Raw genomic sequence first — 57,671 nt, forward strand, 5'->3', positions numbered from 1 at the left:
AACGGCTTAGCTCCTTTAATGTAACATCGGAGAAAAGGACATATGGCGGCACATTTTTATCGTCGGCGATTTGTTTTCGTAATGCACGTAATCTTGCAAATAGATCTTCATGGTAATCCGCATTCTCGTTCGTTGGAATTGGTGCAGTGAACATTTCAACAGGACGTTTTCCTTTTAAAACATCCACTGAATTTTGGTTCAACCGTAATGTTGGGTATTGCCCCTCCTCGGTTGCCAGTAGCTGTTCTGCAATCATGAAGTGTATCCGTTCCGTTAATTCCTTCTCTGTATACGCAGAAAGTATCCCATAGGTTGTAATTTGATCAAGGCGAAATTCGCGCAGCTTTTTATCTTTGGATCCCTTTAGAACCTTTGCTGTCATTCCGACACCAAAGCGCTCACCCATTCGCTTCACACAGGAAAGAATCATTTGTGCTTCTTCGGTAATGTCCATTTTTTCCTGGCGTTCGACACAGTTACTACAACGATTGCAGGATCCTTTTATTACCTTTTTATCAAAATAATCGAGTATAAATGACGTCAGACAGCCATGGGTATGACAGTAGTTAATCATTGCTTGCAATTTCCGGTATTCGTTCTGTTTCGATGCTTCATCCATTTGGGACTGCTCAATTAAAAACTTCTGCAGCTGCACATCCTGTGGAGAGAAGAGGAGAATACAATCACTTGGTTCTCCATCACGGCCTGCACGACCTGCTTCCTGATAATACGATTCAATGTTCATTGGCATTGCATAGTGAATGACGTAGCGAACATTCGATTTGTCGATCCCCATACCAAAAGCATTCGTGGCAATCATAATCGATTTCTCATCATGGATAAATGCAGCTTGTGCTTCCTTTCTTTCTTGTTCCGTTAAACCTGCGTGATATTTAGAAACAGAAATCCCGCGCTTCGTCAGTTGATCATATAATGCATCTGCTTGCTTTCGTGTGGCAGTATAAATAATACCGGATTCCTCCCGGTGCTCTTCTAAAAACGACCGAATGTAAGATTGCTTGTCCTTTCCTTTTACGAGATGAAAGGAGAGGTTTTCTCTTTCAAATCCGGTATTCACTACATGATCATCCGCTATATACAGCAATTCTTGAATGTCATGAATGACCTCTTCTGTAGCTGTTGCAGTTAATGCAACGAATACAGGAATGTTTGATAGCTTTTTCAAATTAGGAACGATTGAACGGTAGCTTGGTCTAAAGTCATGTCCCCATTGTGATATACAGTGGGCTTCATCAAATGCTACAAGTGCTAATGGGATACGTTTAATCACATTCACAAATGTCATAGATTCAAAGCGTTCTGGTGCCACATAAACAAACTTATAACGACGGTTTGCAACATCACGTAATCGGGCTTGTTGTTCTCCGGTAGAAAGGGAGCTGTTAATGTAGGTGGCAGGGATACCTAAAGCTTGTAGAGCATCCACTTGGTCTTTCATAAGAGAGATTAATGGGGAAATGATAATAGCGGTCCCGTCCATCGACATACCAGGGATTTGGTAGCACAGTGATTTACCACCACCGGTTGGCATCACAGCAAGGGTATTATGTAGTTGTAAAATATGATTTATTGTTTGTCCTTGCCCTGGACGAAATGTTTCGTAGCCAAAATAAGTTTGTAGAATTTTCTCTTCTTTTACTAGCGTCATTAGGGAGCCTCCTTTTCATAAAATGTAAGTGCTGCAAAGGTATGGCCTAAAGGCCGTTGAACAGAATCAAAAATTTACGGGCTGTCTTTACAACAAGGGGATGACACAAGGTCCTCCCTCGCGTTTCTATCTTTTTCACTCTTACAGCCCGTTAATCTGTGACAGATTTATTCTTATCCTAACATATTTTCGATTGGACTGTCAGTAGTAGAGCTGGAGATTACATGCCTTATCAAAGTCACTCGTACCCGTATCCATAGTCATCCCATCGCCCCTTAAAAAAGCTGAGCTTAACAGATCAACTCCTCCATTTGTCAACGAATAGTCCAATCAGGCCTCCGACAATTGCTGGAACAACCCACCCTAATCCTAAGGAGAAGAAAGGGAGAACCTCCATATATTTAGTCATCGCTTGCAGCTTGAATCCAAATGCGGTTAGTCCATCATATAGACTAAAGACAGCTGTTAGGAGAACTGCGCCGCGATAAACGGCTTTTGCGCCACCGAATAACCTATCTAAAAATGTAAGAAGAATGAGGACAATCGTTATTGGATAAATAAATACGAGCACTGGAACAGAGTAGTTAATAATTGTATTCAGTCCTTGGTTTGCAATTAGAAAGCTCAAAATTGTGACAGTTAAAATAACCCATTTATATGGGATCTTTGTCGTTTTTGAGAAAAATTCTCCGGAAGCTACGACAAGCCCAATGGATGTGGTGAAGCATGCTAATATAACGATACATCCAAGTAATAATGTTCCGAAATTACCAAAAATAATGCTCGCTGCACGGGATAAAATTTCTCCGCCATTTGTAAATTCCCCATTAATAGCCATCTTACTTCCGATCCAGCCAAGTGAGCTATAAACAACGATTAAGCTGATACCTGCAATTGCGCCAGCTTTCAAAGTAGATTTTACTAAGGCGTTTCGAGTTGTTATGCCTCTCTCTTTAAACGCATTTACAACGAGTATGCCAAATGCAAGAGCTGCAATCGCGTCCATCGTCAAATACCCTTCCATAAAACCTGTAAAAAAGGGTCCGTTTTGATATTTTTCAGTCGGAGTAGTTAAGGCAGTGTCTAAGGTGAGAAAACTGCCAATACTTAATCCAATAATAGCAATTAATAGAATTGGAGTAAGATACTGACCGATTTGATCCACCATTTTCGATGGATTGATGCTAAATAAAAAAACAAGTACAAAGAAAATAACTGTAAAAATAAATAATGGAATTGGTGAGCTCTCATTTGTAAATGGTTCAATACTCATTTCGTATGCAACTGTAGCTGCCCGGGGTATTCCAAAAAACGGGGCAATTGCCAGATAGATAATAGAAGTAAAGATCAAACCGAACAATGGGTGAACATGATCCGATAATTCCCTTGCATCATTTTTAACAAAAGAAATAGCAGTTACTGCAAGAATGGGTAGTCCAACTCCAGTAATAATAAAGCCAATTATTGCAGTCCAGTAAGCAGTTCCTGCGTCAATCCCTAATGTTGGTGGGTATATTAAATTGCCCGCTCCAAAGAATAAGGCAAAGAGCATAAAACCAATCGTGAATGTATCTTTATTCATAACATAAAGCCTCCGAGATATATGAGTAAATTAATTAATCTTCCTGATTTTGTCGTTGTATTTTGAAAATTCGTCTCATTATCAGATGATTTAAATAAATGTTTTTGCAAATTTTGCAACGAGAATCATCGTAACAAGACTGTTAGTACTTGTCAATGTTCGATGTCAATTGTTGTAGAGGACCAGTTTAGAAATGATTTTGTAAAACGTTTTATACATCTAACATATAACTTGCATTGACGATGCAACATTTTATAACCAGCATATATTTCCCATTATTTACTAAAAACGCTCAAATCATTTACATTTCATGGATACATCTATAAAATAACGTTTATAAAATTTGCTTAGGGGGGTTGAGATGGTTCCTTCATTGTTATTTGAAATCATGATCATTGGTTTACTTGGAATTGGATCACAATGGGTAGCGTGGCGTTATCGATTACCTGCGATTGTTGTAATGGCCATTACGGGATTATTAGTTGGTCCAATTTTTGGATTTATAAACCCTGAGGAAAGTTTTGGTCCGATGTACAGTCCGATTATTTCGGCGGCGGTTGCAATTATTCTCTTTGAAGGGAGCTTGAACCTAAGCTTTAGCGAGCTGCGTGGTGTAGGAAAATCGATTTTCCGAATATCAACAGTCGGCGCATTTATTGCCTGGATCCTTGGGTCTTTAACTGCTCACTATGTTGCAGGTCTTTCTTGGGCGGTAGCTTTTGTTATTGGTGGATTGTTTATTGTAACTGGTCCAACTGTCATTATGCCGTTGCTCAGACAGTCAAAATTAAAAGCAAGACCTGCTAAAGTTCTGAAATGGGAAGGAATTATCGTTGATCCAATTGGTGCATTACTTGCAGTCTTTGCTTTTGAAATCATCACATTTATTACGGCAATTGACCCTGATGGTACACAGCTTCTTATGTTTTTCGCAGCTTCCTTATTTGCGATTATTCTTGGTTGGGCGCTGGGACGTGGTCTTGGATGGATGTTTGAAACAGGACATATTCCTGAATTCCTAAAATCACCGGCAGTGGTTGTCGTTGTTATCTTTTGTTTTACAGCTGCAGATGAAGTCATGCATGAAACAGGGCTTTTATCTGTGACAGCAATGGGAATAACACTAGCTAATATGGGGATTAGTTCAATCTCTGATATGCGCCATTTTAAAGAAAATATCTCTGTGCTGCTCATATCAACGATTTTTATTATGCTTACAGCTTCCTTGGAAATGGACACGATTCTGCATATATTCAGTCCAAATATTATTGGGTATGTTCTATTAATGATGTTTGCTGTTCGTCCATTGTCCATTTTTATAGCTACAATTGGTACAGGACTATCTTTTAATGAACGGGCACTTGTTGGTTGGATTGCTCCGCGTGGGATTGTTGCATTGACGGTATCAGGCTATTTTGCAACTGTTCTAGCTGACGCGGGATATGAGGATGCTTCCATTTTAACAACATTGACGTTTGCACTTGTTATCTTTACAGTTTTGGCCCATGGATTTTCCATTGGCTGGCTGGCGAAGAAATTAGATTTATCGATGACAGGCAATCCTGGTGTGCTGCTTGTTGGCAGTAATCCATTTACAATTGAATTATCCAAATCCTTAGCGAAGGTAAATGTACCAGCAATGATTATTGATTCATCCTGGGAACATTTAAGTATAGCAAGAAAGTCGGGCGTACCCTTTTATTATGGAAATATGCTCTCTGAACAAACGGAACATCATTTAGACACGATTCCGTATGAATACCTGCTTGCCGCGACTGATGACCGAGCATTTAACTCTTTAATCTGCACGACATTCCTGCCAGAATATGGCAGGACAAATGTGTTTAAGGCGAGTCCTTACAACCAGCTTGACAATGGCTATGCAAAAGGAGTCGTTTCCAAGGTAGGTGGAAGAATCTTATTCGATAAGAAATTTCCGCTCGAAATCTTGATTGGAAAAATTGAGAGTGGTTATGTATTCCGTCAAACAACATTGACAGAGCAATTCAACTTTGAAGCGTACAAAGCAGAAAAGGATCCTTCAACTATTTTCTTATATTTAATCAAGCCTTCAGGACAATTGAAGTTTTTCTCTGAGGAAATGCGTACTGTTCCTGCAATAGGTGACAAAATCGTTAGCTTAACTCCACCAACAAAGGAGCAAGCAAAAATTCAAGCAAAATTGGAAAGTAATCGAACGTTAAACGAGTAAAAAGGGAGGGAGGAGAGCGTAATGTGCTCTCCTCCCTATTACGTTCGCCTCTTGCTTACTCATCTATTTCGTCTAGCTGGCGGTTCACCTCAGCGATTTCACCCTCCAGCCGGATTAACTGTTCTTCAGCAGAGGATACTCTGCCTTTGACATATTCCAACTTGTCCATGTCACTCTGAATCCGAACATAATCGGATTTTAATTCATCCAGTTTTGCTAGCAGCTGTAGCTTTGTCATGAATCATCCCCCCTTTGATCTGATGTGTTTATTATAGCAAAAACAGCGACTGTATTTTTTATTTCGTTAATAAAAATGAATAGATTATAATCCCTTTGCGTAGAATGGTATAGCGTATTGAAAAAGATTTCCTCTGCTAATCATTGGGAAGTATGTGCAAAAGCTATTAATCTAATGATTTTTGGGAGAATTTCCTGTACAAGCTTTCTTCAAAAAATGACTTCCAGATATTATGATAAAGAGTTATAGTATAAAGCAGAAAAGTATGCTAAAATTTTGACATATATATAATGGTATGGGGGTAATGATGTGAGTAATTGGGAAGCAATCTTTCAAAAATGGGACTCATTTGAAGGTCTCGATAAGGATTTAAAAACAGAATTACATACAATTAAAGATAATAAGCATGCACTAGAAGACGCATTTTATAAAGAATTAACATTTGGTACCGGTGGTATGCGAGGTGTCCTTGGTGCCGGTGTTAATCGAATGAACATCTACACGGTTAGAAAAGCTGTTAATGGGCTTGCGAACTATTTATTAGCAAACCAAGTTAATGTCCGTGATAGAGGTGTTGTTATTGCCTATGATTCCAGAAATATGTCAAAAGAATTTGCAGTCGAATCGGCGAAGGTACTTGGTTCCTATGGAATTAAAACACATATTTTTGAATCGTTACGCCCAACACCACTTCTTTCTTTTGCTGTTCGCTATTTGCGAACTGTTGCAGGAATCATGATTACTGCAAGTCATAATCCTCCTGAGTATAACGGATTTAAAGTATACAATGAAACTGGTGCTCAAATTGTTCCAGAAGAGGCAAATCTAATCATTGAGTCAATTCAAAAGACGAAAGATGAGCTGACAGTGCCATTTTTAGAAAAGGAAGAACTAGAAGAAAAAGGTCTTCTAAATTGGCTGGGTTATGAAATTGATAATGCCTATTTGGAACGTTTGTATCATATGACGAAAATGAGCGAGGATGTCCATCAAAAAGAAAAAAACTTGCAGATTGTCTTCACCCCATTGCATGGAACGGCTTATAACCTTGTAACGAAAGGGCTTGAGCAACTTAATTTTCCGAAAGTAGCAATTGTGAAAGAGCAGGCAGAGCCAGATGCAATGTTCTCTACTGTTGCATCACCGAACCCGGAAGAGCATCAGGCATTTTCGCTGGCAATTGAACTTGGTAAAGAGACGGATGCAGATATTCTACTCGGTACGGACCCTGATGCAGATCGTTTAGGGGTAGCAGTTAAAAATAGTGCTGGTGAATACCAAGTATTAACAGGAAATCAGCTTGGGGCATTGTTGCTTGATTACATTTTATCCCATACAAATCCACAGGTCTACCAAAACCCACGTATGATTAAGACAGTTGTTTCAACAGAGCTTGGAAGAGCGATCGCAGAATCATATGATGTAAAAACGCTTGATACGTTGACAGGATTTAAATTTATTGGTGAGAAAATTAATCAATTTGACGCAACTGGTGAGACATTTATATTTGGATTTGAGGAAAGCTACGGTTACTTGATTAGCAGCTTTGCACGAGATAAAGACGCAGTTCAAGCTGCAATGATGGCAACTGAAATGGCTTATTATTGGAAGGAACAAGGAAAAACATTATTTGAGGCATTGGATGTTTTATTTGAGAGGCACGGTTATTTCTTGGAAGGAATGTCTTCCTTAACCTTAAAAGGGAAGGAAGGGTCGGAACAAATCGCTAACATTATGGATGCAATCCGCTCCAACCCACTAAAAGAGATTGCCGGAATAAAAGTTGAACAAGTAGAAAACTATTTAACGAGCGAACGTATGCTAATGGCAGAAGCAAGAAAAGAAACAATTGATTTGCCCCAGGAAAATATGATGAAATTTATTTTGGAGCAAAATGCATGGGTTTGCTTACGTCCATCTGGTACAGAGCCGAAAATCAAATGCTATTACGGTGTATGTGGTAAGGATAAAGAAGATAGTGAAGCAAAGCTAACTTCATTAAAAGAAACAATGGATCAGATTATTTCCGATATATTGGAAGGTAACGAATAATAAAGCTAGATTGGATAAGCTTTCTAAAAGTGAGATTGTTTATAAACAGATTAATATGGCATGTGACCTCTGTTCAAGGATAATACTGATTAACTTTCACTTTACTGGGAATTATAATTTTAGTGATATTCATAACATTGGTCAATGCTGTAAAGGTCAAAAGTCGTTGGTATAAAGCTGAGAAGCGCTTACGACTGCTAGTTGAACAATCTCCAGAGCGAAATTTGACATTTTGCGATAATTAGGGTTTAATATTAGTAACTTAATATTTCCTAAAGGGGAGTAGCTGTACAATTTAAGTCGTCATTACGAGATAATATCTCCGGCTTAATTGGCAATGAACGTTGTTAGCGAGACCTTTACCCATCGACAGGTAAAGGTCTCTTTTTGTGTGCTTTTCCTGTTGATGAGACTACATTTTAAGGAGAGAACACATGGGAACAGAATTGATTTTGGAATATTTATGGGTTTTAGTTGTTTTGATTGGTTTGGAGGGGCTTTTAGCTGCCGATAATGCATTAGTATTGGCTATTATGGTAAAGCATCTTCCGGAAAAACAACGCAAGCGAGCTTTGTTTTACGGATTGGCCGGGGCATTTGTTTTACGTTTTGGATCATTGTTTGTTATCTCGTTTCTTGTGGAGTTTTGGCAAGTTCAAGCATTAGGTGCTGCTTACCTGTTGATTATCGCCTTTCGGAATCTATATGGTAAATTTAGATCGAAATCCGAAGATGATAGTGAAAAAGGGAAAAAGGTTATTGAGCTTAATGAAAAAGGAGAGGCTTCTCCAAAGGAATTTTGGCTTACTGTTCTTAAAGTAGAGTTTGCTGACTTAGCATTCGCAGTCGATTCGATTCTTGCAGCAGTTGCACTAGCGGTAGCACTTCCAGCAACTGGACTAGGTACAATTGGGAGTCTTGATGCCGGACAATTCGCTGTCATATTCGCTGGTGGTGTGATTGGTCTAATCATCATGCGCTTTGCGGCTAACATTTTTGTTGGCTTACTCCATAAACGACCAGCTCTGGAAACGGCAGCATTTGTAATTGTAGGTTGGGTTGGTGTGAAGCTAGCGGTCTTGGTAATGGCACATCCTGATATTGCATGGATTCCATACGAATTCCCGCATTCCACAATATGGAAAACATCTTTCTATATTATACTTGTTTTAATTGCGGTTGTTGGTTGGTTTGCTTCTAGTCCGAAAAAAGAAAAAGAACAAGAAGCTTAAGAACAAAAGCGCAAGCGCCCGGTTAGCGACGTACGGACTGCGCCCCGAACTCTGGGGTGGTTCGATGAGTCGAACATTCCTACGGAGGAGATTCACTCCAAAGTATAAGATGAACTATGACTTTCGCCGTTATGGGCGAAAAGTCAAGTTCATCTAAAAGGAAACATGCCCCTTTAGGGGTATGCCGATGTTAGGCGTAGCCTGATTTTAGTCGGCCATCCTTTTACCTAGAGTCGATGTTAACTTTCACCACAAGGGTATAAGTGCGACTAGGCCTCATGTCTTAGCCAGTCGGCAAGTCTTCTTTATCGTACGGAGGTGAGGGGAGTCTCGCTAGTCACTGGGAGCTGGATGTGGCTGTTTCGGTAACTAATTTATCCATAACATTCAAATTTTGTAATTTCCTAGATAATGAACAAACACTCCACTTCTTTTTTGGGAAGTGGAGTGTTTTTCTCTCGAATTAATTAATTCGTGCTATTATTCGCTGCATTGGTGGCTGCAGTAGTTGAAGCGATTGTAGCGATCATAACTGCCTGTTGTGCCTGCAGGATGGATTCTAATGTCGTTTGAAGAGTTGTTGCTGCCAGGCTCTTATTGTCAATTTTTTCATTTACGTAGAAGGAAACTGCTGTAATCAGATTCATATCCTTTTGCCATCGAAAGCTTTTTTCATTATTTAATTGATCAAACATCTGTGAAATCCCATGCATCTGAAATTGTTCTTCTGGCAGTAAACTTAGCATGCCAATAATAGGATAATACATTGGTTTTGGTCTGATACCAGTATCTCTAAAGCTATCCATTATTGTCGTAGTCCGGCTAACTAAACGACCAGCAGACGTGTTTGTATCCAATGAAAGAATATGACTTAGAAACTGCAGGTCATTCCCTTTTCGAAAACCGTTTTTACTTAATGATTCATAGTATCTTTCCATTTGTTCAATAATGTCATTGTGGTTTTCATATGCGAGCAATACAGCAAGTGGGTAATCACTTGCACTTGTGAGGAAAGGATGCTCTTGTTTCATGCCATCATAGATTTCCTTTGCTCGGGCAATCATTTGCTCCTCGTTATTTCTGTAATCGATATGAGTCAGCAATGTGGATGCAGCCAAATACGTGTAGACACCACTACTGAATTTAGCTTTTCTTAATTTATCATATAAAATGAAAAGGTTATTAATTTGATTTTCAGGACGATCAAATTTTATATCGAGTGTTGCTGCAGTAGTAAATCGTGAAGTAGACTTCATTGGTGAGAAAAAGCCAGCTCTCGCTTTTATACGATCAGCAAGCTGCAGAAATGCATCAAAGCGGAATTCTTTCTTGCTCATCACATAGATAGAAGCAATCGCCATTAAAGTCCGGCTATCGGATACCTTCCATTTCATTGCAGCGTATAGTTCGTTATAAACCGTTTTGTATTGGTTAATTTTTTCTGAATCCATCGATCATCCCGCCTTTCTTTTAAGGGGTATAGTAGTAATACGATTTACAACTGTAAAAGTTTCAGTAAATTTATGTGAATCCTAGTCCTAGTAAGAAAGATTCATGATGAGGGGTTGACGAAGCGAAAGTTGCATTTGTTTTTGTTTCACTAAGAGCTTAGGTTAAAATGGAAATAAAGAGGTGATTGGAATGGCGGAGCATCATTTTCATTTAAATGCAAGCTGGCCTGGTGGACGAAATAGCCATGGATATATCGAAGCAGGAAATTTACAAACGAAGATTTCGATTCCGAAAGAGATGGATGGACCTGATATTGGGACCAATCCAGATGAAATGCTGCTAGGTGCTGCAGCAACATGCTATATCATTACATTAGCAGCAATGATAGAGCGTGCAGACTTACCACTTGACCATATGTCGCTGGAATCAGAAGGGGTTGTTGATGTAACGAAGGGTGTATTCACCTATAAAAAAATAATCCATCGACCAACCGTTTCTTTACAAGCTAGCGCTACTGATGAACAACGTAGAAAACTAAGTAAGCTTGTGGAGAAAGCAGAAAAAAGCTGTATGATTTCTCGGGCAATAAAAGGTAATGTTGAGATTGAATTAGAGGAAAACTTAATGTGATTTCTGAATGAAACAATCGCACCAATCTAAGATGGTGCGTTCTTTTATGTTTAAATGCCAAGTTGAGATCATAATAGGAATACTGTTGCTTGCTAGATGAAAGACTGATATAAATAGTGATCTTCACAAATAGAAAACTGATATATAAGTTAAAATGGCTGCTGTTTGTCATAGGCAAATTTTTCATTGGTATTCTTTCCATCATTCGCCAAGCTGATTACAAAGCTGCATCAATTTTTCACGATGCTTACAAACTATTAACAAATTGATGAAATCACTTCATTTTTTATGATTTTTTCATAAAAAAAGGGTAAAGTGTTTACTACAATGTAAACCGACATAATTAAGAGGGATGAGAAATGATGAAACGAAATTCGTTTTTTGACAATGCAAAGGTATTATTGATTTTTCTAGTTGTTTTTGGACATATTATACAGCCATTTATTAGTGATTCAAAAGGAATGAACACACTGTATATGTGGATTTACACGTTTCATATGCCGGCATTTATTTTATTGTCTGGATTCTTTGCGAAGGGTTCTGGAAACAAAGATTATATTTTAAAACTAGCAAAACGGTTATTAGTTCCATACTTAATCTTTCAAATCCTATACACCATTTATTACTTCTTTATTGGAAAAGAAGGCTGGCAAGCAGGGATTTTCTATCCGCATTGGTCACTGTGGTTCTTGTTTAGTTTGTTCTGTTGGCATATTCTGCTCTCCTGGTATAAAAAATTACCGGCTCTACTAAGTATTTCTCTAGCAGTGCTTGTTGGAATTATTGTGGGATATTTTGGTGAAATTGGGCATACCTTTAGTCTTTCTCGTACATTTGCTTTCTTTCCTTTCTTCCTCATCGGTTTCTGGCTAACGGAAAAGCAAGTAATGTGGGTGAAACATAGGCTGGTGAAAATTTCATCGGTTATCGTTATGACATTATTAGCGGTAGCAATTTACTACTTGCCTGACATTAATACAGGATGGTTGCTCGCGTCCAGTTCTTATGGAGATTTAGGAATGGAACAGTATGGAGGAATTGCAAGGTTCCTATTTTATATTGTTGCTGCAGTGATGACAATTAGTATACTTGCTTGGATACCGCATATAAATCTAGGATGGGTTACGAAGCTTGGAACACGTACATTATATGTATATCTCCTTCATGGGTTTATTGTTCAATTTTTCCGCCAAAATAATTACTTTGAGGTAAATGGGGTTATTGATGTTCTCGGGCTTGCAGCTATTTCAGCCTTAATTGTCATTGTGCTCTCCAGTAAGCCGGTTCTGCGCTTGTGGCAGCCGTTCATTGAAGGGAAAGTTACTTTATTGAAACAGACAATAAAAGGTGAAAGAAATAGAAGCACGACACAAACAGAAAGTTAAATGAAAATAATTGAAACTAAAACGACCATGGATCGTATGAGTAACTACCCCCCTTTTTAATAACATAAAAAGAAGCAGGCAATCGAGAATGATTGTCTGCTTCTTTTGTTTGTATCTTGTTTTCTAAAAGATAAAATGTGCAATCAGCGTTATAACTGGGAGTGTAATAATCGTACGCAGTAAGAAAATAATAATAAGGTCTATAAAGGTTACAGGAATCTTTGTTCCAAGTATTAATCCACCGACCTCAGACATGTAAATCAATTGCGTTACTGATAATGCAGCAATGATGAAGCGAGTAATTTCGGCTTCAATTGACGAACCAATAATTGCTGGCAGGAACATGTCGGCAAACCCAATCAGGATGGTTTGTGATGCTTCCTGTGCATGTGGAATTTGCATGAGTTCTAGCAATGGAATAAATGGTGCACCAATCCATTGGAAGAATGGTGTATATTCAGCGATTATAAGAGCAACCAGGCCAAATGCCATTACAACTGGGGCAACACCCATCCACATATCAAAAATGTTCTGTACGCCTTCTTTAATAAAGTTTGTGAAGCTCGTTTCTTTTTTCGCGCGATTTAATGCATTTTTATAGCTATATGTCAAAATGCTTTCGCCGGCAGGGATTGCTTCTTCTATTGGCTCAGCTGATTCATTCATATACGTATCCGGCTTTCTTGATAACGGAGGGATTCGCGGCATAATTAAAGCGGCTACTCCACCAGCTATAACAATTGTAATATAAAATGGAATAAACATATGTTCAAGGTTTACTTCTGTTAAAACGACTAAGGAAAACGTGATGGATACGATGGAGAATGTTGTACCAACTACTGCTGCCTCGCGTTTTGTATAAAGTCCAGCTTCATATTGTTTACTAGTAAGCAAAACACCGATTGTCCCATCGCCAACCCAGGAAGCAAGTGCATCCACAGAAGAACGGCCAGGAAGCTTAAACAACGGGCGCATTATTTTGGTCATTAACGTTCCAAAAAGTTCCAATAAACCGAAGTTCGTTAATAAAGGCAGGAACAACCCAGCAAATAGAAAAACAGCAAATAATACATGGAGTAAGCTGCCTAATAGAGTTTGCCCCGTAGTTTCCCCGTGAATTGCTTCAGGACCGAGCTGAAAAAAGACCATAATCGCAAAAACTGCTGCAAGTACTCTTGTTATTGTCCAAAAGATACTTGTATAAAATAATTGCTGAAAAAAAGGTGTTTTTCCAAATGCTTCTTTCCCAGCTATTTTCGCGATCAACGTCATCACAGCTGTTATGACAATAATAACCATCATGATGGCAGAAAGCTGATTTTCAAGCAATGTTTGTACCCAATTTGCTAAAATTGCTATTGGTATTGTAACTCCATCCGCTGTTTTAATTGGAATGATAAAGATAAATACTCCAATCAGCGAAGGGATAATAAATTTAAAATGATCGATCAATCGATAATTTCTCATAATAACCTCCAAAAAACTCATACCCTAATTTAATATGGCTAAATCCAACTGTATGATTATACAACTTAACGGAAAAATATTCAATCCCAGTTTTAAGGTGATCGAAAGATACGCTTTATTTCCCCCATTATACCTTCATTGTAACAATCTGCGCACAATCATACCATTATGGATTATAAACCATTTAAATGGGCTCATCGCTCAGTTTCTCAGCCTTTGACCTCAACGGCAGTCCTCACCCAAAGAACTCAATTTCGCACGATTCACTAACTAATATATCTAATCACCCCCTTCAAAATGGATTGCCTATCAACAATGTCTGTTCCTAATATTCCCACATATAACAAAAATCTTAACCTACCTGCTCATTCTGTACAAACGAATCATAATTCGATATCGTTAAAAGTAATAAGATGATGTTGTTCGGGGTAAAAGAATGATGAGGTGTTATATGTGGCTAAGACATTCAAATACAATTCGATTTATCGGTGTACTGTAATCGTATGGATGGCAGTAAAATTTATAATTAAGATATATTTCTTTTATTTTCGAAATAAAATATGGGATAAGAAGACTGTAGCACGATGGGATATAATGCTATCCGATATGGCAAGGGAGTACCGTGTCAAGGCTGAAAAGCTAGGTGGTATTCTGATCAAGCTCGGTCAATTTCTTAGTACGAGAACCGACTTTATGCCAGATATCTTTATCAAAGAATTGGATGATTTAGTGGATCGTGTACCACCAATGCCATATGAAGATGCAATAGCTACCATAGAGGAGGAATGGGGAACAGAAATGGCAACGCATCTGATGGCGTTTGAAAAAAAAGCAGTTGCATCTGCATCGATTGGTGACGTGTATCGTGCCATGCTAAAAGACGGATCAGCGGTGGCAATTAAGATACGGCGTAAACGCATTGAGGAAATTTTCCACAAGGATTTTGTAGCCCTGCGAATGGTCTTTTGGATCTTAAAGGTGTTTACGACATTTGGTAAAAAGGCAGATTTAAATGCATTATACAAAGAACTTGTACTTGTTATGAATCGTGAGCTTGATTATGAGCAAGAACTGGAATTTGGGGAATACTTTTATAAACGGTATAAAGATGATGGCAGCATACGAATTCCCAAATACGAAAATGAGCTGTGTACTGAAAAAGTACTCGTAATGGAATGGATAGAGGGGGCAAAAATAACAGATGTCGAATTTATGAGAAGACATCGCATTGATCGAGAGAGAACAACGAAAACGTTATTCGATCATTATATTGACCAGTTTCTTAATCCTGGGAAATTTCATGCTGACCCACATGCGGGAAACATCCGCATTCAGAAGGACGGTACAATCGCGATTCTTGACTTTGGGATGGTTGGTGAAATCAAAGTAGAGGATACGAAGCAATTTAAGCTGCTTGTACAAGGATTTATCATCGATAATTATGACATCGTTCTTTCATCTTTAGACAAAATGAACTTTATTTTGCCTAATGCGGACAAAAGAAAGCTGAAACGGGTCATTAAAGAAACTGTTGATATGTACTCAGACGGATCGATGAAAAATATTGATTCAAAGGTAATGAGCCAGCTGAGCGAAGACATTAGTGTCATCATGCAAGACCAACCAATCCAATTGCCGGCAAATTATGCTTATTTGTTAAGAGCTGTTTCGATTGTCATTGGAATATTATTTGCTATCTATCCTGAAATGGATATAAAAAAATGGGCTGTGCCTAAGATTAAAACATGGTTCGGTAGAAAAAGTTTATTAGAATCTGTTTCCAAGCAATATGCAAAAAATCTGACCGAACCAATTTTATCGTATCCTCGTGCATTGCTTAGTTTTTTAGAAAGTGGGGAAAAGGATAGGAAATGGGATAAAGTAAAACATCATGTTCAATTAAAGCATCAATTTTATTTACTATTAGAGGTTCTTTCCTTTATGATGGTAGTAATAGCGATTGGCATATCCATTTGGGGATTTGTTGGAAGCATGAAACCGATGGCTGTCATTGGTCTTATCGTGTTAGGTATCTTTATCATTTTCTTGAACATAATTTTCGTAAGCCATTTGAGGATGATTAGAAGGGCAAAGGCTCAAGTAATTGATTCGTAAAGGATTGGCTTAAAACGCAAGATAAATCAGTATATAATATCTTGCTAGACTGGGCTAGCCCCCGGATTAATTTATCCACACAAAAAGCTAAAAAGTAAGGGAGTTGTTGAAAATGAGTGATTACTTAAAAAAAGGGTTTTTATTAGGTCTTGGTGCTGCTATTAGCGGTAAAGAGAAATTAGATCAAAAATTAAAAGAGCTTGTAGACAAAAATGAGCTAACTCAGGAACAAGCCAAAACTGTGATGAAAAATTTCATCGAAAAAGGTGAAATGAAAAAAGATGAATGGAATACTAAACAGTTTGAGAAAACGAAAAACATGGCTGACGAGTATGGGATTGCAACAAAAGAAGATATTAACGAATTGAGAGCACGCATCACGGAGTTAGAAGATAAATTGGATCAATTGAATTAATGCATACGGTGAACCGGCTGTTAGCCGGTTCACTTTCAATTTAACGGCGAGAACGCTTGAGTTTAGCTAAAACCTACAAAGTATCTACGGATTGCCTAATGGCAAGAAGTAGTAGATGGTCAGTTTCGACCCAGCTTATCCTGGGATAAGCTGTTGCCTGCTGTAGTTGATGAAAACGACTCTTACGATGTGTCGTAAAAAAGAGAGTGTCACCCATTTTCTTTGCGTTTCCATTTATTTAGTAGGAAACCTTCACTTCAAAAACGGACGTTTTAAGTGGCGGGAGGTTCATCTTAGCGAAAGATAGACAGATTATTCCTATATACGATTAATCGACACAATGGATAGTCCATTAATCAGTAAATTCTGTCTAATCTTAAATTTTTGTATTGATTCCTGTAATCAAATCCGTTATAATGAACGTGTAAACTTCAGTAGTACAGTATGTATAAAAGGAGTGTTGCGGTATGGAAAGCTTTTTTACGATAAGTAATGTTATGACTAAGAAGCTTGGCAGGAAGTTGCAGGACGAAGAATTGAAATTTTTGCAATGGATGTATGAACGCTATACCGAGGAACAACTGGAAACTGAAATAGAACATACAACAGAAGAAGCTCTGATTACATTAAATTCATAGCTAACAAAAGGTCTTGGGATTACCGAGGCTTTTTTTGTTGTTTGCATGCTGTAGATAACTTAGCCATCGAAACAGCACGTTCACGAAGCGCTAAAGCTGTAGCGTGACTTCCCTCACCTCATGACATAAAAAAAGCAGACTTGCCGGCTGCCAAGACAGGAGGCTTAGTCGCACTTATTCCTTGTGGTGAAATCGGGAATGACCTCCAAGTAAGGATGGCTGATTAAAACCAGGCTACGCTCAACATCGGCAGGGCTATGTTTCCTTTTAGATGAACTTTTGCCCGTAGGAGCAAAAGTCATAGATCATCTTATAATTTGGAGTGAATCTCCTGCGTCGGAATGTTCGACAGGTCGAGCCACCCTAAAGTTCGGAGCGCAGTCCGTACGTCGCTATCCGAGTGCTTAGGCTGTTGCTCTTGTCATCGTGGATTTCTATTATCATATAAATAATCATGCTATAATGAGAACATCTGAGTAGGACAACGGTAATAAGGAGTGATAGCAATGGCAGTAGCGAACAATACCATTATAAAAAAGATGTTAAATGAATTATACCTTGCTAAAGAGAACCAGCATGAACAGGATCAGATGGTGGCGCATATCGCAAATGTGCGTTTATTATGTGACCTCTTTTTAGAGGGGGAACAGCCTGTTGTGAAACAGGAGAAGACTGGTTTTACCGATGCAGAAATTAAGGTCATGCTTGGTGAACAAAAGGTGGGCAATGACTCCTTACAGGTAAATAACCCCAAAAGTACAAAATTAGATGACGAGGGTGCGAATGGTAACTCGATTTTTGATTTTTAATGATTGAAGGAGGAACTTGAAAATGAAATTATTTTTACTGCTAGGCGCAATTAATGGATTTTTAGCAGTTGCGTTAGGTGCCTTTGGTGCCCATGGATTAGAAGGGAAGTTGTCGGAAAAGGCGATTGCGACATGGGAGAAAGCAGTTGATTATCAGATGTTCCATACGATGGCATTGTTTGTTACTGGTCTGCTTTTAGCAAAATTCCCAAATGTTAGCTCCCTTGCCGCAGCGGGATGGCTATTTTTAATTGGGATTATTTTATTTTCTGGAAGCTTGTACATTTATTCCTTAACATCGGTTAAGACATTCGCAATGATAACACCGATTGGTGGGGTTGCATTTTTAATTGGGTGGGTATTAATAGGAATTGCAGTGATGCGAAATTTATAAATGGAATAGTAGATAGGTAGTAAAAAGAAATAGTATGATTCCGCGAAGTACCTGTTTTCCTGCTTCAGCTGTGTGCCTTGTTTGTAGTAGAATCATCGCATCACAGATAATACTCAGTACGATAAAGTAGAATGCTAGAAACAAGATAATAAGATAACCGAGAACAAGTGCTGCAAGTCCAAATATTAAAGCAAGAAACAATGTAATTAATTCCATCTGAATGAATTTTCGATATGGATGTCTCATTAGAATCATCGCCTCACTTCATTAAAATGCGAGTGAACAATCTCGTTAAGCAAATGGAATAAAGGATGACCCGATGGAGGTGGAGTCATCCTTTTTCTGCTTGCTATGGTTAATCCTCACCCAATCCTGAAAACGTTCAAACTGCCTTTTTATTTCAGTAAGTGATTTTTCAGTTTCTGTCCCAACGATTTATAACAAAAGATTAGCGTGGCGGATAGTTGGCAAACTGCTGCCCTCCACCATATGGATAATTATAATTAATTTCCTCTTCAAAGGTTACATAATCTAAATAAATCATAAGTAAAAGGTACCGTTCTCCTGTATTAGGATCACTTATAATAATATGGTCTCTTCCTGCGGCTTCGATAATGCCAGTAAATATTTTTGCATTCCATTCTGAATTATTTTCAAATGTCATGTAGAAGTTTGCTAGCTTTCCTCTGTTCAAACGCAAAATATTTTCGATATAAGATTGTTGTAAAGGTAGCATGCCGGGTATATCGGTTCCAGTTTGCTGTGTTTGTTGGGTTTGCTGTGGGCTTGGCTGCTGTGTTTGCTGGAATTGCCTCGTGTTGTAAACTGGATAATATGCTGGGGAAGTAGGTGGGTAATAATAGTATGGATAGCCCTGCACCTGGTATTGTGGTTGGCCGCTGTTCTCCTTTTCGCTCATAAAAAAACCTCCTGTTAATGAAATACTTTTCTGTTTCTTTTGGCCTTCTCGTATTACAGGAAAAGAGATTGATGCAATTGATCTCAGATTTTGTTTTACTAAACCAATCACAATTTTAACAAATGATCGATGTGCTTGATTTAGTTCCAGCCACTATTATCTGTAGACCCGTGGACAATCTTCCTGTGTTGGAGCATAAAAACAATGTGATTTGAATCTGCCGACGTTCCATTGATCGTACCATTGTGCTGGACAATCTCCTGCCGGCATAAAAAACCATAAAGAATTCGTTGCAGGATGCTGCCGTTCACCTTGGATAATGCGGCGTGCTAGTCGCTTATCGGATTCTCTCGCTCGTTGGTAGAAATATCCTTTCTGTGTTGCTTCAAAGCCACCTGGGCTTTGATATACCATGTCATTAATATTTCGTAACTGGGTAAAATCAAGACAATTGGAAATGACTCGATTAATTCCGGTATTTCCAACCATTAGCATCCCCAGTTCGCCATCCCCCTCAGCTTCTGCACGCATTAATCTGGCAAGCAGTGCTATATCATTTTCTGTATGTGCAACAAGAGCCATTGGTTTATACCTCACTTTTGTCTAATCTTGATGCTGAACTCACTACATATATCTATGCAAAACGATATAGGAACATGACAATAAAAATAGGCACTCGCTTTAAACACGTCACGAGAGGGTTTCCCTTCATGACGTGTTTCTGAAACGAATGCCAGGTTGTAGTATGGTTGTTATCCATGATGATGAAATAAAAAAGCTAAAGCACGCAATGTACATTTGCATGCTTTAGCTTTAAAATTTAATTTCGTTTTAATTACAATGCAAAATAGGCGTCCACATCTTCTGCTGGTAAATAATTACCAACAATGAAATCGCCAAACTCAGCGTATTTTGTCGTCACTTCATCAAAGCGCATTTCATAAACAATTTTTTTGAATTCTAGGGCATCATGCGCGAATAATGTAACTCCCCATTCCCAGTTATCCAAACCAATGGAACCAGTAATGATTTCTTTTACTTTACCTGCATATTTACGCCCAGTCATGCCATGTTCATAAAGCAATCTTGTACGCTCTTCCTTTTCAATGGCAAACCAGTTCGCCTCTTCCCAGCGACGACGTGCCATTGGATAGAAGCATGCATGCTCCCATTTTGGAAGAATTGGGTATAAGCGAGCTTCAACCTGTGGAGATAATTTACGATCTTTTCCTTCATTCATTGGATTATGCATCGTCATCTCAACAATAGAAACATAAGAATAATCTGGAATGAGATAATCTCCAAGCTTCGACTTGTTGATTTCACGTTTAATTTCTTCTAATTCATCCATTGTAGGACGAAGGAAGATAAACATGAAGTCGGCTTTGTTTCCGACAACTTTATAAAGAGATTGGCTGCCTAGCTTTTCTTCTTCAACAGCTTCCCACTTTTTCATCAATTCTTTAAACTCCTTGATTGCTGTGTTTCTTACTTCTTCTGATGTCAGTTTCCATGAAGCCCAGTCAAATGTGCGGGTATCATGAACAACGGACCATCCATCCATGGTTACTACTGCTTCTGCCATGCTCATTCACTCCTTAAAAGAAAAAATGTTCTCCTATGTTTTTACTATAGCACATTAAGGGTATTCTAATCATATGAAAGGGTAATGAAGTCGATTGTTTTTCCATATTGTCATTTCTTTGTCATAGATTGTTGAAAAAATAGGTTATTTCCTTTAAAAATACAGGAAAATTAGCTATCATTGTTAAAAGACACACATATTATTGTGATGGAGGTTTTTTTATGGGATCATTATTTGATCAGCTCACAGCAAAAGTATCGAACTCAAACAAAAAGATTGTTTTTCCAGAAGGTCTTGATGAACGAATTCTGACTGCTGCAAGCCAATTAAGTGCTGCAGGGGTTGTAACGCCAATTTTGATTGGCAATCAGGAAAGCATTGAAAAAAAAGCGGCAGCAAACAACATTGACATTGCTTCTTGTACGATCATCGATCCGCAGGAATATGCGGAATTCGATGCAATGGTCGAAGCTTTCGTAGAGCGTCGTAAAGGAAAGGCAACAGAGGAAGATGCGCGTAAAATTCTTCTTGATGAAAACTATTTCGGCACGATGCTCGTTTATATGAATAATGCAGATGGGCTTGTAAGTGGAGCGGCACATTCAACTGCTGATACGGTACGCCCAGCATTGCAGATTATTAAAACAAAAGAAGGCATTAAAAAAACATCGGGCGTATTTATTATGGTACGTGATGATGAAAAGTATGTTTTTGCAGATTGCGCCATCAATATTACTCCGGACAGCCAGGATTTAGCAGAAATTGCAGTGGAAAGTGCACAGACGGCTCGACTATTTGATGTCGACCCGCGTGTAGCAATGCTTAGCTTCTCAACAAAAGGTTCTGCCAAGTCACCGGAAACAGAAAGAGTTGTCGAAGCGCTCGAAATTGCAAAAGAAAAAGATTCATCACTCGTTATTGATGGAGAATTTCAATTTGATGCAGCCTTTGTACCGAGTGTTGCCGCGAAAAAAGCTCCAGATTCTGTTCTAAAAGGGGATGCAAATGTATTTGTTTTCCCAAGCTTGGAAGCAGGAAACATTGGATATAAAATTGCACAGCGACTTGGTGGATTTGAAGCAGTTGGTCCAGTGCTTCAAGGATTAAATCGACCTGTAAATGATCTTTCTCGCGGCTGCAGTGCTGATGATGTTTATAAGCTAGCGATTATTACAGCAGCACAAGCAATGGAATAAGTAGTATACAGAAAAAAACAACGACCGCGGATTCATTTCTCCGCGGCGTTGTTTTTTTCTAATCGCTGCACGTTAGCAACAGTCTCATTACGTTTGATCATTTGGATATACCTTTTTTCAAATGTATTGAGTTCTGTATTTGAAAAAGGCGTCGTCACAATTTCTTCGCATATATCCTGTAACGCAATGTAGAGTCTTTTTTTCATATCCTCGACGGTTAAAGGCACTCCAAGCAAATCAGATAGTGACCCCATTACATCTGGTTCTACACTCGGGTAAATAAATTTTGTTTCCGTTTCCTTTTTTGCAATCGCATAGAAATCTCGAATAAGAGAAGCTCTTTCCTTACTGTTTCCTTCTACATCAAGATAAATTTGCACTGCAGCACCGTCCTTTACTCGCCGCTGTGAAATGCCTGCAAATTTTTTCCCGTTAATGCTTAAATCAAAGTCACCAGGACAATAGGACCCGACAATTTCATATGCTTTAATAGCGGTTGTTAAATCGCGCAGCATATATTCGACCAAACGAACCATTGCTTCATAGCAGTCATGAATCGAAAGCTCTGCGACACCTGGTATGACAAGGGATATATTTAACACACCACCATCGAGTGCAACTGCAAGCCCACCAGAATTTCGAACGACAACATGGTAGCCTTGCTCGGCTAAGAACTGAACGCCTTCATCTAGAAAGGGAAGCCTCGCGTCTGGAATGCCGAGCACAATGGTTTTGTCGTGTACCCAAAGTCGTATAGCAGATGGTGACGTTCGATTGCTTACAGATACAGCTAGTGCATCATCAACAGCAAAAGATGTAAGTGCTGTGTATTTTTTTTGTTGAAAAATTGTTTCATGGGAATGATCAAAATATCGTAATGTCGATTGACCGACAATTTCTTTCCAGTTTTTCATTTTTATCTCCTTACCCTTTTAAGCTTTCCATACTTATTATATAATAAACTAAATAAGGAAGTATTAAAATTGCAGAAAAGAACGGATGGGGAATAAATGGCGTATAAAGACGAACAATTGTCGGAGGAAAAAGTATTTAAAGATCCTGTTCACCGGTACGTCCATGTGCGGGATCGTGTTATCTGGGATCTGATTGCTGCTCCGGAATTCCAACGGTTGCGTCGAATAAAACAACTCGGGACAACAAATTTGACATTCCATGGGGCGGAACATAGTCGATTTAACCATTCACTTGGCGTGTACGAAATTGTCCGTCGAATCATTAATAACTTTCAGGACAGGCCTCATTGGAATAAAGACGAGCGACTCTTATGTCTTTGTGCAGCTCTATTGCATGATCTTGGTCATGGGCCTTTTTCACATTCCTTTGAAAAAGTGTTTAAATTGGATCATGAGTATTTTACCCAGCAAATCATTTTGGGTGATACAAAAGTAAATGAAATTCTAGAGCGTGTTAGTGTAGGCTTTGCGCAGAAGGTTGCCGATGTTATTGCAAAAACCTATGAGGATAAATTGGTGGTCAGCTTAATTTCCAGTCAAATTGATGCTGATCGCATGGATTATTTGCAACGTGATGCTTACTTTACGGGAGTAAGTTATGGTCATTTTGATATGGAGCGTATTTTACGAGTAATGCGCCCGATTGAAGATCAAGTAGTCATTAAATCAACTGGGATGCATGCGGTCGAGGATTATATTATGAGTCGTTACCAAATGTATTGGCAAGTATATTTTCACCCAGTTACAAGAAGTGCAGAAGTAATCTTGACAAAAATCCTTCATAGAGCGAAATATTTATATGAAACAAAGGACTTTACCTTTAAATTACAACCGACCCATTTTGTTTCCTTTTTTAAAGGTAAAGTGGATCTAGCAGATTATTTAAAGCTGGATGAGATGGTTGTCCATTATTATTTTCAGCTTTGGCAGGAAGAGGATGACGAAATCTTAAGAGATTTATGTGAGCGATTTATGAATCGACGCTTATTTAAATATGTTGAATTTAATCCCAATCTTCAAATGAATGAGTGGATGGAGCTGTATAAGCTGTTTCAAGAAGCGGAAATTGATCCAGAATATTACCTTGTTGTTGATTCTTCTTCAGACTTACCATACGATTTTTATCGACCTGGTGAAGAGGAAGAGCGGCTGCCAATCCATTTATTAATGCCTGATGGAAGCTTGAAGGAGCTTTCCAGGCATTCGGATATCGTTGAATCCATTTCAGGTAAAAAACGGACAGACCATAAATTATATTTTCCAAAAGATCGGTTGAATGAATTGAAGGATCAGAGGTTAAGAACGCGCATTATGGAAATTCTTTACGGGCAAGGAGCGAAAGTTGATGTTGAATAATCATGCCAAATTAATCCGTTTCTTTTCAGAAGCAAATGGCATAACAGGGCGGAAAAAATTGCAAAAAATGATCTATATTTTACAGAAATGCGATATCCCTTTTGAAGAGAAATATCAATTCCATTTTTATGGACCGTACTCAGAGGAGTTAACATTACGTGTAGAAGAGCTTTGTAATCTTGGATTTTTACAGGAAGAAAAAGAGGATAAAAGCAACTATTATCAATACAATTATAATATAACACCTGCTGGAACAGAGTTTCTGAATCAATTTTCAATGGAAATGCCGGACATGACAACAAAGGTGGCGATGCTGAAGGAAAAGAGCTCGCGTTTTCTGGAGCTTGTCTCCACCATGTTTTACTTTGATGATTTACCGCTTCAGGAGAATATTGAAAAAATCCACATGGTCAAACCAAAGCAAAAGTATAGCAATGAAGAAATTGAGGATGCAATTCGTTTTATGGAAGAATTGAAACAAGAAGGCAAATAACGTCTCATGCAGGATAGCCTTGTGCTACAATAGCAACTAGTAACAATGGAGGAGGGGCATTTATGAGCTCAGATCAATCTTCAAATAAAAAGAAGAATTCCTTTACGATCATTAAGGATGATTCAACAGATGGCCATGGAGGCTATGGTGTTGGAGCAATCAGTTTAGAAAACATGTCATCCGTAATTGTCGATCCGAATGAAAATAAAGCATACGTAGATATGGGAGCGATGCATGCACGAAGTGAAGTCGAACGTCGCGTGAAATGGTTACCGGATCGAAATGAAGTACCAAACGGCAAGCTATATTGGATCGTTTGGGTGAATGTGGAACGCGGAGACAGTGGTCCTTACTATTCCGGTGTCACCGGCTGTGAAATCCGAGTGGATCGTGAAATAAGACGTGCCTATAAATCAATGGGCCAGCATGTGACGTATATGGAAAAATCGCTCAAAGGGAAAATTATCGTTGACCACATGGATGAGCAATCGAAAAATCTGTTAAGAGATTTCCTGATAGATTTTAACAAAGATATGTGGGATAACAGTACGGACGAATTAAAAGAGGCGCTTCCACTGCAATAGAGAATATGACAATTTTGTGTCCGAATCGTGAATCATTTGTTAAATCGTTGTACTTTGTACCAATAATTTGTAAACTATTGGTACATGGACTAACTCATGTTTACTAGGACAATAAAACAGCCAGCCTTCAGGACTCAACCTGAAAAGCTGGCTGTTTTATTGCCTTCTGTTAGCGCACCATCCCACGCCACTAAGACACCAAATCCAAAATTAGCGCACCATCCCACGCCACTAAGACGCCATATCCAAAAATAGCGCACCATCCCACGCCACTAAGACACCATATCCAAAAATAGCGCACCATCCCACGCCGCCATGACATCATATCCAAAATTAGTGCACCGTTCCCAGCCCCTAACACTTATAAAACATTAATTAAACAAATCAAACCAACGTTCGAAGATACCTTTTTCTTCCTCTACCACATCTTCTTCTTCAACTAGATGTTCGGAGCAATAGTTTCTCGGCTCCGTTCCTTTTTCAAAGTACATAATTCTGCTTCCACCACAGCTAGGTGTTGCACGTGCGCCGGTCTCGGGATCTATCGGGATGCCAATTACCCCAGATGGCATAGCAAAAACATCCTGCGCCATCCCTTTGTGAGCCCCTTCCATAAATCCAGCCCACATCTCTTTTGCGTAGGCTGATTCAGCAACAAGTTCCATGTTCCGGTTATCATCGTAACCGACCCAAATGCCTGTTACAAGGGAAGGGCTATAACCAATCATCCAGCTGTCCGAATCAGTTGTTCCAGACTTCCCGGCATATAGGCGACTAAGCTCCTTCGAAATTGTTGCACCAGTTACAGAGGTATAGCCATTCATCTCGACATCAAACATCCCAGTCATCAGGTGTGTTAAAATAAATGTTTTTTTCGGGTCAAGCAATTGTTCTGATGTATCCTCATGCTCGTAAACTACTTTGCCATTCCGATCCGTAATTTTTTCTACCGTATACCCGGAAATTGACCGTCCCCCATTAGCCAGTATTCCGTAGGCACTCGTCATGTCGTTAACAGAGACAGAGGCAGTGCCTAAAGCCAATGCTGGTACAGCTTGAAAATCCCCTCTCAGCCCGAAAGTTTCAGCAGTTTCTATTAGTTTTTCAGGTCCTAGGTACATATTTGTTTTGACAGCATACACGTTATCGGACAAGGCAAGTGCTTGGGCCAGTGTTATCGGCTTATTTGCATAATACCCGTTAAAATTACTCGGTTGATAGCTGTTGCCATCACCTAACGCAAAAGTAGTTGGTTTGCTCATTAATTTCGTGCTTGGTGTATAGCCATATTGCAGTGCAGCGTAATATAAAAAAGGTTTAAAAGTTGACCCTGACATTCGCTTGGAATTCATTGCTCGATTATAAGTGCTTTCTGCATAATCCTTTCCGCCAATCATGGAGAGAATTGCACCGTCATCAGGATCCATTGCAATAGCAGCAGTTTCTACTTCACTGGAAGAATCAATTGTTGCACGTACTTGTTCTTCCAGTTTTTGCTGGTATGCACGATTTAATGTTGTATAAATGTGAAACCCGCCAGCACGAACTTCATCCGGACTTAAATCTAAGAATTTAGCAGCCTCTTGTAAAACAACATCCTGAAAATAGGGGGCAGTATCCGCAGGCTCAGGTGTAATCGAATAATCCAGCTGCTCTTCGATAGCCCCAACATACGCTGCTTCAGAAATATACTTGTCATCCAATAGATGCTTTAAAATTTGCTGTTGGCGCCGATTTGCATTCTCTTCATTGTTTAATGGGGAGTAATAGGTTGGCCCCTTTGGTATTCCGGCGAGCATCGTAGCCTCGGCTAAGGATAACTCACTTGCTTGTTTATCGAAGAAATAATGGCTTGCCGCCTCAATTCCATATGCTCCATGCCCATAATAAATTGTATTTAAATAGCCTTCTAGAATCTCCTCCTTGGAATAAAACATTTCCAGTCGTATAGTATAGAATGCTTCTGTTAGCTTTCGTGTCCATGTTTTTTCAGGGGATAAATAAAGGTTGCGCGCATATTGCTGGGAAATGGTGCTCGCACCTTCTTTTAACGAGCTATTACGTAAATTTTTAATAACTGCACCAGCAATGCGCTTCAAATCAAACCCTTGATGTTCATAAAAATGCTGATCCTCCGTTTGTAATGTAGCTTCAATAACCGCAGGAGATATGTCATCTAAGCTAACCCAGTGCTTTGTAAGGCTACCACGCTGCTCGCTTATTATTTCTTCTTCACGATCATAAATGATAGTTACTTGGTCATTTGCCAATTTAGGAGGACCTAAAACGAAGGCCACTAAATAAATTGCAGCTATTGTAAACACACCTATAGCAATAAGAGTAAGTATAATCTTTTTGAAAAACTTCTTCGGGAAAAGTTGCATGCTCGTAATCTCCAATGTAAAGTCTTGTTTTTATCATTATGGGAAAAGCGGCATGGAAATAAACTTAAGGCAGCAAAAATCCCGACTTTTGCTAGTAGGCAGAGGGAGAATTGCATCTTTTTATTGCTACTCACCGTGTTTTATCGCTATAATAGGGATATTATAGATTCAAGAGGCGATAGTATGGATGCACCGCAAAAAAAGATAAACATTATACTCAAGACAACTATTGATGATGATGGACAACTGGAGAGCAACGAACAGAGCTACCACGGAGTTCTTTTTCAAAAAAACAATATGGACGTATTGATTTTTGAAGAAACATTGGAAGATGGTTCCACCATTAAAAACTTGCTCACAATCTATCCACATAAGGTTAGTATTAATCGTTCTGGTGCAGTGAAAATGAATCAAAAGTTTCAAGCTGACCAGATAACGGAGAATATATATCACCATCCCCATGGTAAAATACATATGGAAACATATACAGAGACCATTGAATATAAGAAAGCAAGCAATGGAACAGAGGGCACATTAGCGATTCATTATACGGTGAAGTTAAACGGGCAGGATAAACGAAAACATACATTGAAATTGGCATATCAAGAGGAGGAAACGCAATGAACGTTTTGGAACAAACGGAAAATACATTGAAGCAGGAAATCGCTGTTGCTGTTATCCAAACAAAGCTAGCGACAGAAGAAGAGCTTCCTGCAATTATATTAGAAAAACCAAAGGATAAGGCACATGGTGACTTTGCCTCAAATATTGCGATGCAGTTGGCACGAATCGCTAAAAAGGCACCGCGTCAAATTGCTGAAGCTATTGTAGCAAATTTAGATCAATCAAAGGCGTCAATCGAGAAGGTCGAAATTGCTGGACCTGGATTCATTAATTTCTTTATGAAAAATGATTTTCTTGGAGAAATCATCCCAACTATTTTACAGGCTGGAGAAGATTACGGAAAAACAAATACTGGAAATGGCGAACGTGTACAGGTTGAATTCGTTTCTGTAAATCCAACTGGAGACTTGCATTTGGGACATGCCCGTAATGCCGCTTTTGGAGATGTGCTTTGTAATGTGCTTTCCGCTTCGGGATATAACGTAGAGCGCGAATACTATATTAATGATGCAGGAAATCAAATTGATAACCTCGGTTTATCTGTAGAAGCTCGCTATTTCCAAGAACTCGGTGAAGAATTTGATATGCCAGAGGATGGCTACCATGGACAAGCAATTATTGAGATTGCGAAGAAGCTTGTTGCAGAATACGGCAATGAATTTGCTTCCAAAGATCAAGCAGAGCGACTCGCGTTCTTTAAAGAATATGGATTGAAAGCATCCCTTGAAAATATTGAAAAAGACTTAAAAGCGTTCCGTGTTGAATTTGATAATTGGTTTTCAGAGCGTTCCCTTTATCAGGAAAATAAAATTCCTGTTGCACTAGATAAGCTAGAGGAAGGGAATTACACGTATGAAAAAGATGGCGCGATGTGGTTCCGCACAACTGATTTTGGTGATGATAAAGATCGTGTGCTCATTAAGCAAGACGGAAGTTACACCTATTTAACACCAGACATCGCTTATCATAAGGACAAGCTCGACCGTGGATTTGATTCTATTATTAATGTATGGGGAGCTGACCATCATGGATATATTCCAAGAATGCGCGCAGCAATTCAAGCGCTTGGCTACCCGGTTGAAAGGTTCGATGTGAAAATTATTCAAATGGTAAACCTATTTGAAGGCGGCGAAAAAGTGAAAATGAGTAAGCGAACAGGAAAAGCTGTTTCATTAAGAGAGCTAATGGAAGAGGTCGGCGTTGACGCGGTTCGTTATTATTTCGTTACTCGTTCAAATGATTCACAGCTTGACTTTGATATGGATTTAGCCCGCTCCCAGTCCAATGATAATCCAATTTTCTACGTTCAATATGCGCATGCCCGTATCTGTACAATGCTCGAACAGGCGAAAAGTAAAGGATTTACAGTCGGGGGAGATTTTAATGCTGCATTATTAACAGCAGAAAAGGAAGTAGATCTAATGAAGAAATTAGGTCAGCTTCCACAAGTCGTTGCAGACGCTGCCGAGAAGCATACGCCACATAAAGTAACACAGTATGTTTTTGACTTAGCCTCCGCATTGCATAGCTTTTACAATGCAGAGAAAGTGTTGGATGCAGATCATAAAGAAAGAACACAAGCACGAATTGCTTTAATGAAAGCTGTTCGCATTACACTTGCGAATGCCATGACACTGATTGGCGTATCTGCACCAGAGAAAATGTAATAACTAAATGTAAACCACTGAAATTTTTTCAGTGGTTTTACTATTTCAGAATTAACTTTATGATGTGGTCGCAGGCCGAAGATGTTAAATAACAAATTCCCTTACTTTTTTAACCCATTCAAAATTGTAGATGTGAACTTTGTCATTTCTTGGACAACATCAAATTCTTCTCCAAAGATAATCCAATCGTAGATAGTTCCCCTCATACACCTAGTAATTAATACAGACGCTTCTTCAGTAGTTAATTCCTCCTTAAACTCATTATTCTCAATTCCTTCCTGAACGAAAGAATTAATTACTTTATAAAGATTTCTATCTGGATCAGCTAAATAATGATTTTTGTTAATTGTTAGTGACATAGCATTCATGTATACATTTCTAATTAAGTCCTTCCCTAATTCATCACGTAAATAGATCATTTGAGCTTTGTAAAACATAAGAATCTTCTCGCTTGCACTAATGTTCTTGGGGATACCTTGTTGGAATGTGGAATAAAAATTATCAATATCCTTAAACTTTTCATTGAAAATGTCATATTTGGTATTGAAATGTACATAAAATGCCCCTTTAGATACATTACATTTTTTTGCTATTTCATCCACTGTTACATTATCAAACCCCTTTTTATGAAACAGTTCCAGTCCAGTTTCTAAAAGCGTTTTCTTTGTCTCTAAGGCTTTTAATTTTCTTGTTGTCATACGCGGCATAAATAATCCCCCTTTTACTTAAGAATAGCATAATGCTTTGGAAATATAGAATTCAACAGAATAGTCTTGACTATTGTAAATTTTACGTTTATTATTTTAATTATAATTTAAGTGACCACAGTATTTGACTTTGGTATGTGAAAAAGGTTTAAAGAAAGGAGACTAATTATTATGAGTAAATTCTAATTGGGAGGCTATATATGTAATTTTTCAAGGAAAAACTTAATTACTAGATTTCAAAAATGATAGCGCTTTCTAAGTGCTTATGAATATTTTAGGAGGGTCTGGATGGGAACAAAGAAAGTAGGTTTTCTTGGATTAGGGAATATGGGTTTTCCAATGGCAAGCAATTTAATGAGAGCAGGTTATACCGTATACGGAGTAGATGTAAACAAAGAAAATGAAAAAAGATTTGCTGAAATAGGCGGGATGGTTGGGTTCACTTCAGCAACATTAGCAAGTGAAGTAAATATCATTTTTACTAGTTTACCAACACCAAAGGTCGTAGAGGATGTTTATTTAGGAATCGAGGGTCTTGTGGAAAACGGAAAACCACCCTTAACTTTAATTGACTTAAGCACAATCTCACCAGAACTAAATAAAAAAGTAGCAAAAGCAGCATTGGAAAAGGGGATTCAGTACTTGGGAGCTCCGGTTAGTGGAAGTGTAGCTGGAGCAGAGGCAGCAACGCTGAGTGTGATGGTTGGAGGAGATAAAACAACATATGGCTCCGCATTACCGTACCTTGAAACAATCGGAAAAAATATATTTCATGTTGGAGAAGATCACGGATTAGGAACTATTGTTAAATTAATTAATAACCTAATGGCTGGAATTCATACACAGGCTGTCGCAGAAGCACTATCTATCGCAGATGCAGCAGGTTTGGACCATGAAATTGTTTATAGAATTGTAAATGTCAGTACAGGTCAAAGCGGCATTTTTACTAGAAACTACAAAAATTTTATTGCTCAGGATGAATATTATGAAGGGGCTTTTACTACAGCACTACTATTAAAAGACTTAAAACTTGCGAACCATGTTTCGAATTCATTTGAGGGTAAATTACCATTGGGTGAAGAACTAGTAAATTACCTTGAATCAAATATTGAGGAGTATGCAGATAAGGACATTTCTTCAGCCTATCTTATGCTAACAGAAGAAAAGGTGAAATTAGGTAAATAGATATATCCAAAATGGGAGGTTTGTTTAAATGACGACATTAAAGTTAGATACAGTAACCCACTATATTAATGGGGAAAAAGTAAAAGGGAATAACGATAAATATGGTTTTGTATACAGCCCATCCACGGGCAAGCGAATAGCTGCTGTTCCTTATGCTTCTGCTGAAGAAGTGGATGAGACCGTACAGTTAGCGAAAAAAGCTGCTGCAAAATGGGCAAAAACCTCTGTGGGAAAAAGAGTTGAAGTTCTTTTTAAATTCCGCCAATTATTAGTAGAGAATACAGATGAATTGGCACAGCTAATTGGGAAGGAAAATGGGAAAACGATCTCTGATGCAAAAGGGGAGATAAGCAGAGGAATAGAATCAGTGGATTTAGCAATAGGGGCACCGCAAATACTCAAAGGAGAACATTCTGTAAATGTTGGTGGGGATATAAACGCTTATTCAATGAAACAGCCGCTTGGCGTTGTAACATGTATATCACCATTTAATTTCCCTGTTATGGTACCGCTTGCAATGAGTGTTATGGCAGTGGCTGTTGGGAATGCAATGATATTGAAACCATCTGAAAAAGTTCCATATTCTGCTCAATTAATCTCAGAACTTTGGGAGAAGGCTGGTTTGCCTGCTGGAGTTTGGAACGTATTGAACGGTGATAAGGATACGGTTAATGCCATCATTACACATAGCGACATACAAGCGGTAAGCTTTGTGGGCTCTACGAAAGTAGCGGAAATTATTTATGAGGTAGGAACGAAGCATCATAAACGAGTAAATGCCTTTGGTGGAGGAAAAAACCACCTGGTTATTATGCCAGATGCGGATATTGATAAAGCAGTTGACTCCTTCTTAGGCTCTGCATATGGTTCAGCATCACAGCGTTGTATGGCTGTTTCCGTAGCAATGCCTGTCGGGCAAAAGACAGCAGATGTATTCACGGCAAAATTAAAAGAAAAGGTTGAAAATCTTAGACCCGGTTCCTATGACGATGAATCAGCTGACTTTGGGGCCGTTATAAGTGCAGAAGCAAAACAAAGCATCTTACATTCGATTGATGAAGCAGTAAGGGATGGAGCTAATGTTGTGGTCGATGGCAGAAACCCTGATGTTGAGTTTAAGGAAGGTTTTTACCTGGGGGCTACGCTATTAGATAATGTTACTCCTGATATGAATGTATACAAAGAAGAAGTGTTTGGTCCAGCACGTACAATCGTTTCAGTAGATTCAATTGATGAAGCAATACAGCTAATCAATAATCATCAATATGGAAATGGGGTTGCTATATTCACCAATAGCGGCCGCGATGCTCGCAAATTCACGCAAGAAATAGAAGTCGGTATGGTTGGAGTAAATGTACCTATTCCAATACCTGTGGGCTATCATAACTTTGGAGGCTGGAAAGGTTCACGATTGGGTGAAGGACAAATGTTCGGACCGGATACCGCTCGTTTCTTTACAAAAACAAAGACGGTCTCGGAAAGGTGGTTTGACCAATCAAGCACAGATGAAATTAACTTTGATTTTCCTAGCAGTTAATGAGGAAGGGGCCATTAGAAGGCCCCCATTTTTTTCTATGTAGTGTGTTCAAAAAAAGGGGATAAAAAGGGCCGAGGTCGGCTAAGAGTCAACGGCCTTTTTGCAGACGCGGATACTAGCACGACCTGAGCGTCGAAGGTCAAATGCTCTCGGTGTGTCATCTTTGCCGGACTTTTTAAACTTTCTCTATCGGTTTGATGATTGGTAGATTTCAAAGACTTCAACCTTATACTGACGATTACATAAGGAATTTATGAGAATATGAGGTGATCAAATGCTAGGGATTGCATTAGGGTTAGTTTTGCTAATCATCTTAGCCTACCGTGGATGGTCAATTATCTGGATTGCACCGATTTGTGCTGGCGTTGTAGCAATATTTGGTGGGCTTGACTTACTTGATGCATATACAAACACTTATATGCAAGGATTTGTCGACTTTACGAAAAGCTGGTTCCCTGTATTTATGTTAGGGGCTATCTTTGGCAAATTAATGGAATACAGCGGAATGGCACAGTCCGTAGCTCAAGGTATAATTAAACTATTTGGTGAAAACCAAGCAATTATTGGTGTTATTATGGCTTCATCTGTTTTAGCATATGGCGGTATTAGTGTGTTCGTTGTTGTATTCGCTGTCTATCCAATCGCGGTAAATATGTTTAGACAAGCGGATATTCCAAGAAAATTGATGCCAGCTACTATTACAGCAGGAATGATGACATTCGCAATGACAGCTCTTCCCGGGACTCCACAGATTCAGAACTTGATTCCTACTGATTATTTTAACACCACAGCGACTGCAGCCCCTATTATGGGACTTGCAGCCTCATTCGTAATGGGTGGGGGGTCTATCCTTTATTTGAAGTGGAGAGAGAAGAAGCTAAAAAAAACCGGACATGGATTTAAAGCGTTGGAAAAAGATCTGGAAGAAAAAGAAAAGATAAAGGGAAAGCTGCCAAATCTATATATATCTATACTGCCTTTAATATCTGTAATTGTTACGCTTAACATTTTTAACTGGAATATTGTCGTTTGTTTATTAATAGCTGTTTTATTGATCATCATATTTTCATTAAACAACATTAAAAGTTTGATACCATCGCTAAATCAAGGAGCTTCCGATTCTGTAATGGCGATGATAAATACTTCTGCAGCGGTTGGATTTGGAACCGTAGTACGCGTTGTTCCGGGATTCCAAAAATTAAGCGATTATATTCTGGGTATCGATGCAAATCCACTTATCTCCATGTCGATTGCTTCAAATGTATTATCCGGAGCAACAGGTTCAGCATCTGGAGGATTAGGCATCACGATGGAAGCTCTAGGTCACAAATATAATGAAATTGCCGCATCAACCGGAATAGCACCCGAAGCATTTCACCGTATCGCATCTATTGCCTCAGGGGGCTTGGACGCACTACCACATAATGGTGCGGTTATAACCATACTGATTGTGACCGGTTTAACACATAAAGAGTCTTACCGAGATATTGCGGTAGTAGCAATAGTCTTTCCGATTTTATCACTGATTCCAGCTATTTTACTTGCGAGTATCGGTGTGTATTAATGTATGTCCGTTAAAAAAGTAAGCAAGATATGGAAACTGTATTGTACATCACAAAATATTTAAAGCCTACCATGACTTGAATATTTTGTGATGTTTGCGTTGCGGTCATTACCAATTTCAAGATTACTATTTCATAAATAATCAAAATGTGACAGGCTATCTTTTTTATTATATAATAAATTATGAATTTAATATCTTTTACCAAAAATCTGTTGACTGAATGCTCATTCACGTATAAAGTATAGATATAGATTTCTGTAAGCGGAATTTTTCAATCAAATGTAATCGCTATCATTTAACTGTAACAAAAAGGAGGAGCCGCCAGTGGATACATTTATGCTAGTTAATTGGATTGCGTTTTTAATAATCACGTTTTATGCATTGTATTTATTCGTCAGGGTCGTCTCAACACGGATTGCTTATATAGGGCTTGGTAAAAAATCCGAGTTTGATGGCGAAATTAAGTTGCGGTTACAAAGGGTGTGGACGATTGTATTTGGCCAATCAAAGTTATTGAAGGATAAGAAATCCGGTATCATTCATGTCATGATGTTTTATGGATTTATTCTCGTTCAATTTGGTGCAATTGACATGTTTGTGAAAGGACTTTCACCAGGTAACCATTTACCATTTGGTGTGCTGTATCCAGGGTTTGTCTTCTTTCAGGAACTCGTAACGTTAATGATTCTTGTGGCGGTTGTATGGGCATTTTATCGTCGCTATATGGAGAAGCTCGTGCGGCTAAAACGTGGCTTTAAAGCTGGTCTTGTTCTTATTTTTATTGGCACATTAATGCTTTCTGTGTTATTTGGAAATGGGATGGCGCTTCTTTGGCATGGCCATGAAGTAACATGGACAGAACCAGTTGCAAGTATGATTGCACTAGTACTGGGATGGATTTCACAAGACGCTGCAACAGTATTGTTCTATATTGCTTGGTGGGTACATACGATTACACTGCTTTCATTCCTTGTTTATGTACCGCAATCCAAGCATGCACATCTGATTGCAGCACCAATTAATGTGTTTTTAAGCAAGCAAGTCCCAGGTAAATTGAAAAAAATAGATTTTGATATCGATGAAGATAGTGAGGAAGAAATCTCATTCGGGGCAGGGAAAGTAGAAGATTTTGAACAGCATCAGATGCTTGATTTCTATGCTTGTGTGGAATGTGGCCGCTGTACAGACGTGTGTCCTGCTGCGGGAACTGGTAAAATGCTGTCGCCGATGGACATTATGATTAAGGTTCGTGACCATTTAACCGAAAAGGGGGCAGCGATAACAGGAAAGTCCGCATGGGTTCCAGCTTACGCATTTAACAATACGGCAGGGAATCAGGCAAGCGCGCAAAAAGAAGCTGCAGCGACTGTTCAAAGCGCAAGTCTAATTGGTGATGTTATTACAGAAGAAGAGCTTTCTGGATGTACCACATGCCGAAATTGTGAGGATGCTTGTCCTGTAAACAATGAGCATGTTGGAACGATTATTGATATGCGCCGCTATCTTGTTATGACAGAAGGAAAGATGGATTCGGATATTCAACGAGCGGTTATGAACATTGAACGCCAAGGAAATCCATGGGGACTTTCAAAAAAAGACCGCATCAAATGGCGTGATGAAGATGAAACTGCATACATCCCTACTGTGAAAGAGCTGAAAAAGGAAGGAAAAGAATTTGAATACCTTTTCTGGGTGAGTTCGATGGGAGCTTTTGATAGCCGCAGCCAAAAAATCGCGATTGCTTTTGCTAAACTAATGAATCAGGCAGGTGTTAGCTTTGCGATTCTAGGAAATACGGAAACGAACTCGGGTGATACAGCACGCAGAATCGGGAATGAGTTTTTATTCCAGGAGATTGCCGAGAAAAACATTAAAACATTTGAGAAAAACGGTGTCACCAAAATCGTTACGATTGACCCGCATGCCTATAATATTTTCAAAAATGAGTACCCAGATTTCGGCTATACAGCAGAAGTGTATCACCATACGCAAATGCTCTATGATTTGGTGAAATCAGGGAAAATAAAGCCAGAACGTCCAATCAATGAAAAGCTAACCTATCATGATTCATGCTACTTAGGGAGATACAATGGTGTGTATGACCCGCCGAGGGAAATTTTAACATCTATCCCAGGACTTGAGCTTGTTGAAATGAATCGTTCACGGGAAAATGGAATGTGCTGTGGTGCAGGTGGTGGCTTAATGTGGACAGAGGAAACGACTGGAAACCGAATTAATGTAGCACGTACAGAACAGGCACTTGCTGTCCAGCCATCTATGATTTCCAGTGCTTGTCCGTATTGCTTAACAATGCTAAGCGATGGGACAAAGGCAAAAGAGGTCGATGAGGACATTAGTACAATGGATGTTGCTGAAATTTTAGCATTATCTATTCACTTTGACGATCAATCAAGAACAGCCTCTTAATTGATGATAGACTGATAGGGGGGAGATTCCCCTTTTCAGTTAAACGAATTAAATGAGTGAGCGTTCAATCAAGATAGTTAGATAAACAAAAAGAAAGGATGGAAATCAATGAGAAAAACAGTAATTGTTTCAGGTGCAAGAACCCCTTTCGGAAAATTTGGTGGAGGCTTGAAGCCTTTTGCAGCATGGCAGCTAGGAGGAAAGGCAATTAAAGAAGCGTTAAATCGAGCTGGAATTGAAGGCTCAGAAATCGATGAAGTAATTATGGGTACCGTCCTGCAAGGTGGCCAAGGTCAGATTCCTTCCCGACAAGCGGCTCGCGAGGCTGGAATCCCATGGGAAGTAAAATCCGAAACAATTAATAAAGTGTGTGCATCTGGACTGCGTAGTATTACACTTGCTGATCAATTGATTCGTCTTGGGGATGAGAATGTGATTGTTGCAGGTGGAATGGAAAGCATGAGCAATGCACCGTACTTTCTTCCGGAAACGAGATGGGGAAGCCGGATGGGCGATAAAAAAGTAGTTGATATGATGGTACACGATGGACTGACATGTACGTTCACAGGGGTTCATATGGGGAATTATGGGAATTCAACTGCAGAAGAATTCGAATTAACAAGAGAAGCACAGGACGAGTGGTCCTATCGCAGTCACAAACGAGCAATCGAGGCGATTGAAACAGGCAAATTTGCTGAAGAAATCGTTGCAGTGGAAGTGCCGGTACGTAAAGGTGAACCGATTGTCGTAGATACCGATGAAGCACCCCGAAAGGATACAACAGTTGAAAAACTAGCGGGTCTGCGTCCAGCATTTGATAAAAATGGAACAATTACAGCCGGTAATGCTCCTGGTGTCAATGATGGTGCATGTGCTTTTGTTGTGATGGGAGATGACAAGGCAAACGAGCTTGGGAAAAAACCGATGGCAACGATTCTTGGGCACACAGAAGTTGCTGTAGAAGCAAAGAATTTCCCGCAAACACCAGGACTTGTTATTAATAAATTGCTAGAAAAGACAGGATATTCCAAGGAAGACATTGATCTGTTTGAAATAAATGAAGCCTTTGCTGCTGTGTCGCTTGCAAGTGGAAAAATCGCTGACATTGACACTGAAAAGATAAATGTTAATGGTGGTGCTGTTGCATTAGGTCATCCAATTGGAGCAAGTGGCGCCAGAATCATTTTAACCTTAATTCATGAATTAAAGCGCCGCGGTGGCGGGCTTGGCATTGCAGCTATTTGCAGTGGCAGTGGTCAAGGAGATGCAGTACTGATCGAAGTTCCTAAGGGTTAACGCAAAGGAGGAAACAAAAAGATGGCAATAAATAATGTGATGGTCATTGGTGCAGGGCAAATGGGAGCTGGCATTGCTCAGGTCTGTGCGCAATCAGGATTTAACGTACTACTACACGACCGGGATAAGAATGCATTACAAGCAGGAATAAACGGCATCGAAAAATTGCTTGCACGTAACGTGGAAAAGAAGAGATTAACAAAAGAAGAGAAGGCGACAACCCTAGGTCGCCTAACTCCTTCCCATACATTAGAGGATGCAGCAACCTGTGATTTGATTATTGAAGCTGTTGTGGAAAATATGGATGTAAAATCAGCAGTTTTCAAAGAGGTGGATACACACGCACCAAAGCATGCAATCCTTGCCTCGAATACATCCTCCTTACCGATTACTGAAATCGCGGCTGAAACAAAACGACCGGATCAGGTAATTGGCATGCATTTTATGAATCCTGTGCCAGTTATGAAGCTTGTTGAAATTATACGCGGGTTACAAACAAGTGATGAAACGTATGAAACAATTCAAATGATGACTGTCCAGTTATCAAAAACTCCAGTAGAAGTAAAAGATTTTCCTGGGTTTGTATCCAATCGGATTCTAATGCCAATGATTAATGAAGCGATTTATACGGTTTATGAAGGTGTCGCCACGCCAAAGGATGTTGACCAGGTGATGAAGCTTGGAATGAATCATCCGATGGGACCGCTAACGCTGGCAGATTTTATTGGTCTGGATACATGTTTGTATATTATGGAAGTGCTTCATGAAGGATTTGGGGATAGTAAATATCGTCCATGTCCATTACTGCGTCAATATGTAAAAGCAGGATGGCTTGGAAAGAAATCCGGTAAAGGCTTTTATGAATATAGCTAGTTAAATAACACCCAAGAGAGGTGCAAACGGTATGATGTTAAAGGTTACAGAAGAACAGGAAATGCTTCTTAAGGTAGTTCGAGATTTTGCCAGGAAGGAAGTAGCCCCTGTAATAGAGCGAATGGAAAAGGAAGATCGTTTCCCGATTGAAATTGTGAAGAAGATGGGAGAGCTTGGATTAATGGGCATTCCTATTCCGGAAAAATATGGTGGAAGTGGGATGGATTTCACATCCTACATTCAAACGATTCATGAGCTATCAAAAGTAAGTGCGACCGTCGGTGTTATTTTATCCGTACACACATCTGTTGGAACGAATCCAATTTTATACTTTGGAAATGAAGAGCAAAAAAGGCGTTTCTTGCCAAGGCTTGCAAGCGGAGAGTACCTTGGTGCATTTGCACTTACAGAGCCAGGAGCTGGTTCTGATGCTGGTAGTTTAAAAACGACTGCTAAGGAAACAGATGTTTCTTATATTTTAAATGGGTCCAAGGTTTTTATTACAAATGGCGGTGTGGCAGATACGTATATTACATTTGCTCGGACTGGTGACAATTCCAAGGATATTAGCGCATTTATTGTAGAAAAGGATTCTCCTGGATTGATTATCGGTAAGAAAGAAAAAAAGATGGGCCTTCATGGATCAAATACAGTTCAACTAACATTTGATCAATGTGTTATTCCAAAAGGAAATTTGTTAGGTGAAAAAGGAAGCGGTTTCAATATCGCGATGGCTAATTTGAATATTGGAAGGATTGGCATTGCAGCTCAAGGTCTTGGTATAGCGGAAGCGGCTCTTGAATACGCAGTGAACTATGCCAAAGAACGAAAGCAATTTGGGAAATCGATTGCTTCAAATCAAGGGATATCATTCAAACTAGCAGATATGGCAACGGCGACCGAGTCTGCAAAATTATTAACCTATCACGCTGCAACATTGATCGAGCAAGGAGTCCCATGCGCGAAAGAAACGTCAATGGCAAAACTTGCAGCAACCAGAACAGCGATGAACAACGCAATTGAAGCAATCCAAATATTTGGCGGTTACGGCTACACAGAGGAGTATCCTGTCGAGCGCCTATTCCGAGATGCAAAAGTAACGGAAATTTATGAAGGCACAAATGAGATTCAACATATTGTGATTGCCAATCATTTATTGAAAGACTAAGGAGGAGAAGAAGATGGACTTTCAATTAACGGAAGAACAAGAAATGTTGCGTAAAATGGTTCGTGACTTTGCGGAAAGAGATGTAGAACCAACAGCGGCCGAGCGTGATGAAGAGGAGCGCTTTGATCGTGGGATTTTTGACAAAATGGCAGAGCTTGGTTTAACAGGAATCCCATGGCCGGAAAGCTATGGTGGCATTGAAGCTGACTATGTAAGTTATTGTATAGCTGTAGAGGAATTGTCACGTGTTTGTGCTTCCACTGGTGTAACGTTATCTGCTCACCTGTCATTAGCAAGCTGGCCAATTTATAAATTTGGGAATGAAGAGCAGAAGAAAAATTTTCTTACACGCTTGGCGACAGGAGAAGCACTCGGCGCCTATGCGTTATCCGAGCCTGGGGCGGGTAGCGATGTCGTTTCGATGAAAACAACTGCAAAGGAAGATGGAGATCACTACGTATTAAACGGGAGTAAAGTTTGGATTACAAATGGCGGTGTTGCAGATATTTACATTGTTTTTGCAAAAACAGATGCGGATGCTAAACATAAGGGAATTAGTGCATTCATCGTGGAGAAGGGAACAGATGGATTTGCTTTCGGTAAAAAAGAAAAGAAACTCGGCATTCGTTCTTCTCCAACAACGGAGTTAATCTTTGAAAACTGTCGGATTCCAAAAGAAAATTTGCTTGGGGTTGAAGGGGAAGGCTTTACCATTGCGATGACAACACTTGATGGTGGAAGAAATGGAATCGCAGCGCAAGCGCTTGGGATCGCCCAAGGTGCTTTAGATGCAGCAGTAGCCTATGCAAAAGAACGTGAACAATTTGGAAAACCAATCGCAGTGAACCAAGGAATATCATTTAAGCTTGCAGACATGGCAACCGAAATTGAAGCGGCTCGTCTATTAACCTATCAAGCAGCATGGCTGGAATCCAAAGGACTTCCATATGGGAAAGCATCCGCTATGTCCAAATTATTTGCAGGTGATGTGGCGATGCGCACAACAGTGGAAGCTGTCCAAATATTTGGCGGTTATGGATACACAAAAGATTATCCAGTCGAACGCTACATGCGCGATGCAAAAATCACCCAAATCTATGAAGGCACAAACGAAATCCAACGACTTGTTATTGGCAGAATGCTAACAAAATAAATAGAGTGATGACGCATGAAACAGGTGATGTCCCGAGTGATTGCACGAACATATCTATGAAACAGATTGGAGGGATTCATGATGAAGGGGGAGAAGATACTTTCTTCTGTAAAAGATCAGCAGCTCATAAAAGTACGGAGAGAACAAATTATTAAGGGTGCGATTAAGCTTTTTAAAGAAAAAGGCTTCCATAAAACAACGACAAGAGAAATCGCAAGTGAATCTGGTTTTAGCATTGGAACATTGTATGAGTATATTCGCACAAAAGAAGATGTTTTATTTCTTGTCTGTGATTCGATCCATGAACAAGTTCGCGAGCGAATTGCTCAGGCGATTGATTTAAAATCACCTTCCATTCCAAGTATGATGCAGGCGTTACGGTCCTTTTTTTACTTAATGGATGAAATGCAAGATGAAATCGTCATTCTTTATCAAGAAGTTAAATCGCTAAACAAGGAATCAAGAAAACATGTTTTAGAAAGAGAACGCGATATGGTAGGAATTATAGAAAATGTTATTAGCACTTGCACAGAAGGAAAGCTATCCACAAAAGAGGTTAGTCTGCTTGGCAATAATATTGTGGTACAGGGACATATGTGGGGATTCAGAAGATGGATTATGCAAAAGCAATTCACACTGGAAGAATACACGAATGCACAATTAAAATTAATCGAACATGCAATTAACAAGCAGATTTCATAAATTTTACGAGGGGGGGAGCAAGATGGAGCAGGTTGAAGTTTACGTGCCGAAACATCCAATTCGATTCGTAACAGCCTCAAGTTTATTTGATGGACATGATGCATCCATCAATATTATGCGCCGAATTCTTCAGGCAAGCGGGGCCGAGGTAATTCATCTCGGACATAATCGTTCTGTCGAGGAGGTTGTACACGCAGCGATTCAAGAGGATGTGCAAGGAATAGCCTTGTCATCCTATCAAGGTGGGCACGTAGAGTATTTCAAATATATGATTGACCTTTTAAAGGAGCTGGATGCTGTCCATATAAAGGTGTTTGGTGGTGGGGGAGGGACGATTATCCCGCGTGAAATTAAAGAGCTGCATGATTATGGTGTTGCCTGGATCTTCTCACCTGAAGATGGGCGTAAGTATGGTCTGCAAGGAATGATTAATCGGATGCTTAAGCAATGTGATACCTTGCCACCCGTGGATATTCAAGAAGATTTAAAAAAGCTCGCGCAGGGCAACCGAAATGCGATTGGAAAATTTATTACGTATGTGGAAAGCAATGACACGAACCCGGATGAAAAGCAAAAGATTCTCGAAGAGCTGAAAGAAAAGGGAGACAGCGCCATACCTGTACTCGGAATCACTGGAACAGGTGGAGCAGGGAAAAGTTCCTTAACAGATGAATTGATACGCCGTTTTATGAATGAAATTCCAGATAAAAAAATAGCGATTATTTCTATCGATCCAACGAAGAAAAAAACGGGCGGAGCACTACTTGGTGACCGAATCCGCATGAATGCAATTTTTAATGACCGCGTCTATATGCGTTCATTGGCAACGCGTGATTCAAGAACGGAGCTGTCAAAAGCAATTCAGGATGTGATTGATGTCGTACGAAGATCTGGATTTGATTTCATTATTGTAGAAACAAGTGGTATTGGCCAAGGTGATGCAGCAATTACTGATATTAGCGACCTGTCGATGTATGTGATGACAGCAGAATTTGGTGCACCAACACAGCTTGAAAAAATAGACATGATTGATTATGCAGATTTCATTGTAATTAATAAATTTGAACAAAAGGGTTCCGAAGACGCACTCAATCAAGTGAGAAAGCAATATGAACGAAGCCGAATGCTCTTCCATCAGGATAAAACGGCATTTCCAGTTTTTGGAACGATTGCAAGTCAGTTTAATGATGCAGGAACAAATGCGTTATTTGCTGCACTAATTGATACACTAAGTGATAAACACCATTGGGATGAAAAAATTGATTTTGACCGAAACGTTATTTCTGAGAAACAAAATCGCATTATTTCCAATGACCGCAGATATTACCTGCTCGAAATTGCAACCTATATACGCAATTACCACCAGCATACAAAAAAACATAGTGACATTGCCAGGAAGCTTTATCAGCTTGAAGGAACGAAGGAAGTTATGGAAGATGCACCTGTTAAGGAAGCCATTGATCAAACGATTGATCAATATAAAGAACAACTCGATCCTCAGCTGAAGAAAATGCTTGAGAGTTGGGAAGCACTAAAGGAAAGCTACCAGGGCGATACAATGACCTTTAAAGTTCGGGATAAAGAAATTAAAATGGACATCACAACCGAATCACTATCCGGTCTTAAAATACCTAAAGTTGCGTTTCCAAAATATGAGGATTGGGGAGAGCGGCTCACCTGGCTGCGAAAGGAAAACGTACCTGGTTCATTCCCGTTTACTGCTGGTGTGTTTCCATTTAAACGAACAGGGGAAGATCCGACTCGTCAATTTGCTGGCGAAGGAACTCCAGAAAGAACGAATCGACGCTTTCATTATTTATCAAAAAATGATGAAGCAAAAAGGCTTTCCACCGCCTTCGACTCGGTCACATTATATGGCGAAGACCCTGCGGAAAGACCAGATATCTATGGGAAGGTCGGAGAAAGCGGTGTTAATATTTGCACGTTAGAAGATATGAAAAAGCTATACGCTGGCTTTGACTTAACAGACCCGCTTACGTCCGTTTCCATGACAATAAATGGCCCGGCTCCAATTATTCTAGCAATGTATTTTAATACAGCGATCGATCAGCAGGTCAAAAAATTTACCCAGAATAATGGACGAAAGCCTGCAGAGAAAGAATACAAGAAGCTCAAATCAGATACAATCTCTGTCATTCGCGGAACTGTTCAAGCAGATATTTTAAAAGAAGATCAAGGACAAAACACATGTATATTTTCAACGGAGTTTGCATTACGCATGATGGGAGATATTCAGGAATATTTTATTGAAAACAATGTACGCAATTACTACTCTGTTTCCATTTCCGGCTATCATATTGCAGAGGCTGGTGCCAATCCGATTACACAGCTAGCCTTTACGCTTGCTAATGGGTTTACGTATGTAGAATATTATTTGAGCAGAGGAATGGATGTTAATAAGTTTGCACAAAATCTGTCGTTCTTTTTCTCAAATGGTCTTGATCCAGAATACACGGTAATTGGCCGAGTAGCCCGCCGAATTTGGGCAATTACAATGCGCGACAAATACGGTGCCAATGAACGCAGCCAAAAGCTGAAATACCATGTGCAAACATCTGGACGTTCCCTTCATGCGCAAGAAATTGATTTTAATGATATTCGTACAACATTACAGGCATTACTTGCGATTCAGGATAATACGAATTCACTTCACACGAATGCATACGATGAGGCAATTACGACACCAACAGAGGAATCCGTAAGGCGGGCGATGGCCATTCAAATGATTATCAATAAGGAATTCGGTCTTACAAAAAATGAAAATTCCTTACAAGGTTCGTTTATTGTGGATGAGTTAACGGATCTAGTAGAGGAGGCTGTACTGCAGGAATTTGAAAAAATGAATGATCGCGGTGGGGTGCTTGGTGCAATGGAGCGCCAATATCAGCGTGGTAAGATTCAAGAAGAGTCACTCTATTATGAAGGGAAAAAGCATTCTGGAGAACTGCCGATTATTGGTGTAAACACATATATCAATCCGAACCCACCAACCGATGAACAAATCGATTCCATGGAATTAGCGCGTGCTTCCAAAGAAGAAAAGGAGCATCAAATTACGGAATTAAGGAAATTTCAGGAAGTTCATAAAGCGGAAGTAGAAGAAGCACTAACGAGCTTAAAGCAAGTAGCTGCATCTGGCGGGAATATATTTGCAGAGCTTCTGGAGACAGTAAAAGCAGCAAGCCTCGGACAAATTACCACCGCTCTTTATGAAGTTGGCGGACAATATCGCAGGAACATGTAATAATAAAAACGCTTGAATGATTAGGACATCTAATAAGTATTCTTATACTATTTTCCAGCATAGTTGTTATAAGCGATGCTCTAACCATTCCAGGTGATCAGAGTGCCGTGACTGCGGAAAGTATCGGACCGAAGCCTCCCGGACGGCTATTAGTGCACATACTTGTAAAGACAGCCGAGAAGTTAGTTCGCACTCTATATCTATTCTCATATAACACCAAATCCTATAGAAACGGCATGAAAAACATAAAAAGTTGAGGGAATAATATATTTTCTCAACTTTTTATGCTTTCGTTCTAGCATATTCTATATAAAATTGTTTATAATGTAATGTATGTTTATTGTGAAAGAAAAATGGTATATTAGTACAATAAAATGATGATTATAAATTAGGCTCATAGCCTTCAATATTTTTAGCAAAGGGAGTGCATTGCCGTGAGCTTAGACAAGTATAGCCACGAAGAATTACAAGAAATGTCAATGATTGAATTAGCAAGTAAAATTCTATTTGATGAAAAGAAAGCCCTCAATTTCAGAGATATTTTTGATAAAATTGCTGAAATGAAAGGTTTCTCTGCTAGCGAGAAGGAGAATAATATTGCTCAATTCTATACGGACATGAACGTTGATGGCCGTTTCTTAACACTTGGTTCCAGTATGTGGGGATTAAAAAGATGGTACCCAGTGGAACAGGCGCAAGAAGAGCTAACGGAAGTACCGAAAAAGAAACGTGTGAAGAAGAAGACTGATGAAGAAGTAGAAGAGATTGACGAAGAACTTGATATCACAGATGCAGATATTGAGGAAATAGTTGATGACTTTGGGGACGATGATGACTTTGAAGAAGATTTTGATGAGGAAATTGACGACGAGGAACTTATTGTTGATGAAGACGAATTGGACGAAGAAAAATAGTTAAAAAGGTTCCTTGACTTTTTTTAGGACTATGAGTACAATCTTAATTGGGCTCTTTGAATCTAATAATCAAGGCGTTTCCCTAGATACAATTGGGGAAACGCCTTTCTTATTTTTGCAGATAAGAAATTAAAGGCATTTACTCAGGAAGTTTGTTGAATGCCAAGTTTTTTACATTATTTTTAGGAATACTAATTACAGAACAAGAAAAGGAAAGAAGGATGAATCGTGACTAAATATATTTTTGTAACTGGTGGAGTTGTATCCTCGCTAGGGAAGGGAATTACAGCTGCTTCACTTGGTCGTTTGCTTAAAAATCGTGGATTAAAGGTGACTATCCAAAAGTTTGATCCATATATAAACGTGGACCCAGGTACAATGAGTCCATATCAGCATGGTGAGGTTTTTGTAACGAATGATGGAGCGGAAACAGATCTTGACCTTGGGCACTATGAGCGTTTTACAGACATTAACCTAAATAAATTCAGCAACATTACTACTGGTAAGGTATATTCTAGTGTTATTCGCAAAGAACGTCGCGGTGATTATCTTGGTGGTACGGTTCAAGTTATACCTCACATTACAAACGAAATTAAAGAACAGGTATATCGAGCAGGTGAAGCGACAGAAGCTGATGTTGTTATTACAGAAATTGGCGGAACTGTTGGTGATATCGAGTCACTGCCATTTCTTGAGGCGATTCGCCAAATTAAAAGCGATGTAGGACGAAACAGCGTAATGTATATCCACTGTACCCTTGTGCCATACATTAAAGCTGCTGGAGAAATGAAGACAAAACCTACCCAGCATAGTGTCAAAGAATTACGTTCTTTAGGTATACAGCCAGACGCGATTGTCTTGCGTACAGAATTACCAATCAGCGTTGAAATGAAAAAGAAAATTGCGTTATTCTGTGATATCAACGAAAAAGCTGTAATTGAAATGCGTGATGCAGATACACTTTATCAAGTACCAATTGCACTTCAAGAACAGAATCTGGATCAGTTAACGTGTGATCATTTTGGTCTTGATTGTGGAGTAGCTGACATGAAAGAGTGGAAAAAGTTGGTATCCAAAGTTAGAAACCTTTCGAAAAAAATTGATATTGGACTTGTAGGTAAATATGTAGAACTTCCAGATGCATATATTTCTGTAGTTGAGTCATTGAAACATGCAGGTTATGATTTTGATGCAGATATTAAAGTACATTGGATTAATTCCGAAGAGCTGGATAGAGCTGCGATTCACTCAGAACTTTCCCATGTAGATGGTATTATTGTGCCAGGTGGATTTGGCGATCGTGGTATCGATGGAAAAATTGAAGCAATTCGTTATGCGCGTGAAAATAATATTCCTTTCTTTGGTATTTGTTTAGGAATGCAATTAGCTTCTGTAGAATTCGCTCGAAATGTTGTTGGTCTAGAAGGGGCACACTCAGCAGAAATTAATCCAAATACAGCCTATCCAATCATTGACTTGCTTCCTGAGCAGAAGAACGTTTCTGATTTAGGTGGAACATTACGTCTTGGATCTTACCCTTGTAAGCTTAAAGATGGTACGAAAACAAAAGCAGCGTATGATGGTGCCGATATGATTGAAGAACGTCATCGTCATCGTTATGAGTTTAATAATGATTATCGCGAGCAAATGGAAGAGCATGGCTTTATCTTCTCTGGTACAAGTCCTGATGGAAGATTAGTGGAAACAATTGAGATTGACAATCATCCATGGTTTGTTGCATGCCAATTCCATCCAGAGTTTACTTCTCGTCCAACGAGAGCACAAGGCTTATTTAAAGGCTTTATTGGAGCTTCTGTGGAACAGAGCAATAGAAAAAATTAAACCCCTTTTCAACTTAATGCTGTTTCACCCCAAAAGTTAACTTTTGGGGTTTTTCTTACGTTTAGAAATCTTTGGTTAACAGATTTGATTGTTTTTTTCTAAAAAAAGAGGATTTAACCATCTTTTGTTGAATTGAGATTATGAGTACTTTTTATAGAGTAAATTGGAAATGATAAACTATCATTGGATATTTTAACGATAAAAAATATGAAAAACAGCACGGATAAAGTTAACTTGTATGTTTAAACCAGACAACTAAATAGACAATGTGAAGACTGCTATTTTAATAGCGGGGACGTGTCAATATTGCTATCTTCTTATCATTTATAGGAGAGTATCTGAAAAATGCGCATTCATGCGCATTTCCAATTTCGTAACCCATTTTTTGAATTTCCTTATCCTCCACCCCGATTAGCCATACGTGCTGTTTTGATTCATCTTTTGACTAGTCGTAGAAAATTCGGTGATAGCTAAAAATCCAATTGCATTCGTGCTTGTACTTCTATTATTCTTAAACCTCATTTATCACAATAAATAATTCTTGAAATTGTAAATGTAAACAATGTATAGCTAATTTTTTCTTATAGGTAAATTATTAAATATTGCATGTAGTTAATTGTTATAAACAAATATAAACAAACTGAATATGTAGAGAGGACAAAAGGGGAAAGAGCGATTGCATAGAATTCATATTATAGTAGAGATATTTGTTATTAGGGGGATTAGAGGAGATGCCAAAGGAGATATTAGTAGTTGATGATCAGCCAGGTATCCGTTTGCTCTTAACTGATATTTTAACGAGTGAAGGTCATCGGGTGACTTTAGCTTCTACAGGGAAAGAAGCATTGGATAAAATCCACCAAGCGTCATTTGATTTAATTATTTTGGATTACAAGTTACCAATCATCGATGGGAGTGAAGTATTGAACCAATTAGAAAATGAAGAAATAGAAACTCCCGTAATTGTTATGAGTGGAATGGCAGAGAGTATTATTGGGGAAATGGAAACAAGGAGAATAGTAAGGTATACGATTGCAAAACCTTTTAATGTAATGGATTTATGTGCCAATGTAAGGGAAATAATTATGTAAGCGGATTAATTAGAGTTATACACTCCCCTTCAAGTATTACTTGTTGCGTGAGAAGGCGGTAGTTGGTATTCTTATAATGTACGAAAGTAAATAATGTTGTTTAGGTAATATAATCTAAGGAGGATATTTTAATGCCATTAGTATCTATGAAGGAAATGCTTGAAAAGGGTAAAAAAAATGGTTATGCAGTAGGTCAGTTTAATATCAACAACTTGGAGTACATCCAAGCAATCCTACAAGCAGCAGAAGAAGAAAAGTCACCAGTGATACTTGGTGTTTCTGAAGGTGCTGGAAAATATATGGGAGGATTTAATGTTGTTGTTGCAATGGTTAAATCATTAATGGAATCCTATGGTACTACTGTGCCTGTTGCAATCCATTTAGACCATGGTTCAAGCTTCCAAAAATGTGCTGAAGCGATTCATGCTGGATTTACTTCTGTCATGATTGATGCTTCTCATTCACCAATTGAAGAAAATGTTGCCATTACAAAACAAGTTGTAGAGCTTGCTCATATTCACGGTGTATCTGTTGAAGCTGAGGTTGGTACAGTTGGTGGAGAAGAAGATGGTGTTATCGGTGGAATTCAATATGCGGACAAAGATGAGTGTAAACAACTCGTTTCTGAAGCTGGAGTAGATTGCTTAGCACCAGCATTAGGTTCTGTTCATGGTCCATATGAAGGAGAGCCAAATCTTGGCTTTACTGAAATGGAAGAAATCCTAAACCTTGTTCAAGTACCATTGGTATTACATGGTGGAACTGGTATCCCTACAAAAGACATTCAAAAGGCTATCTCACTTGGAACAGCAAAAATTAATGTAAATACAGAGAACCAAATGGCTCAAGCAGAAGCTGTTCGCAATGTGTTAAACGCTAAGCCTGAATTATATGACCCACGTAAATATCTTGGACCAGGTACAGAAGCAATTAAAGAAACGGTTAAAGGTAAAATGCGTGAATTTGGTTCATCACAACAAGCGTAATAAAGCAATCTAAGCTATACATTAAATTGGACAGGCTGTTCCTTCGGGTTCAGCCTACCAGTCTATAGAAGATAATGGGGAGTGTGGAATAGATGAAGTTTTTTATCGATACAGCAAACATTGAAGAAATTCGTAATGCGAATGAACTTGGAATTTTAGCTGGTGTTACAACGAACCCAAGCCTTGTTGCAAAAGAAGGAGTCTCCTTTCATGAACGCTTGCGTGAGATTACAGCTGAGGTGTCGGGATCTGTAAGTGCAGAAGTCATTTCTGAAGATGCTGAAGGTATGATTGAGGAAGGGAAAGAGCTTGCTGCAATTGCACCAAATATAACGGTAAAAGTTCCAATGACTTTAGAGGGGCTGAAAGCGGTTAAAACGTTTAGCGATTTAAACATTAAGACCAATGTTACGTTAATTTTCAATGCAAATCAAGCATTGCTTGCCGCACGTGCTGGTGCGACATACGTTTCCCCATTCCTTGGTCGTTTGGATGACATCGGTCATGATGGAATGACCTTAATTGCAAGCATTGCTGAAATCTTCGAACGCCACAATATCAGTACCGAAATTATCGCTGCATCTATTCGCCATCCATTACATGTAACAGATGCCGCAATACATGGAGCGCATATTGCAACAATTCCCTATAATGTATTGTCTAGTCTTGTAAAGCATCCACTAACAGATCAAGGAATTGAGAAATTCTTAGCTGATTGGAATAAGAACTAAAACAGAAGCATCTTGTTAGCGATGTACGGACGGCGCCTCTGGGGCGAAGTCTGCGCTACAGCTTTAGCGCTTCGTGGACGCGGCTGTTTCGGCAACTAAGTTATCTACAGTGTTTAAACATTATAATTCCAAAATAAATAAAAATAATTGCATGAAATTGGAAAAAATGAAAATGATAATATTGATATGCATTCAATAGAACGATAAATTCGTTTCGCTCGGAATTTACGATATAATCTATAGATATTTCGTGCAAGCGGAAATACATAGAACAGGAAATTCCTGATTTTGTGTAACAATAATTAATCGAAATGAAGTGTGTTCAAATACTTTTTGGACAACCTCTCAGGAACGAGGTATTCAAATGCAAAAATTGTTAATTGAAGGTGGCCATGAACTAAATGGCAAAGTTCGAATTAGTGGGGCAAAGAACAGTGCAGTTGCACTACTGCCTGCATCCATTCTAGCAGATTCCACTGTGACACTTGAAGGCCTTCCGGAAATCTCTGATGTCTATACACTTGGAGACCTTTTGGAGGAAATCGGAGGAAGTGTTTCTTGGAATGGTCAGGATGTAACGATTCAACCTGAAAAGATGATTGCAATGCCCTTACCGAATGGCAAAGTAAAGAAGTTACGTGCTTCTTATTATTTTATGGGAGCGATGCTAGGGAAATTCAATAAAGCTGTTATTGGGCTTCCTGGTGGCTGCTATCTAGGTCCACGTCCTATCGATCAACATATTAAAGGTTTTGAAGCGCTTGGAGCCGAAGTTACCAATGAACAAGGCGCAATTTACCTGCGCGCCAAAGAGTTGAGAGGTGCCAGAATTTATTTGGATGTGGTAAGTGTCGGCGCAACGATTAATATTATGTTAGCTGCTGTTAAAGCAAAAGGAAAAACAATTATTGAGAATGCAGCAAAAGAGCCGGAAATCATTGATGTTGCAACCTTGTTAACGAATATGGGAGCGAAAATCAAAGGTGTAGGAACTGATGTTATTCGGATTGAAGGTGTACCATCACTTCACGGCTGTAAACATACAATCATTCCAGACAGAATTGAAGCTGGGACGTATGCGATTGCAGCTGCAGCACAAGGGAAAGAAGTGGTTATCGATAATGTCATTTCCCAGCATATAGAATCGCTTATCGCAAAATTACGCGAAATGGGTGTAACGGTTGAGGAGAGCGATGAACAGCTGTATATCGCTAATCGAAAGCCACTGAAAAGCGTTGATATCAAAACACTCGTGTATCCTGGCTTCCCGACAGATCTTCAACAGCCATTTACATCGCTATTAACTCAAGTAACAGGTACGGGTGTTATTACTGATACGATTTATTCTGCGCGTTTAAAGCATATTGACGAATTAAGACGGATGAATGCTCTTATTAAAGTAGAAGGTGGATCTGTAATCGTCTCTGGACCTACACAGCTACAGGGAGCAAAAGTAAAGGCATCCGATTTGCGGGCTGGTGCTGCCCTGATCATTGCTGGTTTGGCAGCTAATGGAATTACAGAAATTACAGGTGTCGACCACATTGATAGAGGTTATGAAAAAATAACAGATAAATTAACAAGCCTTGGAGCTAACATCTGGAGAAAAGACATGACGCAAAAAGAAATTGCTTCCTTTCAGAATTCCTAATGGACTGTGCTAAAACTGGTTAATCAATGTGATACGTAAACTCACACAGAAACGAAAACGATTTCCACATTTTATAGATATGCTTTTGGGATGAGTATATGTAAAAAATGGACCTCTAAAAGGAGATGGAAATCATGGAAAGAAGTTTATCGATGGAGTTAGTTCGCGTCACAGAAGCTGCGGCATTAAAGTCAGCACGTTGGATGGGGAGAGGCGTTAAAGCTGAAGCTGATGATGCAGCAACAATGGCAATGCGTACTGTGTTTGATACAATTCCAATGCAAGGAACAGTAGTAATTGGCGAAGGAGAAATGGACGAGGCTCCGATGCTGTATATTGGTGAAAAGCTGGGAACCGGTGATGGGCCTGGAGTCGATGTTGCTGTTGATCCCCTTGAAGGAACGGATATTGTTGCACAAGGCTCCTGGAACGCACTCTCTGTTATTGCGATAGCTGATAAAGGAACATTGTTGCATGCACCAGATATGTACATGAATAAAATTGCGGTTGGTCCCGAAGCAATAGGCATGATTGATATCAATGCACCAACGATGGATAATCTACAAGCAGTTGCAAGAGCAAAAAATAAAGATATAGAAGACGTTGTTGCAACCGTGCTTGACCGCCCGCGTCATGCAAAATTAATTCAAGAAATTCGTGAATCCGGTGCAAGAATTAAACTCATACCTGCTGGAGATGTTGCTGCTGCGATTAATACGGCATTTGAGAATACCGGTGTTGATATTCTGCTCGGATCGGGTGGAGCCCCAGAGGGCGTATTAGCAGCAGTAGCACTTAAATGTTTAGGAGGGGAGTTGCAAGGAAAACTTGTACCTTCAAATGATGATGAGATTGAGCGTTGTGTAGAAATGGGGATAAGCGACTTAAATAGAGTATTTTGCATGAATGATTTCTGTAGTGGCGATGATGCTATTTTTGCAGCTACAGGGGCTACAGATGGAGAACTACTAAAAGGTGTCCAATTTAAAGGATCTAAAGCTACCACACAATCTCTGGTTATGCGAGCCAAAAGTGGCACTGTGCGTTTTATTGATGGTGAGCATAGTCTGCAAAAGAAGCCGAACATGGTAATTAATTCTTGAATTAATTTTCAGCAAGTAGTTTTGATTTTTAAACTCGATTTTGAATGAAAGACCACCTCCAGCTAAAGCAAAATGAAAAAAGGAAGCCAGATTTGGCTTCCTTTTCTACCACTATATAAAGCTATGAAAAAGGAAAGTTTTACAAGGGAAACAAAAGATGTACTTGATTATGTCTATTTTCTTAAAAATGATATTGAATATTAGTGATTAAAAGAGTAATATAATATATGTTTAATACAGGCATAACTTGGCTAATCTATTTATACGTTAACTTATACCAGATAAGATTACCAACGGAGAAACTTAATCGATAGACTTCTACTAAAGCTTCTGTTAAACTCTGCATTTCTTCAAGGACGATCCTACCAATAAAAAGTGGAATCATTGAAATTACGAATTTATATTAGTTCATTACTGTTGTAGAAGAGCTTTTTCGCAACATTAGTGTAAACGTAGTAAAATAAATCTCTCTAAGAGAAGATGTATAGGAATAGGCATGGTGATTGAATGGAAGCATTAACAATTTCTAATTTAGAAACGATGACATTAAAAGAAATTTATGCTTTAGCAAAAGAATTTAAAGTATCTTATTATGCGAAATTAACCAAAAAAGAACTTATTTTTGCTATTTTGAAAGCACAGGCAGAAAAAGATGGATTTCTGTTTATGGATGGTGTTTTGGAGATTATTCCTTCAGAAGGATTTGGGTTTTTACGACCGATCAATTATTCCCCGAGTGCAGAAGATATTTATATATCCGCATCACAAATTCGCCGTTTTGATCTGAGAAATGGTGATAAAGTTTCTGGTAAGGTACGTCCTCCGAAGGAAAATGAACGTTATTATGGCTTATTGCATGTAGATGCAGTTAATGGTGAAGATCCAGATTCATCGAAGGAGCGAGTGCATTTTCCAGCATTGACAGCACTTTATCCGAATCGTGTAATCAAGCTGGAAACGATAACGAACAAACTATCAACGAGAATTATGGATCTCATGACTCCAGTAGGTTTTGGACAGCGTGGATTAATTGTTGCACCGCCAAAAGCTGGGAAAACGATGCTGATCAAAGAAATCGCAAATAGTATTTCGAAGAATCATCCAGAAGCAAAACTTATTATTTTATTGGTGGATGAGCGACCAGAAGAGGTTACCGATATCGAACGCTCTGTAGATCCAGATGTAGATGTTGTTAGCTCCACATTTGATGAAGTTCCAGAAAGTCATATTAAAGTATCTGAACTAGTATTAGAACGTGCAATGCGACTTGTTGAGCATAAGCGTGATGTTATCGTTTTGATGGATAGTATTACGAGACTGGCGCGAGCATATAACCTTGTTATCCCACCTAGTGGACGTACACTCTCAGGTGGTATAGATCCGGCTGCTTTCCATCGTCCGAAACGGTTCTTTGGTGCCGCACGTAACATTGAAGAGGGCGGTAGCTTCACCATTTTAGCAACAGCTTTAGTTGATACAGGTTCTCGTATGGATGATGTTATTTATGAAGAGTTTAAAGGGACAGGTAATATGGAACTGCATCTTGATCGACAATTAGCAGAACGCAGAATTTTCCCTGCAATTGATATTTTACGTTCTGGTACGCGTAAAGAAGAGTTGCTTGTTAACAAAGGGCATCTTGATAAAATGTGGGCAATCCGCAAAACAATGCAAGATTCACATGACTTCCTTGAACGCTTCCTAAAACGCTTAAAAGCATCAAAGAGCAACGAAGAATTTCTGCAATTAATGGATGAGGAAATGAAAAGAAAAGGCATGACGAAATAAATACGTTATCCGTTTAGTATGTATTCAGGAAGAAAGTTTGAAGGGCTAAGGGAGAAATTCGATGTGTCATTTTACAGGATTTTTTGAATAACCTCTATTGCAATCATTCCTTCATACTGTTATAATCTTTCTATGTGAGTTTAGAAAAGGCATTATGCCTATGACGGCTCTTACAATAACTCTGTTTCCTCAGGTCTCAGGGCAAAAAGGAGTGGAAGACATGAAAAAGGATATTCATCCAGAATACAAAAAAGTAGTCTTTCTTGATACAAGTTCAGATTACAAATTCTTGAGTGGTTCAACAAAAGAATCTAACGAGACAATCGAGTGGGAAGATGGTAACACATACCCATTAATCAAAGTTGAGATCAGCTCAGATTCACATCCATTCTACACAGGTAAGCAAAAAGCTGATAAAGTAGGCGGACGTGTAGATCGATTCAAGAAGAAATATAATATGAAGTAAAAAGCTGAAAGAGCTTGTTCAGCGACGAAAAGCATAGGTCAGAAACTTTAGAGCTCCTGAATTTTGGTGCTCGGAGTGTTTATGGGTTATGTCTCGAGTCGCTAGCGCTTGAAGCTGGATTGAAATAAAAGTCGTAGCATGCTTAATGCGACTTTAAGTTAGACGTAAAAGGGCTGAAGTAATTTGTTTTAGCTTTTAAAAGGACAGGCAAAATGTCTCTATTTTGCCTGTTTTTTTACTTTGCAGAAGGGAACGCATCGAACGGTCCTTTATGTATAAGTGCAACGAAGGCATCTGTCCAATGGCTTGCGCTTCAAAGTATAAGGTCTTCAAAAAAAGCAAAGAGCGCTTTCGTAAGCATCCCTTTAACAAATGCCAAACTTTCTAATATTATCCGAAAAAAGGGTTAGTCTTATCGAATATAGTGGTAAACTATACACTGTACATAAAGATTAGCCAACGTTATGAGAGGAGTTCTCCTGCATGTATGTAATGAAGCAAAGTGGTTGGGTTGAAGTCATATGTGGCAGTATGTTCTCTGGTAAATCAGAGGAATTAATCCGTCGTGTTCGCAGAGCGACATATGCCAATCTAACCGTCCGTGTATTCAAACCAGCAATAGACAATCGCTACGATGATACAGCTGTCGTTTCCCATAACGGCTCTTCAACCATTGCTCGTCCGATCCATAATTCTGTAGAGATTCTAGAACATATTGATGACCATGTTGACATTGTTGGGATTGATGAAGTACAATTTTTCGATTCAAATGTTATAGAAATAGTCGAAGAGCTTGCAAATCGTGGAATTCGGGTGATTACTGCGGGTCTGGATACAGATTTCCGTGGTGAACCATTCGGTCCAGTTCCCAAGCTCATGGCATTAAGTGAATCTGTAACAAAGCTAAACGCCATTTGTCCTGTGTGTGGCTCACCAGCAAGCCGTACTCAACGTTTGATTGACGGCAGTCCTGCATCCTACGATGATCCAATTATTCTTGTTGGTGCATCTGAATCGTATGAGCCAAGATGCCGCCATCACCATGAGGTTCCAAAGAAGCCCAAAAGAAATTTTAATCGGAACCTAGAAAATGCAATAAAGTAAAACGAGAGCGCCCAAATGGGTGCTTTTTGTTTGGGCAGATAGATTA

At 39.1% G+C, this 57,671-nt stretch carries 48 protein-coding genes (1 of these 48 cut by a window edge); 36 read left to right on the forward strand and 12 right to left on the reverse strand.

What is annotated here, in order from left to right:
• Both recQ and brnQ read right to left on the reverse strand, forming a co-directional pair.
• Positions 1-1,669: the 5' portion of a DNA helicase RecQ gene (gene recQ / locus D1B32_RS01885; RefSeq protein ID WP_118888479.1), read on the reverse strand. 482 nt of this gene lie to the left of the window's left edge; the window shows 1,669 of its 2,151 coding nt (coding positions 1-1,669); the start codon lies at positions 1,667-1,669; its stop codon lies beyond the left edge, outside the window.
• A 298-nt stretch (positions 1,670-1,967) separates the two neighbouring features.
• The gene (brnQ, locus tag D1B32_RS01890) at positions 1,968-3,251 is read right to left on the reverse strand and encodes a branched-chain amino acid transport system II carrier protein (RefSeq protein WP_118888480.1); all 1,284 of its coding nucleotides are present in this window, start codon (positions 3,249-3,251) and stop codon (positions 1,968-1,970) included.
• 361 nt (positions 3,252-3,612) lie between these two features.
• Here brnQ and D1B32_RS01895 point away from each other — a divergent pair, with 361 nt between their 5' ends.
• Complete coding sequence (locus tag D1B32_RS01895; protein WP_095307741.1) at positions 3,613-5,463, forward strand: cation:proton antiporter; 1,851 nt, start codon at positions 3,613-3,615, stop codon at positions 5,461-5,463.
• A gap of 55 nt (positions 5,464-5,518) precedes the next feature.
• On the opposite strand, the gene D1B32_RS01900 is transcribed toward D1B32_RS01895, so the two are convergent.
• Positions 5,519-5,701: an SE1832 family protein gene (locus D1B32_RS01900; RefSeq protein WP_095307743.1), complete on the reverse strand. Its 183-nt coding sequence runs from the start codon at positions 5,699-5,701 to the stop codon at positions 5,519-5,521.
• A 309-nt stretch (positions 5,702-6,010) separates the two neighbouring features.
• On the opposite strand from D1B32_RS01900, the gene D1B32_RS01905 reads away from it, so the two are divergent.
• Together D1B32_RS01905 and D1B32_RS01910 are read left to right on the forward strand one after the other, a co-directional pair.
• On the forward strand, positions 6,011-7,753 hold the full coding sequence (locus tag D1B32_RS01905) for a phospho-sugar mutase (protein WP_095307744.1): 1,743 nt from the start codon (positions 6,011-6,013) through the stop codon (positions 7,751-7,753).
• A 434-nt stretch (positions 7,754-8,187) separates the two neighbouring features.
• Positions 8,188-8,985, forward strand: coding sequence for a MeeY/MeeF family manganese export membrane protein (locus D1B32_RS01910; RefSeq protein ID WP_095307745.1), 798 nt, complete (start codon positions 8,188-8,190; stop codon positions 8,983-8,985).
• Between the two features lie 467 nt (positions 8,986-9,452).
• On the opposite strand, the gene D1B32_RS01915 is transcribed toward D1B32_RS01910, so the two are convergent.
• Complete coding sequence (locus tag D1B32_RS01915; RefSeq protein WP_118888481.1) at positions 9,453-10,436, reverse strand: DUF4003 family protein; 984 nt, start codon at positions 10,434-10,436, stop codon at positions 9,453-9,455.
• 190 nt (positions 10,437-10,626) lie between these two features.
• On the opposite strand from D1B32_RS01915, the gene D1B32_RS01920 reads away from it, so the two are divergent.
• Both D1B32_RS01920 and D1B32_RS01925 read left to right on the forward strand, forming a co-directional pair.
• Entirely contained in the window at positions 10,627-11,067 is a 441-nt protein-coding gene (locus tag D1B32_RS01920; RefSeq protein WP_095307747.1) for an OsmC family protein, read from the forward strand.
• Positions 11,068-11,429: 362 nt separating this feature from the next.
• Complete coding sequence (locus D1B32_RS01925; protein WP_095307837.1) at positions 11,430-12,452, forward strand: acyltransferase family protein; 1,023 nt, start codon at positions 11,430-11,432, stop codon at positions 12,450-12,452.
• A 123-nt stretch (positions 12,453-12,575) separates the two neighbouring features.
• Here D1B32_RS01925 and D1B32_RS01930 read toward each other — a convergent pair whose 3' ends face one another.
• Positions 12,576-13,919 (reverse strand): YjiH family protein, encoded by a 1,344-nt coding sequence (locus D1B32_RS01930; protein ID WP_118888482.1) that lies wholly within the window; start codon positions 13,917-13,919, stop codon positions 12,576-12,578.
• 453 nt (positions 13,920-14,372) lie between these two features.
• On the opposite strand from D1B32_RS01930, the gene D1B32_RS01935 reads away from it, so the two are divergent.
• The 5 genes from D1B32_RS01935 to D1B32_RS01950 all read left to right on the forward strand — a co-directional run bounded on the left by D1B32_RS01935 (position 14,373) and on the right by D1B32_RS01950 (position 18,290).
• Positions 14,373-16,034, forward strand: coding sequence for an ABC1 kinase family protein (locus tag D1B32_RS01935; RefSeq protein ID WP_118888483.1), 1,662 nt, complete (start codon positions 14,373-14,375; stop codon positions 16,032-16,034).
• Positions 16,035-16,146: 112 nt separating this feature from the next.
• Positions 16,147-16,449: a phasin family protein gene (locus D1B32_RS01940; protein ID WP_095307751.1), complete on the forward strand. Its 303-nt coding sequence runs from the start codon at positions 16,147-16,149 to the stop codon at positions 16,447-16,449.
• Between the two features lie 467 nt (positions 16,450-16,916).
• Complete coding sequence (locus D1B32_RS23970) at positions 16,917-17,087, forward strand: hypothetical protein (RefSeq protein WP_168927270.1); 171 nt, start codon at positions 16,917-16,919, stop codon at positions 17,085-17,087.
• Between the two features lie 506 nt (positions 17,088-17,593).
• Positions 17,594-17,896, forward strand: a complete 303-nt coding sequence (locus D1B32_RS01945) for a YwdI family protein (protein WP_095307753.1) — start codon at positions 17,594-17,596, stop codon at positions 17,894-17,896.
• A gap of 22 nt (positions 17,897-17,918) precedes the next feature.
• Positions 17,919-18,290, forward strand: a complete 372-nt coding sequence (locus tag D1B32_RS01950) for a DUF423 domain-containing protein (protein WP_095307755.1) — start codon at positions 17,919-17,921, stop codon at positions 18,288-18,290.
• Here D1B32_RS01950 and D1B32_RS01955 read toward each other — a convergent pair.
• The 4 genes from D1B32_RS01955 to hemQ all read right to left on the reverse strand — a co-directional run bounded on the left by D1B32_RS01955 (position 18,285) and on the right by hemQ (position 20,794).
• Positions 18,285-18,545 (reverse strand): hypothetical protein, encoded by a 261-nt coding sequence (locus D1B32_RS01955; protein ID WP_240033701.1) that lies wholly within the window; start codon positions 18,543-18,545, stop codon positions 18,285-18,287. The two genes, D1B32_RS01950 and D1B32_RS01955, sit on opposite strands and share 6 nt — an antisense overlap.
• A 193-nt stretch (positions 18,546-18,738) precedes the next feature.
• Positions 18,739-19,209 carry a spore coat protein GerQ gene (gene gerQ / locus D1B32_RS01960; protein ID WP_095307759.1) on the reverse strand — a complete coding sequence of 157 codons (471 nt, stop codon included), beginning with the start codon at positions 19,207-19,209 and terminating at the stop codon, positions 18,739-18,741.
• A gap of 156 nt (positions 19,210-19,365) precedes the next feature.
• Complete coding sequence (locus D1B32_RS01965; RefSeq protein WP_095307761.1) at positions 19,366-19,791, reverse strand: cell wall hydrolase; 426 nt, start codon at positions 19,789-19,791, stop codon at positions 19,366-19,368.
• 253 nt (positions 19,792-20,044) lie between these two features.
• Positions 20,045-20,794, reverse strand: coding sequence for a hydrogen peroxide-dependent heme synthase (hemQ, locus tag D1B32_RS01970; protein WP_095307763.1), 750 nt, complete (start codon positions 20,792-20,794; stop codon positions 20,045-20,047).
• A 221-nt stretch (positions 20,795-21,015) separates the two neighbouring features.
• Here hemQ and pta point away from each other — a divergent pair, with 221 nt between their 5' ends.
• Positions 21,016-21,990 (forward strand): phosphate acetyltransferase, encoded by a 975-nt coding sequence (gene pta / locus D1B32_RS01975; RefSeq protein WP_118888484.1) that lies wholly within the window; start codon positions 21,016-21,018, stop codon positions 21,988-21,990.
• 32 nt (positions 21,991-22,022) lie between these two features.
• Here the strand turns inward: pta and D1B32_RS01980 are convergent, their stop codons facing one another.
• The gene (locus D1B32_RS01980) at positions 22,023-22,904 is read right to left on the reverse strand and encodes a lipoate--protein ligase family protein (protein WP_118888485.1); all 882 of its coding nucleotides are present in this window, start codon (positions 22,902-22,904) and stop codon (positions 22,023-22,025) included.
• A gap of 96 nt (positions 22,905-23,000) precedes the next feature.
• Here D1B32_RS01980 and D1B32_RS01985 point away from each other — a divergent pair, with 96 nt between their 5' ends.
• From D1B32_RS01985 to D1B32_RS01995, 3 genes are all read left to right on the forward strand, one after another.
• Complete coding sequence (locus D1B32_RS01985; RefSeq protein WP_095307769.1) at positions 23,001-24,320, forward strand: HD domain-containing protein; 1,320 nt, start codon at positions 23,001-23,003, stop codon at positions 24,318-24,320.
• The gene (locus tag D1B32_RS01990; RefSeq protein WP_118888486.1) at positions 24,310-24,813 is read left to right on the forward strand and encodes a YwgA family protein; all 504 of its coding nucleotides are present in this window, start codon (positions 24,310-24,312) and stop codon (positions 24,811-24,813) included. Before D1B32_RS01985 ends, D1B32_RS01990 begins: the two co-directional genes overlap by 11 nt.
• Before the next feature lie 62 nt (positions 24,814-24,875).
• Entirely contained in the window at positions 24,876-25,397 is a 522-nt protein-coding gene (locus D1B32_RS01995; protein ID WP_118888487.1) for a YwhD family protein, read from the forward strand.
• A 371-nt stretch (positions 25,398-25,768) separates the two neighbouring features.
• Here the strand turns inward: D1B32_RS01995 and D1B32_RS02000 are convergent, their stop codons facing one another.
• Entirely contained in the window at positions 25,769-27,781 is a 2,013-nt protein-coding gene (locus D1B32_RS02000; RefSeq protein ID WP_118888488.1) for a transglycosylase domain-containing protein, read from the reverse strand.
• A 183-nt stretch (positions 27,782-27,964) separates the two neighbouring features.
• Here D1B32_RS02000 and D1B32_RS02005 point away from each other — a divergent pair, with 183 nt between their 5' ends.
• Together D1B32_RS02005 and argS are read left to right on the forward strand one after the other, a co-directional pair.
• Positions 27,965-28,405 (forward strand): YwiB family protein, encoded by a 441-nt coding sequence (locus tag D1B32_RS02005; protein WP_095307779.1) that lies wholly within the window; start codon positions 27,965-27,967, stop codon positions 28,403-28,405.
• The gene (gene argS, locus D1B32_RS02010; RefSeq protein ID WP_118888489.1) at positions 28,402-30,072 is read left to right on the forward strand and encodes an arginine--tRNA ligase; all 1,671 of its coding nucleotides are present in this window, start codon (positions 28,402-28,404) and stop codon (positions 30,070-30,072) included. The genes D1B32_RS02005 and argS overlap by 4 nt, the downstream gene beginning before the upstream one ends.
• A gap of 101 nt (positions 30,073-30,173) precedes the next feature.
• Here the strand turns inward: argS and D1B32_RS02015 are convergent, their stop codons facing one another.
• On the reverse strand, positions 30,174-30,779 hold the full coding sequence (locus tag D1B32_RS02015; protein ID WP_095307783.1) for a TetR/AcrR family transcriptional regulator: 606 nt from the start codon (positions 30,777-30,779) through the stop codon (positions 30,174-30,176).
• Between the two features lie 288 nt (positions 30,780-31,067).
• Here D1B32_RS02015 and D1B32_RS02020 point away from each other — a divergent pair, with 288 nt between their 5' ends.
• The 20 genes from D1B32_RS02020 (at position 31,068) to D1B32_RS02115 (ending at position 57,625) form a co-directional block, all read left to right on the forward strand.
• The gene (locus D1B32_RS02020) at positions 31,068-31,964 is read left to right on the forward strand and encodes an NAD(P)-dependent oxidoreductase (protein WP_118888490.1); all 897 of its coding nucleotides are present in this window, start codon (positions 31,068-31,070) and stop codon (positions 31,962-31,964) included.
• 28 nt (positions 31,965-31,992) lie between these two features.
• Positions 31,993-33,501, forward strand: coding sequence for a CoA-acylating methylmalonate-semialdehyde dehydrogenase (locus tag D1B32_RS02025; RefSeq protein WP_118888491.1), 1,509 nt, complete (start codon positions 31,993-31,995; stop codon positions 33,499-33,501).
• A gap of 274 nt (positions 33,502-33,775) precedes the next feature.
• Entirely contained in the window at positions 33,776-35,065 is a 1,290-nt protein-coding gene (locus D1B32_RS02030; RefSeq protein ID WP_118888492.1) for a GntP family permease, read from the forward strand.
• Between the two features lie 324 nt (positions 35,066-35,389).
• Positions 35,390-37,492: a (Fe-S)-binding protein gene (locus tag D1B32_RS02035; RefSeq protein ID WP_118888493.1), complete on the forward strand. Its 2,103-nt coding sequence runs from the start codon at positions 35,390-35,392 to the stop codon at positions 37,490-37,492.
• A 108-nt stretch (positions 37,493-37,600) separates the two neighbouring features.
• Entirely contained in the window at positions 37,601-38,788 is a 1,188-nt protein-coding gene (locus D1B32_RS02040) for an acetyl-CoA C-acetyltransferase (RefSeq protein WP_095307790.1), read from the forward strand.
• Positions 38,789-38,809: 21 nt separating this feature from the next.
• Complete coding sequence (locus D1B32_RS02045; protein WP_095307791.1) at positions 38,810-39,661, forward strand: 3-hydroxybutyryl-CoA dehydrogenase; 852 nt, start codon at positions 38,810-38,812, stop codon at positions 39,659-39,661.
• A gap of 31 nt (positions 39,662-39,692) precedes the next feature.
• Positions 39,693-40,829: an acyl-CoA dehydrogenase gene (locus tag D1B32_RS02050; RefSeq protein ID WP_095307793.1), complete on the forward strand. Its 1,137-nt coding sequence runs from the start codon at positions 39,693-39,695 to the stop codon at positions 40,827-40,829.
• Positions 40,830-40,842: 13 nt separating this feature from the next.
• A complete protein-coding gene (locus tag D1B32_RS02055) occupies positions 40,843-41,982 on the forward strand; it encodes an acyl-CoA dehydrogenase (RefSeq protein WP_095307795.1) in 1,140 nt (379 codons plus the stop codon).
• Between the two features lie 81 nt (positions 41,983-42,063).
• The gene (locus D1B32_RS02060; protein WP_095307797.1) at positions 42,064-42,684 is read left to right on the forward strand and encodes a TetR/AcrR family transcriptional regulator; all 621 of its coding nucleotides are present in this window, start codon (positions 42,064-42,066) and stop codon (positions 42,682-42,684) included.
• Positions 42,685-42,706: 22 nt separating this feature from the next.
• Complete coding sequence (gene icmF, locus D1B32_RS02065; RefSeq protein WP_118888494.1) at positions 42,707-45,949, forward strand: fused isobutyryl-CoA mutase/GTPase IcmF; 3,243 nt, start codon at positions 42,707-42,709, stop codon at positions 45,947-45,949.
• Between the two features lie 434 nt (positions 45,950-46,383).
• On the forward strand, positions 46,384-46,863 hold the full coding sequence (gene rpoE, locus D1B32_RS02070) for a DNA-directed RNA polymerase subunit delta (RefSeq protein ID WP_118888495.1): 480 nt from the start codon (positions 46,384-46,386) through the stop codon (positions 46,861-46,863).
• 228 nt (positions 46,864-47,091) lie between these two features.
• The gene (locus D1B32_RS02075; protein ID WP_118888496.1) at positions 47,092-48,705 is read left to right on the forward strand and encodes a CTP synthase; all 1,614 of its coding nucleotides are present in this window, start codon (positions 47,092-47,094) and stop codon (positions 48,703-48,705) included.
• Positions 48,706-49,436: 731 nt separating this feature from the next.
• Positions 49,437-49,796 carry a response regulator gene (locus tag D1B32_RS02080; protein WP_118888497.1) on the forward strand — a complete coding sequence of 120 codons (360 nt, stop codon included), beginning with the start codon at positions 49,437-49,439 and terminating at the stop codon, positions 49,794-49,796.
• Positions 49,797-49,927: 131 nt separating this feature from the next.
• Positions 49,928-50,782, forward strand: a complete 855-nt coding sequence (fba, locus tag D1B32_RS02085; RefSeq protein ID WP_118888498.1) for a class II fructose-1,6-bisphosphate aldolase — start codon at positions 49,928-49,930, stop codon at positions 50,780-50,782.
• Between the two features lie 92 nt (positions 50,783-50,874).
• Positions 50,875-51,513, forward strand: coding sequence for a fructose-6-phosphate aldolase (fsa, locus tag D1B32_RS02090; RefSeq protein ID WP_095307811.1), 639 nt, complete (start codon positions 50,875-50,877; stop codon positions 51,511-51,513).
• 364 nt (positions 51,514-51,877) lie between these two features.
• A complete protein-coding gene (locus D1B32_RS02095) occupies positions 51,878-53,164 on the forward strand; it encodes a UDP-N-acetylglucosamine 1-carboxyvinyltransferase (protein ID WP_095307814.1) in 1,287 nt (428 codons plus the stop codon).
• Positions 53,165-53,298: 134 nt separating this feature from the next.
• Positions 53,299-54,267, forward strand: a complete 969-nt coding sequence (gene glpX, locus D1B32_RS02100; RefSeq protein ID WP_118888499.1) for a class II fructose-bisphosphatase — start codon at positions 53,299-53,301, stop codon at positions 54,265-54,267.
• A gap of 507 nt (positions 54,268-54,774) precedes the next feature.
• Positions 54,775-56,055, forward strand: coding sequence for a transcription termination factor Rho (gene rho / locus D1B32_RS02105; RefSeq protein WP_095307816.1), 1,281 nt, complete (start codon positions 54,775-54,777; stop codon positions 56,053-56,055).
• Between the two features lie 220 nt (positions 56,056-56,275).
• Positions 56,276-56,521 carry a type B 50S ribosomal protein L31 gene (locus D1B32_RS02110; protein WP_095307817.1) on the forward strand — a complete coding sequence of 82 codons (246 nt, stop codon included), beginning with the start codon at positions 56,276-56,278 and terminating at the stop codon, positions 56,519-56,521.
• Positions 56,522-57,004: 483 nt separating this feature from the next.
• On the forward strand, positions 57,005-57,625 hold the full coding sequence (locus D1B32_RS02115; protein WP_095307818.1) for a thymidine kinase: 621 nt from the start codon (positions 57,005-57,007) through the stop codon (positions 57,623-57,625).
• Positions 57,626-57,671: the final 46 nt, after the last annotated feature.

The sequence above is a fragment of the Oceanobacillus profundus genome (assembly GCF_003515705.1).
Classification (GTDB): Bacteria; Bacillota; Bacilli; order Bacillales; family Amphibacillaceae; genus Oceanobacillus; species Oceanobacillus profundus.

Coding starts and splice junctions, on each gene's coding strand:
- brnQ (WP_118888480.1), bottom strand. CDS start 3,251: ATGAATAAAGATACATTCACGATTGGTTTTATGCTCTTTGCCTTATTC.
- D1B32_RS01895 (WP_095307741.1), top strand. CDS start 3,613: ATGGTTCCTTCATTGTTATTTGAAATCATGATCATTGGTTTACTTGGA.
- D1B32_RS01995 (WP_118888487.1), top strand. CDS start 24,876: ATGAGCTCAGATCAATCTTCAAATAAAAAGAAGAATTCCTTTACGATC.
- D1B32_RS02110 (WP_095307817.1), top strand. CDS start 56,276: ATGAAAAAGGATATTCATCCAGAATACAAAAAAGTAGTCTTTCTTGAT.
- D1B32_RS02015 (WP_095307783.1), bottom strand. CDS start 30,779: ATGCCGCGTATGACAACAAGAAAATTAAAAGCCTTAGAGACAAAGAAA.
- hemQ (WP_095307763.1), bottom strand. CDS start 20,794: ATGGCAGAAGCAGTAGTAACCATGGATGGATGGTCCGTTGTTCATGAT.
- D1B32_RS01910 (WP_095307745.1), top strand. CDS start 8,188: ATGGGAACAGAATTGATTTTGGAATATTTATGGGTTTTAGTTGTTTTG.
- D1B32_RS02005 (WP_095307779.1), top strand. CDS start 27,965: ATGGATGCACCGCAAAAAAAGATAAACATTATACTCAAGACAACTATT.
- D1B32_RS02020 (WP_118888490.1), top strand. CDS start 31,068: ATGGGAACAAAGAAAGTAGGTTTTCTTGGATTAGGGAATATGGGTTTT.
- glpX (WP_118888499.1), top strand. CDS start 53,299: ATGGAAAGAAGTTTATCGATGGAGTTAGTTCGCGTCACAGAAGCTGCG.
- D1B32_RS02060 (WP_095307797.1), top strand. CDS start 42,064: ATGAAGGGGGAGAAGATACTTTCTTCTGTAAAAGATCAGCAGCTCATA.
- pta (WP_118888484.1), top strand. CDS start 21,016: ATGGGATCATTATTTGATCAGCTCACAGCAAAAGTATCGAACTCAAAC.
- D1B32_RS01980 (WP_118888485.1), bottom strand. CDS start 22,904: ATGAAAAACTGGAAAGAAATTGTCGGTCAATCGACATTACGATATTTT.
- D1B32_RS01990 (WP_118888486.1), top strand. CDS start 24,310: ATGTTGAATAATCATGCCAAATTAATCCGTTTCTTTTCAGAAGCAAAT.
- D1B32_RS02050 (WP_095307793.1), top strand. CDS start 39,693: ATGATGTTAAAGGTTACAGAAGAACAGGAAATGCTTCTTAAGGTAGTT.
- D1B32_RS01915 (WP_118888481.1), bottom strand. CDS start 10,436: ATGGATTCAGAAAAAATTAACCAATACAAAACGGTTTATAACGAACTA.
- D1B32_RS01965 (WP_095307761.1), bottom strand. CDS start 19,791: ATGGCTCTTGTTGCACATACAGAAAATGATATAGCACTGCTTGCCAGA.
- D1B32_RS02030 (WP_118888492.1), top strand. CDS start 33,776: ATGCTAGGGATTGCATTAGGGTTAGTTTTGCTAATCATCTTAGCCTAC.
- D1B32_RS23970 (WP_168927270.1), top strand. CDS start 16,917: ATGGAAAGCTTTTTTACGATAAGTAATGTTATGACTAAGAAGCTTGGC.
- rho (WP_095307816.1), top strand. CDS start 54,775: ATGGAAGCATTAACAATTTCTAATTTAGAAACGATGACATTAAAAGAA.
- D1B32_RS01945 (WP_095307753.1), top strand. CDS start 17,594: ATGGCAGTAGCGAACAATACCATTATAAAAAAGATGTTAAATGAATTA.
- D1B32_RS02115 (WP_095307818.1), top strand. CDS start 57,005: ATGTATGTAATGAAGCAAAGTGGTTGGGTTGAAGTCATATGTGGCAGT.
- gerQ (WP_095307759.1), bottom strand. CDS start 19,209: ATGAGCGAAAAGGAGAACAGCGGCCAACCACAATACCAGGTGCAGGGC.
- D1B32_RS02080 (WP_118888497.1), top strand. CDS start 49,437: ATGCCAAAGGAGATATTAGTAGTTGATGATCAGCCAGGTATCCGTTTG.
- D1B32_RS02025 (WP_118888491.1), top strand. CDS start 31,993: ATGACGACATTAAAGTTAGATACAGTAACCCACTATATTAATGGGGAA.
- fba (WP_118888498.1), top strand. CDS start 49,928: ATGCCATTAGTATCTATGAAGGAAATGCTTGAAAAGGGTAAAAAAAAT.
- D1B32_RS01950 (WP_095307755.1), top strand. CDS start 17,919: ATGAAATTATTTTTACTGCTAGGCGCAATTAATGGATTTTTAGCAGTT.
- D1B32_RS01930 (WP_118888482.1), bottom strand. CDS start 13,919: ATGAGAAATTATCGATTGATCGATCATTTTAAATTTATTATCCCTTCG.
- D1B32_RS01925 (WP_095307837.1), top strand. CDS start 11,430: ATGAAACGAAATTCGTTTTTTGACAATGCAAAGGTATTATTGATTTTT.
- D1B32_RS02055 (WP_095307795.1), top strand. CDS start 40,843: ATGGACTTTCAATTAACGGAAGAACAAGAAATGTTGCGTAAAATGGTT.
- D1B32_RS01940 (WP_095307751.1), top strand. CDS start 16,147: ATGAGTGATTACTTAAAAAAAGGGTTTTTATTAGGTCTTGGTGCTGCT.
- D1B32_RS02045 (WP_095307791.1), top strand. CDS start 38,810: ATGGCAATAAATAATGTGATGGTCATTGGTGCAGGGCAAATGGGAGCT.
- D1B32_RS02000 (WP_118888488.1), bottom strand. CDS start 27,781: ATGCAACTTTTCCCGAAGAAGTTTTTCAAAAAGATTATACTTACTCTT.
- fsa (WP_095307811.1), top strand. CDS start 50,875: ATGAAGTTTTTTATCGATACAGCAAACATTGAAGAAATTCGTAATGCG.
- D1B32_RS01920 (WP_095307747.1), top strand. CDS start 10,627: ATGGCGGAGCATCATTTTCATTTAAATGCAAGCTGGCCTGGTGGACGA.
- D1B32_RS01900 (WP_095307743.1), bottom strand. CDS start 5,701: ATGACAAAGCTACAGCTGCTAGCAAAACTGGATGAATTAAAATCCGAT.
- D1B32_RS02095 (WP_095307814.1), top strand. CDS start 51,878: ATGCAAAAATTGTTAATTGAAGGTGGCCATGAACTAAATGGCAAAGTT.
- D1B32_RS01985 (WP_095307769.1), top strand. CDS start 23,001: ATGGCGTATAAAGACGAACAATTGTCGGAGGAAAAAGTATTTAAAGAT.
- D1B32_RS01955 (WP_240033701.1), bottom strand. CDS start 18,545: ATGATTCTAATGAGACATCCATATCGAAAATTCATTCAGATGGAATTA.
- D1B32_RS02040 (WP_095307790.1), top strand. CDS start 37,601: ATGAGAAAAACAGTAATTGTTTCAGGTGCAAGAACCCCTTTCGGAAAA.
- icmF (WP_118888494.1), top strand. CDS start 42,707: ATGGAGCAGGTTGAAGTTTACGTGCCGAAACATCCAATTCGATTCGTA.
- argS (WP_118888489.1), top strand. CDS start 28,402: ATGAACGTTTTGGAACAAACGGAAAATACATTGAAGCAGGAAATCGCT.